We start from the raw sequence: 57,671 nt of genomic DNA, 5'->3' as shown, positions 1-57,671 counted from the left end.
TCTAACGTATTTTTCGCCTTAATGGGCTCGTGCTTTAAGCTAAAGTCTTCTTGTAAATAGGGGGCAGGGCGCTGTTTAAATACCAGCACTTCTACTTCAAACCAACGTTCTGCAAATGCGGTGCTGCTAAATAAGCAACATAACACGATAAGCGATTTTTTTAGCAACATTAATGGCTAACCTTTTTTTCGAAATCTGCAATCATTGCAGTGACCATTTTTAAGCGTTCACGAGGGTTTACCTCATTAATCGCAAAGCGCAATTTATTTGCGCCATCCATTTTGTACACATGGGGTGCACTTTGTATCAAGCCTATGATGAAGCTAGGATTAACCTTCGTATTTTGGCTAAATTCAAAGTAGCCCCCTTTAGGGTTTGCCTCTATTTTTGTAATTCCTAAATCGCTAGCACGCATTTTTAGTTGCTGCATACTAAATAGGTTTTTAGTGGCATCAGGTAATAAACCAAAGCGGTCTATTAGCTCTACTTGTAATTCGTCCATATCGGCAAGGTTATCACAACTTGCAATGCGCTTGTACATACCTAAACGCGCATTAACATCGTGTATGTAATCATCAGGTAGTAAGGCAGGGAGTTTTAAATCAACTTCAGTTTGCTGCTGAAGCAGGTTTTCAAGCGTTGGCTCTTTACCATTTTTAAGGGCATTAACCGCTTGCTCTAGCATTTCCATATACAAGCTAAAGCCAATAGTTTGCATTTGCCCTGATTGATCGTCGCCTAATAGCTCACCCGCACCACGTATTTCTAAATCATGTGTAGCAAGGGCAAAACCTGCACCTAAATCTTCCAACGACTCGATTGCCTGTAAGCGTTTGGTGGCATCTTTAGAAAGTGCTTTAGCATCGCCTGTTAATAAATAAGCATACGCTTGGTGGTGGCTTCGCCCAACACGACCGCGTAACTGGTGTAATTGCGCAAGGCCAAGTTTATCGGCTCTGTCCATAATAATAGTATTAGCAGTAGGCACATCAATACCGGTTTCGATAATGGTGGTACATACCAGTACATTGTATTTTTGATGATAAAAGTCTGTCATTATTTGCTCAAGTTCTTGCTCGCGCATTTGCCCATGAGCAGAGGTGACACTAGCCTCTGGCACCCATTCGCTGATCTCTTGCGAGACTCGCTCAATAGTCTCAACATTGTTATGCAAAAAGTACACTTGGCCGCCGCGTTTAATTTCACGCAGTATGGCTTCGCGTATTAAGTCGCTGTCGCGTTGGCGTACAAAGGTTTTAACTGCTAAACGCTTAGCAGGTGGGGTGGCAATAATTGATAAATCACGCATGCCGCTCATCGCCATATTTAAAGTACGCGGAATAGGCGTTGCAGTAAGCGTTAATATATCTACATCAGCACGTAATGACTTTATTTTTTCTTTTTGGCGCACACCAAAGCGGTGCTCTTCATCAACAATCAGTAAACCTAAGTCGTTAAATTTAATATCTTGCTGAATTAACTTATGCGTTCCAATAACGATATCAAGTTTACCGTCGGCCATTTTTTCAAGCGTGTCTTTTTGCTCTTTAGTTGAATTAAAGCGCGACAACACTCCCACTTCGATAGGGAAATCGGCAAAGCGGTCTTTAAAGTTTTCATAATGTTGCTGAGCCAGCAGGGTGGTTGGTACTAACACGGCTACTTGTTTGTTATCGTTAACCGCTACAAACGCGGCGCGCATAGCCACTTCTGTTTTCCCAAAGCCTACATCACCACACACTAAACGGTCCATAGCAAGTTTTGATTGCATATCACCAAGTACGGCTTCAATAGCATTACGCTGATCGTCGGTTTCTTCAAATGGGAAGCTGTCGCTAAATTGGCGATAGCTTTGCCCATCGAGTGCAAATTTATTACCTGGTTTTGCTTGGCGCTGTGCGTAAATATCTAACAGCTCCGCGGCTACGTCGCGTACTTTTTCGGCGGCACGCTTTTTGGCTTTCTCCCACGCATCTGAGCCAAGTTTGTGAAGCGGGGCGCTTGATTCTTCACCGCCCGAATAACGGCTTAGCATATGCAGTGCCGATACCGGCACATACAGTTTTGCTTCACCGGCATAGGTAATGGTAACAAACTCAGTGATTACGCCTGCTGCGTCAATTGTTTGCAGGCCTTGATAGCGGCCAACACCGTGGTCAAGGTGAACAATTGGCTGGCCCTCTTTAAGCTCGGCTAAGTTGCGAATTAACGCATCTTGGCTTGCTTCGTATTTATGTTTACGGCGCCTGCGTTGCGACACCTTAATACCTAACAGCTCTTGCTCGGTAATAATAGAAAGGCTAGGTTTTGTGCCCAGTACAACACTTTGCTCAAGAGGGCTTACAATTAAGCCTACATCACTTTGGCTTTGTGTAAATTTCTGTAAGCTTTCAAATTCTTTAAACTTTAAGCCGCTTGGCTTGAGCACACTTAATAAAGACTCGCGGCGACCATCAGACTCAACACTTAATAAAATACGGCTTTTCTTCTTTTTTTGTTCTGCCACATAGTTAATAAATGCGCCGTAGGGTTCGTGTTGTTTATGATCGATTCTTACTGCGGGCAGCTCGCTCACATTTAAGTTTTTATTGCCTGCTTTAGTGGGTAATTTAGCTTGCGATAAACGTATTCGTGCAAATTCACCTAAATTAGAAAACAACTCATTAATAGGTTGATACAACTCGCTGGGCGCCAGTAGTGGACGCAGGGGATCTACTTTACGGTTTTCGTAGCGTACGTTTACATCGTGCCAAAAGGTATCTGCGGCGTGTTCTAAATCACCTAGTTGCATAACCGTAGTGGTGTTTGGCAAGTAATCAAAAATGGTGGCAAGCTTTTCAAAAAACAGCGGCATGTAGTATTCAATACCGGCAGGCCAAGTACCTTTGCTTACTTGCATGTAAACAGAGTCTTGCTCTGAGCTGGCACCAAATTTATCGCGATAATTTATTCTAAAACGCTCAACGTCTGCTTCGTTGGTTGGAAATTCATGCGCGGGAAGTAACTCAATTTTCTCTACTTTTTCATCTGAGCGCTGGGTTTCTACGTCAAATAAACGAATAGAGTCGAGTTCATCGTCAAAAAAGTCGAGCCTAAATGGGTGAACACTGCCCATTGGATACAAATCAACAATAGAGCCACGTATTGCGTATTCGCCGTGCTCCATTACCTGTTGAACGTTTAAATACCCTGCTTGTTCTAAATTACTGCGCAGGTTATGGGTGTCGAGTTTATCGCCTACTTTAAAATTAAGGGTAGAGCCATAAATAAACGAAGCAGGCGCAGTACGTAGCATTAACGTAGATACAGGCACTATAAGTACGCTTTGCTGCTCGTTTTTTAAAGTGTTTAAAGTGGCTAAGCGCGCTGAAATAATATCTTGGTGGGGAGAGAAATGGTCATACGGCAAGGTTTCCCAATCAGGAAATACCATTACCGGGTTATCTGGCAATAAGTATTCGAGCTCGGTTTCAAGTCGCAATGCGCTTGGCGTATCTGGCGTAACTATAAGCACTAAATCGTTTTGCTGTTTTACACCTTCTGCAATGGCTATACTTAGTGCACTGCCAGTTAGCTGCCCCCATTGAATTTTATCTTTTTGAGATTTTACCCACGGCAAGGCTGCCCATTGCTCAAACGCCATTTAGTGCTCCATTTTTTAGTTGGCGTTTGCTCACAAACGCCATGCAGTTATTTAGTCTCGGTAAATTTTTGTTAAGTCTTGATAGTGATCAATTCTGCGGTCACGTAAGTACGGCCATATACGTCTTACGTTTTCAGAGGCTTTTTGATCAAGTTCTACTACTAAAATTTGCTCATCAGTATTGTTCGCCTCTGAGAGCATTTCGCCTTGAGGCCCTGCAATAAACGAGTTACCCCAAAATTGTATACCTTCGCTTTGTCCGCTAGGGTCGTTTTCGTGCCCTACACGGTTACAGCTAATAACGGGTACGCCGTTCGCAACCGCATGCGCACGTTGGCTTATTACCCACGCGTCTTTTTGGCGTGTTTGCTCTGCGTTATCATCACGTGGGTCCCAGCCTATTGCGGTTGGGTAAATTAATACTTCTGCGCCAGCCATGGCCATTAAACGGGCCGCTTCAGGGAACCATTGATCCCAGCATACTAATACACCTAATTTACCTACTGAGGTTTGAATTGGCTCAAAGCCTAAATCGCCTGGGGTAAAGTAAAATTTTTCGTAAAAGCCAGGGTCATCAGGAATGTGCATTTTACGGTATTTACCCGCAATGGTGCCGTCTTTTTCAAGTACCACCGCGGTATTGTGATAAAGCCCAGTGGCACGTTTTTCAAACAGTGAAGCCACAATAACGATGCCTAGCTCTTTAGCAAGCTCGCCCAGTGTATTTGTGCTTGGGCCCGGAATTGTTTCGGCTAGGTCAAATACATCAACATCTTCTGTTTGGCAAAAATACAGACTACGATGCAGCTCTTGCAAAACCACAAGCTGTGCGCCTTGCTTAGCAGCATCACGAATGCCAGCAATCGACTTTGCCATATTTTGGCAGGCGTTATCACTGTTAGTTTGTTGCACTAAGGCAACGGTTAATTTTGCAGGGCTTGTCATTGTGCTGCTCCAGCTAAAAATCCACGAGGTAATTGCATGGTAATGCAATGTAAACTACCAAATTGTTCAATAATAGGTAGGCAATTAACGCCAATAATAGTGTGCGCTGGGTATGCTTTTTGAACTTGCGCTAGCGCCAGTGCGTCGTTGTCATCGTTATACGTAGGGACTAAAACCGTATTATTGATAATTAAGTAGTTTGCGTACGTTGCCGGTAAACGGGTGTTGTCATCATCAAACACTGGTTTTGGCCACGGCAAATCAATTAACGTATATGGGGTATTATTTTGCGTTTTAAAGCTTTGCAGCTGCTTTTCCATCGCATCTAATGCGTTAAAGTGCTCATCTTCTTTAGCATCGCACTTAACATACACAAGTGTATTATTGGGGGCAAAACGTACCAGAGTGTCGATATGACTGTCGGTATCGTCACCAGCTAAGTAGCCATGATCTACCCATAAAAAGTCAGTTGCGCCTAAATGCGTTGTTAAAATTGACTCTATATCGCCTGATGATAAATCGGGGTTGCGGTTTTTATTCAGTAAACATTCGCTGGTTGTAAGCAACACACCGTGTTCGTTAATTTCAATGCCGCCACCTTCAAGTACCACATTCAGGGCTTGGTAATCAGTGTTTGGATTACTTAGCTGGTTTACCAGTACTGCGTTAATTTTATTATCGAGGGCACTTTCGAACTTATTACCCCAGCCATTAAAGATAAAGTCGTAAATTTTAAGTTGGCGAGCGTCGTCAATATTTGCGCAGGTAATAGGGCCGTGATCCCGTGCCCAGGTATCGTTTGTTGGTGTAACAACAAAGTGCACGTGGCTTAAGTTTATATTCGCTTTTGTTAGCAAGGCAGTAATGTGGCTTTTAAGTGCCGTGTTATGGGCAACAATAACAAGCTGCTGCACGGCTGTGATATGCGTTGCAAGCTCAACATAAACAGGCTCTACGCGTTCAAGCGTATCAGCCCAGTCGGTCTGTGCATGGGGCCAGGTAAGCATAACGGCGTCTTGCTCTGCCCATTCAGGTAAAAGTCTAAAGTTCATGAAGTTTTGATACAAATTACGGTGGCGCTAGTTTAGCATTTTACATGCATATGTCAGCTATTTATCGCCGCTAGAATCATCGTCAATTTGCTCGAGTTCTTGGCGTTTTTTTAGCTGGCGTGTTTGTGCATGTAAGCTGGCTCTGACAACTAATTCTTGGTCTGTGGTTCTTATTGCAGTAAATAGTAATGTGTATTGGTAGTGTTCGCTGTCTTGTTTTTCAACGGCCACAACTTCTGTATAACAGTAGACGGCTGAGGCTTCGTGGTGCAAAAATAGCTTTGTTCTAAAAGCTTGGCCTATTGCGTATACATCAGGCGAAGTAAAGCGAATGCCGCCTCCGCCGTAGCTATCGCACTGTATGGCGTTATCTTGAGCTTGCTCTGAGGCTAAAATGTGGCTCATTATTAAATCAATTTTACGCGACTGTGCTTGTAAAAAAGCCGCCAACTCTTGTGCTAAATCGCCTAAGTTTCTAAGGGGTCTTAAAGAGGCCTGTTCAAGCTCACTAACTTCGTTAGCTAGCTTAAATAGCGGGGGTATGTCGTCTTCAAGCGCGAGTTGAGATTGCGGCACTAACTGATTTTCTACAGCAAATAAGTTTACTCGAATGCTTTCATTTATTTGAAAGTATTCTTCAAATTCGCTTAATCTTTGACTGTTCATAATTATCTCCACTGCGTATTCATTAAATAGTAGCGTTGTGGGGAGTAAATTGCTAGCAGATAAAAATGCTAAATGGTTTGTTTATAAGCCAGTTTTTAAGAATGTTGATTAGGGCGTGATGAACTTTGCGGATTGAAATTTGTTCAATCTAGAGGCGTTTAAATCGCGGCGCGAGGTTTGTAACCTAGTGGGCATGATAACTGCTCCTGCGTTTCGCCTATTTATGCAAAATAACTACACTTGATAGGCTCTGCCTTGGCTAAAAACCAAACACGCTGCTGCAAATTCAACTATTAAAAATCAACACGCCCTAATAAAAAAGCGGCCAATGTCATCCTAACATCGGCCGCTTGGGTATTGATTAATTAGCGCTGGGAGTGCTTATTTAAGTAGAGCGGCTAATTCATGTAAATCTTTCACAACGTGGTCTGGTTTTTTTGCCAGTGGGTAAAGTGTTTTACCTGGGCGGGCGATAAAGGTTGTTTGTAACCCGGCTTCTTTAGCACCTGCTACATCCCAACCGTGCGCCGCTACCATCATTGCTTCATTTGCTTTTACATTTAATTTTGTCAGCACCCACTCATAGGCACGTAAGTCTGGTTTATAAGTTTTAATATCTTCAATGCTGTAACGCGCATCAAAGAACGACATTAATCCAGCGCTCTCAAACTGGGCTTTAACACCTTTGTTTGAAGAATTTGTCAGACTTACTAACTTATAGCCCTGTGCTTTGAGTTTTGCCAGTCCTTCTTTCACATCTTTGTGAGGAGGTAGGGTTAAAAGCGGGGTGACAATGGCTGTTTTTGCTTGTTCATTCGTAATGGCTATGTTGTTATTTTTGGCAACCATGCGCAGCGACGCAACGCCAATTTGTCCAAAATCGTGATAATTGCCACTTACGGTATCAACGAGTGAATGATGCAACATGGTCGAAAACCAAAGCGGTAATAAATCCTCACGCCCGCCAAGCGCTTTACCAATAGAGGTGCGCATGGAGGTTAAATCTAACAAGGTTTCGTTTACATCAAAAATAAGTACTTTAGGTTTCACTTGTGCCTGTGGCTCCTCAGCCATAGCGTAGCCAGAGGCAAGGCTAGAACCAACAAGTAGTGATAGGGTAAGGGTTTTTAACGATTTTAAAATAGACATTAGTGTTGCTCCGATTCAAGGGCGGCCAATACATCAGTAGGCTCTGCGCGTAGGGTATAGTCTTCGTTTAAAAAGGCATACGTAATTATGCCTTTTTGGTTAATTACATAGGTTGCAGGTAAAGGTAATGTATAACTTTTATTGCCATAGTACTTTTCAAAATCAATTCCAAACTGGCTATAAAGCGCCACAATACGCTCGTCTAAAGTAAACAGTAAACCAAATTGCTCGGCCACCTTGTTATTAATATCTGAAAGCACATCGAATTCAAGGGCATTTTTTTGTGCGCTAGATAACGTCTCGTCGGGTAATTGTGGCGATATCGCAACTAACTGCGCATTGTGCGTTTTAAATTCGGGTAAGTGATCATTAAGTGCTTTTAGCTCTAAATTACAATATGGACACCAGTTACCACGGTAAAAGCTAATTATTACCGGGCCATTATTTAATAAATCAGCAAGCTCAACTTGCTCAGCGCTATGATTGTTTAAGCTGAAATTGCTTACTTTAGCGCCTACCTGTAGCGCATTATCTTTTATATGCTGAGCAATGAGCTCTTCATTTGTCTGCGCCATAAGGGCTAATACATCGCCAGGTAGCTTCGCTTCTTTTTGCACGTTATAGGCATCAATCTGTGATTTTAAACTCATTATTAAATCTCGAATATAACTGTATGGCGATTATGGGTGTTTTAGTTATTTAAATATATATTGCAAAACTGAAAGCTTCATTCGAAAATATTAAATACTAAAAACTGCCTAGCCAAATGTATGTATAATTTAAGTGACCTAGAAACATTTATTGCCGTCGTGGAAAATAAAGGGGTGCTTGCAGCTGCGCGTGAGCAACGTTTGTCGCCGGCAACAGTAAGCCACAGGCTAAGCAAGCTCGAGCGTGAGCTTTCAACCGTGTTAGTGTTTAGAGACAGCAGACGAGTAAGGTTATCGCCCGCCGGTGAGCTATTTTATCATCGTGTAGGGGCTATTATAGAAGCTCTGCACGATGCAGAGCACAGCATTGGCGCACGAAGCTCTTCGGTGAGCGGGTTATTACGCGTGACTATGCCACCGTGGGTGTTTTCAAAGTATGTTATGCCTAAGTTGACCGAGTTTGAAACCCAATACCCGCAACTAAAGCTCGACTTTTTAATTACTGATCATTTTGTCAATGTGGTCGATGATGCACAAGATGTGGCAATTAGAGTAGGACAATTAACTGATTCAGGCCTGCTTTCTCGTAAAATTGTCAACAACTCCCGTATTTTATGTGCAGCGCCAAGTTATATAAAAAAGCATGGTATGCCTCGTACACTTAGCGAACTGAGCACGCACTATTGGGTGTGTTTGCCCTGGCAAAGGCAGTTAAAACTGTATGATGAAAATAATAAAATACACACCTTTAATGCCAAAACGCGCTTTACTATTTCTAATTCCGATAACATGACGCAAGCAGCGCTTGCCGGACATGGCATAGCCATTAAATCTAAAATAGCGATTAACGATGAGCTAAGTGCCGGAAACTTAGTAGAGGTGATGCCCAATGTAATGGCCCAAAGCGACGCGCCGGTGTGGTTTTTACGGCCTCAAAATAGCTTAACAACCCGTAAAACCGAGGTGTTTTATGAGTTTATGAAGTCTTTATTTGCCAGCTATGAATAAGCGGTAATACCCGCGCTTAATAATGAATAAGGTTACAAAGCCAATAAACTCAGCAAAAATAGCAATAATAATGGCGCTAACAAGCGCTGCTATTATGGAGTCTTTTTTGAGCACTATTTGCCCTTCAAAGCGTTGCCATACTTGCTTTTTAATGGTGAGAAAGTCGCTGGTTAAAGTAAATAAATAGGGCGATTGGTTAAAGTTATTAACTGCCGCTTGTAAAGAGTGCTGGCGATTATTGAGGCTTTTAATATGGGTAGCCCCTTTACCAACAATATCATCACCAATATTTTCATAGTGGGCAATTAACTTGTTTAAATCGTTGTTAAAGTAGTTTTGAGCATCTTTTTTAAACGGGGTTAATGCGTTATTCGCTTCAATTAAATGTGCATCTAAAGCGTGCCCAAAGTCGCTTACAAAGGCTGGTATTTGTACCCCTAATAGTAAACCTGCTGCAAAAAAACTGAGCCTTATGTAATCTAATAATTTACTCATTTGATCTCCTGTTTACTCAAAAACCACCTAAACAACGCTAAATTAACATTTGCGCTTGTTTTTATGCCAAAAACTCGTAATCTATCGGTAATAAAAATAACAATAGGCCTATGTTAAGGATGACTACCAAAGTAAATATGACATCAACGTTTGTTGATATCACTAAGCAGTTAAAACGCTTTGTGTCGCGTATTGTACAGCCCGATGACGTAGAAGACATTGTGCAAGAAACCTTTATTAAAAGCTACGAAGCTGATTTAAAACAAGATATTCAGTTTAGACGCAGTTACATGCTTAAAACTGCAAAGCACTTAGCGCTTAATCATATAGCCAAGTGGGATAACAAGTTTAATGACTCGTTAGAGCACGACGCAGAATTACCCCCGCTGCTTAAATCCTCACAACTTGAGGATGAGTACACCTCAAAAGAGCGTTTTTTACTTTTTTGCAGAGCAACGGATCAACTAAATTCTTCTATCCGTAAATGTTTTATATTTAAAAAAGTGTACGGTATGAGCCAAAAAGAAATCGCCCAGCACATGCAATTAAGTGAAAGTACAGTAGAAAAACACATTGCCAAAGGTTTATTACAAACCATGTTATACATGAAAGAACATGAACAAAATCATAACCAATCTGCGGCGCATAATTCTGCTTGTAATTCGGCTCTATCAATTGAGAGGGCAGCAAAATGAGTAATGTTCATCAATTCACATCAAAAGATTTAATTTTAGAAAAAGCCTGCCAATGGATCAGCGCAATTGATAGGGGCTTAAGCGAAATTGAAAAAGAGCAATTTAAGCTGTGGATGATGCAAAGTACCGCCCATCAAGATGCCGTCTACGAACTTGCGCAGCTATGGGATGAATTAGCCGTATTAAACGAGTTAAGCAGTTTATTTCCGCATAGAAGTGTAAAACAGCCCCAGAAAAAAAGATGGGCGTTTTCTAGTGCCATTGCCGCGAGCTTATTTGCAGCATTAATGGTGTGTAGTTACTTATTAATTAACCTTGAAAACGGCTACAACGAAGAGCTGGCTAAAATAAATTACACCAAAATTTATACAACGAAGGTGGGCGAACAAGCCACGTATGTTTTACCCGACGGCACCATAGTGCAATTAAACACGAATAGCCTATTAGAGGTAGCTTATAGCAAAGGGCGTCGTCAGTTATTATTGAGTAAGGGTGAAGGGCGTTTTAATGTAGCAAAAGATGCATCGCGCCCATTTAGTGTGATGGCTGGCGATAAGAGCTTTACGGCACTTGGTACTGTATTTAATGTACAACGCAATACCTCTTCTGATTTAGAGCTGGTTGTAACCGAAGGTAAAGTGATGATCACCGACCCAAGTGTTGCGGTAAGTGCCAACGATTTTAAAGACTACCAACTGGCTGATAATAACGCTAAAAAAGTACGTAAAATCAATGCCAATATTGTTATCTCTGGCGAAAAAGCAATTATAGAGCAAAGCATTACTAAACCTATCACGCAGCTTTCTGTGGATGACGTACAGCGTGATTTAGCGTGGCAAAATGGCATGTTAATTTTTAATGGTGAGCATTTAAGCGATGCATTAAATGAAGTGAGCCGCTACACCTCTACGCGTTTTGAGCTTTCAAGCGATGAGCTTGCCAATATAAAAGTGGCGGGTGTATTTAAAGCTGGCGATGTTGAGGGGCTACTTGAGAGTTTACAGACTAACTTTGCAATTGAGCATGAGCGTTTAGGTGAACATATGGTGAGCCTAACACAGCAAACTAAATCATAAGAAATGTTATGCATATCAAACAAATGTTAGGTGAAGTTGCATCTTTAAATGTTATTAGTAAAAAAAAGTTTAAAAAAAAGATAAAAAACTATAGAGGAATTTTGTTTGTCAGCTGTTTATATAAATTGCGCAGTAACCAAACGCATTTATTTAGTGGTTTAAGTGTACTTGCTCCGGCTATTTTTAGCTTGAGTGTGCAAGGGGCAACACAGACCACTGGGCAAATGGTGCAATTTGATATACAAGCGCAGCGAGCAGACAAAGCCTTAATAGAATTTGCTAAACAAACAGAGCAAACCGTGGTGTTTTCTTATGAGTTGGCAAAAAATTACCAAGCAAATTCGGTTTATGGTTTTTATACCCAATTAGATGCACTGCAAGCATTATTAAGTGGGACTGAGCTCGATGCGGTTGTTGATCAAAATGGTTTACTGAGTATAAAACTCAAACAAATCAATAGGAAAGATAACAACATGATGAAGCTTTCAGGGGTTAGTGCAGCTGTATTACCAGCATTGCTTGCAGCAAATTCACACGGTGTGAATGCAGCAGAGGATGTTGCACAAGAGAAAATAGAAAAAATTGCTATTGTAGGTAGCCGCGTAGCAGGGCGCTCAGTAGAAGATTTACCCGTACCCGTTGATATTTTAAGTGCTGAAGCACTTGAAAACACAGGCCAAACCGAAGTTGGCCGTATGTTGCAATCTATTGCACCTTCATTTAACTTTTCAAGCTCGTCAATCAGTGACGGCACTGATGCCTTACGACCTGCAACACTGCGTGGTTTAGGGCCTGACCAAACACTTGTGCTTATTAATGGTAAGCGCCGCCATCAGGCAAGTATTATTCATATCAATACCTCAGTCGGGCGTGGTACCGCAGGTACCGATATGAATGCTATTCCAGCCTCAGCTATTAAACGTATAGAAGTTTTACGAGACGGCGCAGCAGCGCAATACGGCTCAGATGCAATTGCCGGTGTAATTAATATTGTACTAAAAGATGGTAGCGAAGGCGGCAAAGCAGCGGTTAATTACGGCCAATACTCAGAGGGTGATGGCGAAACAGTAAACGTTGATTTTAATAAAGGGTTTGCCCTAGGTGATAGCGGCTACTTAAATGCAACACTTAATTACCGCGACCGCTCGCCTACTAACCGCGCAGGTTTGCACGGCTCGTGTCAGTTTTATGGCTGTACAGAGCTTAGCGACGGTACTTTACTGGCAGGCGATCCGCGTGAACTGACCGCCGACAGAGACACTTTTCGTATTGGCGATGCCGACTCACAACAATTTGGCTTAACCGTTAATACAGGGTATGAGTTAGGTGATGGCGAGCTGTATGGCTTTATTACTTATTCAACGCGCGATAACGAATCAGCAGCGTTTTTCCGTCATAATGCAAATGCGGGCGGTAACCCTGTTCTACAAGACAACGATGCAACTATCCCGTTAGGCTTTTTACCTAAAATTAATACCACAATTGATGATATTTCTTACAACTTTGGTTACAAAACCGACTTTGATAACGATGCAAGTTTAGATGTATCGTACACCTACGGTGAAAACAGCATTGATTACACAACAAGTGACACAATCAATGCCTCGTACGCTAACTTTTTACGTTACGAGCAAGGTTTAAGTGCCGCTGATATTCGTAGTACTATTCCGCGTGAAGCCTATGCCTATGGCATGGAGTTATCACTGCAAACCATTAATATAGATTTTACACAAAACTTTGATGACTACTCATTGGCTATGGGTGCAGAAATTCGTACCGATGAATACCGTATTTTAGAGGGCAGCGAATATGCTTATCGTGATTACGACACCCTTGATGGGGTAAGTATTTATAGTGGTTTAAGTGGCGGTGTAGGCTCTGAAGATGCCTCTGGCGGCACGCAAGGTTTTGGTGGTTCTTCGCCGGCATCATCGGTTGATGAGTCACGCGATGTAATTTCGTTTTACCTTGATGCAGAAACCTACCTAATTGAAGATGTCATTTTATCAGGCGCACTGCGTTACGATAATTACAAAGGCTTTGGCGACACGGTAAACTTTAAGCTTGCGGGTAACTGGGCAATTACTGATGATGTGTCACTGCGTGGTGCATTAAGCTCAGGCTTTAGAGCGCCATCAATGCAGCAATTGTATTTTAACAATATCAGCACACAATTTGTTGTGGCTGAAGACGGCTCATTAGTTGCTGAAGAAGTAGGTACATTCAGAAACGATTCAACCCTTGCACAAAGTTTAGGTATTCCAAAACTTAAAGAAGAAAAATCGCAAAACCGCAGCTTAGGTATTGTCTACAACGTAACGGATAACATTAATGTTACTGTGGATTACTACTCAATTGATATTGACGACCGCATAGTAATTAGTAATCGTTTAGGTAAAGGGCTTTCTTCAAGCCTAGATGCTGCATTAATCAGCTCAGGCGCAGGTGCAGGACAGTTTTTCTTAAATGGTGCAGATACCGAAACTTCGGGTATTGATTTTGTAGCTACTTGGAATACCGAGGGATTAGGTGGCACGCTTGATTTTACTTTAGCAGCTAACTTTACTGAAACTGAGGTGGTATCGTTATTTACGCCATCGGGCTCAGGGCTTGAAACCGTACCGGTTGAAGATGTTTTCTCTGATCAAGAAATTTCAATTATTGAAGAGTGGCAACCAGAAGATCGCATCAACTTAAGTGCGCTTTACCAGCGTGGAGATTGGACTGTGAACCTTTCACTTAACCGCTTTGGTGAATACACAGTAGAAGATGGCGGACGCCAAACCTACGGAGCAGAAATTTTAACTGACGTTAAAGTTAACTACTTCGTGACTGAAGATTTATCTGTAAATATTGGTGCAAATAACTTATTTGACGTGTACCCAGATAAAAACACCATTGGTAACTCACGCTCGGGCACAATTGTAGATTCAAATGGCAATACGATTGTAAGCAGCGATGGGGTATTTGAATACTCTCGCCGTTCAGCGCCATTTGGCTTTAATGGTGCTTATTACTATGTAGGTGCAGAATACCGTTTTTAATAAATAACACTCCCTTATGTTATTTAAGTTCAAAGGGCCGTAAGGCCCTTTTTTTGTATTTAGCCTTTTCCGTATTTATCTGTAAACCGCGATTTATTTTATTGTGCAACGCCTTACCTCAGCGTTAAATTATACCAATTCGCTTAATTAAATATTATTTCGGATTGGTATACCCCCTGTATGGCTTTGATAATACTAAATGAGGCATTTTGGACTTGGCTATACATAGCAGGGTTTAAACTGGACGTTGTAATAATAAAAACCCAGCGGCTAGGCTGGGTTTTAAATATATGCAATTGAAAATTAATGCTTTTGCATACGGCTCATTTCGGTGTGGCAGCTTTGCATCGTTAGCAAGGTTTTCGCTAAGGCTGCTTCACAGTCGGCTGGCTGTGGTTTATCCATCGCTGCTTTAATTTCTTCAAGTGTTTTATCTTCTACCTCTTCAAGCTCTTTAACGTATGTTTTATCGTTATGAGAACTAAATGAAGTGAGTAGGGCTGTGTAAGCTCTGCGTGCTTCTACAGCAAAAGAAGAGCCGTCTTCACGCTCACCTTTTTCGTTAACTGCATAAGGTTGTAAGCGCTCAACACTTACTTTTCGTGCGTCAATCATGCGTTGAAATAATGCGCCAATGGCTGGGTCTTCAACTTTCTCTTGCGCTTTTTGATAAAAATCAATGCCACTGTTCATTACTTGGATGATGTCAGTAATATGAGTTGCTTCTGTTCCTTGATGGGTATTCATAATGACCTCTCTTTACATGAATTTAAGTTTCATAGTAAATAGAGCAAAGGCCATTCCAGTTTTATTTTAATTTTTAACATGCTGAAATATTTAGCTATTTTATTTATATTCAAACTGCAAGGCTATTTAAAATAAAATAACCTCGCAAATTTTACATGGCTTTTGTAATAAGGTTATTTAAGCTCATCAGCCACTTCAGCTACTTTTTGGCGTAACCAAATATGACTTGCATCGCGATGCAGTAAAGGGCTCCAAATCATATCTAGTTCAAAAGGCGGTATAGGAAATGGAGGCTCTAAAATTTTAAGGCCTGCATCATCTAAGTAAATATTGGCAGCCTTTGAAGGTAAGGTCGCCACTAAATTTTGCTCTTTTGCTAAATGAATGGCTACGTGGTAATTACGGGTAAACGTGGCAATATTTCGGTGTTTACCAAAATGGGCAAGTGCTTCATCTACCCAACCTAGCTTTTGTACATCTTTAGGGTCCATACCTACGCCAACCCCAAAGCCGGTTTTACTGACCCATATATGGCGGGCTTTTAAATAGCTGTCTAGGCTAAAGTTTTCGATAATTGGGTTGTCGGCTTTTACTAAGCAGCAAAAGCTGTCTTTCCATATACGTTTATGATGAAAAGATTGCGGAAGGTTTTCAAAGCGGTTAATTGCCATATCCACTTTACCATTTTCAACATCATGAAACGTTACATCACTAGGCGTAAGTATATCTAAGGTTGTATCGGGCGCTTCTTCATGAAGTTTACTTAAAAGCTTTGGCGCTAATGTACTGGCTGCATAGTCACTGGCCATTATTCTAAAAACACGTTTACTTTGGCTGGCTTCAAATTCGCGATTAGGTGCGAGGGTTTCTTCTAGGGTCATTAATATACCGCGAATAACCGGTTGCAGCTCTATAGCACGCTCTGTGGGGACCATACCTTCACTGGTACGTACCAAAATTGGATCGTTAAACAAGTTTCTTAAACGCTTAAGGCCGTTACTCATAGCTGGTTGAGTAATACTTAACTGGTTAGCGGCGCGGGTTACGTTACACTCACGTAATAGGGTGTCGAGGTAAACCAGCAAATTTAAATCTATTTTACTTATGTTCATTGTGTGTCCTTTAACGCTTACCAGTGATGAATAAAGCGTTGTGCTGTCGGGTATGGGTATATGTGACTAACATGACCCTTTTTTATATTTTGCTGAGCTTGCTTCCAAAAACTAACATCAACAAGCTCGGGGTGTGTACTGAGCAAAAACTGTTTGTACTTTGGGTTTGGCATAACAAAGGTACAAAGTTGCTCAGGAAAAACATCTTGCGGCGCAACTGAGTAACTTTGTTCATCAGTTAAGTAATCATCATAGCTTTTGGCCTTAGGTAAGGCCCTAAAGTTCATATCTGTTAAGTATTGAACCTCATCGTAGTCGTAAAAAATAATGCGCTTGTGTTTGCTTACACCAAAGTTTTTAAGCAGCATATCGCCTGGGAATATATTTACCGCAATCATTTCTTTAAGTGCTTGGCCGTACTCTTCTATTGCATCGGCAGCACTTTCTTCGCTGGCGTTTTCTAAAAATAAATTAAGCGGTGTCATGCGCCTTTCAATATATAAATGCTTGATAATAAGCCACGGGCCTTCAATTACCATAGATGAGCCAATGGTTTTATGTAGCTGCGCCAGTAAATTACGATCAAAGCGTGCCAAAGGAAATACGACGTTAGAGTATTCTATGGTGTCGGCCATGCGACCAACCCGATCATGGCTTTTTACCAGTTGATAGCGTTTAAGCACGGTATCGCGGCCAAACGGTTTGCTTTCGCCAAACTTATCTTTAATTACTTTAAATACATAGCCAAAAGAGGGCAGCGTAAATACCATCATAACCATGCCTGGTGTGCCTGGCGCTATAATAAAGTTATCGTCTGAGTGAGACAAGTGATGTAAAAATTCACGGTAAAACTCTGTCTTACCTTGCTTATGAAACCCAATGGCATTATAAAGCTCAGCGAGTGTTTTATTAGGCATAAGTTGATTTAAAAATCGCACCATAGCTGAGGGCGCATGGGTTTCAACCATAAAATAAGCCCGTGCAAAGCCAAAAACAACCCGCATTTGCGATGATTTGGTTAATAGCGCATCGAGGTATAAGCCTTTATCTTCATGGTGCAGTACTGCAATAATAAAAGGCTGCACACCGCTTTGAGAGACCACACGGCCGACTATGTAAGCTGCTTTGTTACGATAAAAAGGCGCGTGCAAAATATCAAAGCGCATTTGCCAAGGCTGGTGGTGAGTGTCGGGCGCTTGTTTGTAAAATGCCTTTACGAGCAAACGTATATCCCGCTCTAAATTTACAAACGGGGCTTTAAAATCAAAATGCTCAATAATGCGCTTTATTGTGGGCTTTAAACCATCAACCACTGGAAAGTAGCTGCGGTACTCTGCCTCAACAGGAATGGCAGGGGCATCTTTTAATGTGGCTTGTACAAATATAAAGTCGTTATGAAAATAGCGTCTGTGGTACAAACGGCAAAATACTGAGTTATAAAATGTTTCGGCAAGTTCAGCTTGAGGATGAAAGCATAAAAAGCGTTGGTACAGTATTTTTACTTCAAGCCAAAGTTGCTCATCTAATTGCTCAGTTAACTGTGCTTGTTTTAATGCTTTAGTGGTTTCGTTTACTCTGTCATCGTAGTAACTAATACGCAGTTTACTAATTTCATTAATTTGCTGCCAATCGCGCTTTGCAAAGGCAAGCGGGGCTTGGGCGGTGGTTTTTTGAAACAGCTGATAATGCTTTTTAAAACCCGTTAAAATTAATTCAGCTATGTGGCGTGGCTGCATAAACACTCCTTAAAAAAGTGTATATAACGATTTTAGTACAGCATTTATAAATGTTAGTGGTGCTGTAGTGTTATACACGTTAGAGCTTTAGCTCTATAGTTGTTAAGGTTATGTTATTTTAAGTTTAAAACCAAGATAAATATTCTCAGTTTTTATACTTTTATCTTAAAGCATAATTGAGTGTGATGGCAAAAGCTAAGTTATTGGTAGGAAGCTATTTTTTTCTCTAACTTTTTAATGCGCTTTTCAATTTCGGTGGTTTGCTTTTTATGATCTTTATTTATTATTTTTAATTGCTTGGTAATATCTTTGCTAATTAACTTTTTGTCCTCGTCATCTAAAATACGGTTGAGGCGCTGTTGTTGGTTGTATTCTGCGCGGTCTTTTTTACGTTTTATAATCGCTAATTTATTAGTATTACTTCTCAGCTCAGCTTGCAGGTCAAGCACAATCCGTTCGCGCTCTAATGCGTTTAGCTCTTTTGTGTAATCTTGCGCCGGTGCAGTATTAATTCCCGATACAGTATTAATTGTGTAGGCGGTAGCGTTATCGTTACAAGGGAATTGCGAAAAGATAGTGCCGTTTTTTGTCACGCATTTATAGTAAGTTGTGGCATTTTGCGCATGCAGAGAAAGTGGGCATACCATTACTGCGCATAAAAAAAGTGTGTGTTTTTGCATTAAGTTCATCCCTGAGCGTTTACTATGATTTAGTAAATATAACCTAGCTTGGTGTTATAGCAAGCTAGGTTAAGGGATAGGGCTATTGTGTGTAGGTTTTTAGCTTTTTAATACTTTGTACTAAAAACGGGATATCGAGGCTTTGCTCAATAGAAAAACCTTCAGCGGCAGATATATTTTTATAGTTACCGTCTGAATCTATTAGCGTAATTCTATCTTTTTTGTAAGCAATAACTACGCCTTGCGAGTAATTAACGCCAGTGTCCGTCTTTTTCTTATACAGGTTTTCACCTAGCATGGTTTGTTTAACCACAGACTTACAGTTTAAGTACTGGCCTACACTGGTTGCAATAATATCACTGGGTTGAATAAGCCCATCTACCTTGGCTATTCGCTTATCTGAACTGTATAACACCGATGATGTAACTACTTCCGAGCTATTATTAGCTAAGCTAAACGCAAAAATATGGGTGTCGTCACTGCGAGGAGACGGACTATCTTCACCTTTAATGACTTTAATTGCGCTGTTTGAATGCGCTTGATCGTTTATAAAGTTTAGCTTTTCAATTCCAGCTAGCTCTATGCTTCTGCGCTGACTTTGCCACGCGGGCAAGGTTTGCTCTGATAAAATAGCCATCTTATAAAAAGAAGGTAAGCCATACACTAAACTAAACAAGCTATCGCCATGGTGTGTTGGCTGTAAAAACTGATCAGTTTTATGTAGGTTTTTATGCTTGGCAACAAACCGTTTTAACTGCTCGTTGGTATCAAATACAAAAATATCGACTTGCTGCGCAGTGTAATCTTCACATTTTTGCATTGGCGCAGGTATTTGGTAATTAATATTTTGGTTATTAATTCTTACATTGTGAGCTTGTTTATAGCTTTCAATGTCGAGCAAATCATTTTTTGCTAATAAACTTTTAGCGGTCGTAGGGTAAGACAGCGGTAAAACGTTATCTTGCTTCGTTATATCAAACTTTAAATTTGCATCTGCCCAAATGTGAATACTGTGGCTAAGTGCAAAACATAATACTAAAAACGAGCTGGCAAAACGTGCAAACTTAAGTTGTTTTAAACGCGCTAAGTGCTGCCATGTATAGTTACTTACAACTAACTGGAAGCCTAAAATGAGTAAAACAATCCCCCCGGCTAACAATGTAGTAAGGGCGGGCGAGCTAGTTAGACGATGCCACAGTAAGGAAATGATTTCCGGTAGCGCAGAGGAACTTAAATGATAGCCCAAATTAACGTATACATACGCATCAAGCGTTAAAATAGACGCCCCAAGCGTAGCAATAACGGCAGCCATACCTCGAATATGTCGAGGGTAGGGAAACACTAAACTTAAAGGAAATACCGTCAGCACAAATGCTAAAAAAGCGATAAAGCTCGTATGGCTTAACCACGTCACTAACATATAGGTAATACCCATAAAGCTAGTTGGCGGTGAATCTGCAAATAAAAAGCTTAGGCTAATAAAAAGCGCTAAACCAATATTTGCAAAAGTGAACCAGTGGCCCCAACTTAATAACTGACTCGCTTTTGACGAAAACTGATTGTGCTGCGATAAATTCATATAATTTATTTAACCGACTGAGCAAGTGCTTTTGCAAAGTTCTCAGTTACGGCTTGTCTTTTCCCTGCAGGTACATGCTCTTTTAGGATATGCGTGATAGAATTTCCTAAACACATAAGGCTTAAATCAACCGGCGCATTGTGTTGCGTTAGCACATCAATGAGCTGATCGACGATTTGTTCTACTTCTTCATTAGAGTATTTTGATAAGATTGGCATCAGTTGGTTCAATAAAAGAGTTATATTCTCGTATTTTAACACCAGAGGCGTGAAAAACAAAGATGACAACAGACGTTAAAAAATTAGTCGTTCATTATGTAGACAAAAAAGACGACGATACGCAAATTCACCTACGAAACGATGAAATGGTGATAAACGATAAAGTCGCTGTTTTTATCGAACAACTTCATCATGCATACAACTCAAAGCCAGGTAAAGGTTACTGTGCATTTAGTGGCGATAAAAACAGTGTTGTAGCCTCGGCAATGCAAAGCTATCGTAATGACGAGTTAGGCTTTTGGCACATGACCGAGCAGGCATCCACTGTTTTAAAAGAAGAGTTAGATAAATATGCCTTTAGCGAAACAGGCTACTTAGTATTTTGTCATTATCAGTATGTGGCTACTGATTACATGCTAATAGCTATGATCAATATTAAAGAGCACTACAGCATGACCTCTGAACTTGATTTAGCAGCGTCGCGCCACTTAGATATATCGCGCATGCAACTAGCTGCACGTATCGATTTAACCGCGTGGGATACTCAAGCTGACGACAATCGCTATATCTCTTTTATTAAAGGTCGAGCAGGGCGAAAAGTAGCAGACTTTTTCTTAGACTTTTTAGGTTGTGAAGAGGGCATAGACCCTAAACAGCAAAGCCAAGTGATGCTTAATGCCGTTGAAGACTATTTATCGGAGCAATCATTCGATAAATCAGAAAAAGACGAATTACGTAAGCAAGTATTTGACTACTGTAACGATTGTGTGACCACGGGTGAAGATGCAAGCGTTACTGAGCTCTCGGCTACCCTAACGAAAGGTGACGACAGTCCGTTTGATAACTTTTGCAAAGAACAAAGTTACGACTTAGAAGACTCTTTCCCGGTCGATAAAAAAACGGTGACCAGTATGGTTAAGTTTTCGGGTTTAGGGGGTGGTGTTAGTGTTAGTTTTGAGCGTAAACATTTAGGTGAGCGCGTAACTTACAATGAAGCGACCGATACACTGGTTATTAAAGGCATTCCACCAAACTTAAAAGATCAACTACAACGCTTTATGGAAAGTGAAAGTGAGTAAACTCATTTGATCTAGTTAAAAGTCGATTTAAGAGCGCGATATTTATATCGCGCTTTTTTATTACCTTTAATTTAGTTTTATTAATGCTCTAAAGCGCAGCGCTTCTAAATCTCTTCGAGGATAAATCCTTTATTACGGGCTTTGCCCATCACGACAACAAGCTGAGTGTACAATTTTAAATTCACTGTATGAAATTTCGCCCGTAGGCGTGAAGCTTGCTCACGCGAGAAGCAGCGCAGCTGTTTATTTTTGCTAATAAAGATCTATTGCACAAAGAGAAGTGAAAGAGGAGTAAATGAGAAAATACAAACCATTATTTATTAGCTGAGCCCTCTTAAATTAGCTTGTTTTAGCTTTATTACTCCTTCTAAAAGCGCTGCGTCTCTTATCCTCTTTGTGAATATGCGTTTATTAAGGGCTTTGCCCGTCACGCCAACAAGTTGTGCGTCTACAATTTAATATTATTCACGGTGTTAAAGTTCTGCTGGCTATTAAAACCACTTAAAGATCTATTGCACAAAGAGAAGTGAAAGAGGAGTAAATGAGAAAATACAAGCTATTGTTTATTAGCTCTTTCAAATTAGCTTGTTTAGCTTTATTACTCACTCTAAAAGCGCAACGTCTCTTATCCTCTTTGTGAATATGCGTTTATTACGGGGTTTGCCCGTCACGCCAACAAGCTGAGTGTACAATTTTAAATTCACTGTATGAAATTTCGCCCGTAGGCGTGAAGCTTGCTCACGCGAGAATCAGCGTTTTGGTTTTTTTAATTTTTTACTAATAAACAAAATGAAGATCTATTGCACAAAGAGAAGCGAAAGAGGGGTAAATGACAAAACATATTTCAGGACAAGACAGGTATTAAAACAAAAAAGCCGCGCTATTTTACATAGCGCGGCTTTTTAATGAGGCTAAGGATTACTCAGCGCTCATTGTTTTAGTCATGTCTGAACTAGCACGACCTGCAGGTTTAATTGACCCTGCGCGTAAGCCACTATCAGGAACTAACTCACGTTTATCGTGTGCCATGGCAACTGAGGTATGCTTTACGTCGCTATCAGCAACTGGTGTCGGTTGAGCCATAGGTGCGCTTGCCGCCCCTTTGCTAATAACCGTTTTTGCATTGGCATCTTTTTGCTCAGCTACTTCAGTCTCTGCTTTAACAGGCTCAGGTTTCGCTGGTTGCTCAGCTACTTCAGTCTCTGCTTTAACAGGCTCAGGTTTCGCTGGTTGCTCAGCTACTTCAGTCTCTGCTTTAACAGGCTCAGGTTTCGCTGGTTGCTCAACTACTTCAGGCTCTGCTTTAACAGGCTCTGGTGTTGCCGGTTGTTCAGCTACTTCAGGCTCTGCTTTAACAGGCTCAGGTTTCGCTGGTTGCTCAGCTACTTCAGGCTCTGATTTCACAGGCTCAGATGTTGTTAATGGTTGCTCAGTAACAACAACTGGCTCTTCAGCTGTTTCAGGATCAACAGTTTGTACTGCATCGTCATTGGCTGTTGGTTGCTCTGCTTTAGGAGCAGCTTCAACTTTAGCTAAGTCTTCTACAGCTAACGCTTGCTCAACATTTTCTGATGCATCGTTTGAGGTTGGCTGTTCAGCTTTTGCTTTTAGCTCTGCCTCATACTCAGCGGCAGCTTGATCTGCTACTGGCACAAATGCCGGAGCTTCATCTGCTTTTTCTTCTGTAGCTTCACCTTGTTCAGGACGACGGCGACGCTGGCCCGAAGCGCGAAGGTGACGAGGAGAACGGCGTGAACGCGTACGTGTTTGCCCTTGCTCATCTTCAGAGTTTGCTTCGTCAGTTGACGCTGTAGTTACTGGCTTTTCTTCTTGCTCAGGTTGTGCCTTAGGCGCTTGCTCTTTCACAGGTGCAGGTTTTGTTTGCTCTGACTTTTGCTCATTTACAGTTTGCTTTGCTGCTGGCGCTTGCTCTTTAGGCTGCTCTACTTTAGCTGTTTCAGTGCTTTGCTGCGGTTGCTCAGTCGTATCAGATGCTTTTACTTGCTCAGTATTTTCATCTTGGATACGTACTTTTTTGCGAACATTACGACGTTGACGGCGAACTTTTGGCTTCTGCTCTTTAGGCTCAGTGCTTTGCTTAGCCTCAGTTTCATTCGCTTTTGCGTCTGTTTTAACTTGCTCTTTGTCGGCGGTACGATTGTCGTTATTACGGTTATCGTTACGCTTACGCGAGTTAGGATTACGACGGCGCTTATTGCGGTTCTCGTTTTTCTCTTGGCTTTCGTTCGCTGTAGACTCAGTTTTCACTTCTTCTTCAGTAGGGCGTTCACCACGAGGTTTAGAGCGTGAGTTATTACGACGACGCTGGTTGTTATTGCGGCGACGGTTGTCACTGTTACCACGGCGATTGTTATTACGTGTTTGCTGTTGCTTTTCTTGCTCAGCTTTTTCTTTTGCTTGCTTTTCTTCTTCGCTTTCACCTGCAAATAACGACTTAAACCAATTACCAATAGCAGCCAATAGGCCACCTTCAACCTTAGGTACAGCAACAGGCGCTGCTGGTTTGTCTACTTTAGCTTGTGGCGCTGGCGTTGAAGGCATAACAACACCTTTAAGCATCGGCTCTTCACGAACAGGCGCAGCTGCTGGTTTAGCCATTTCGAACGACTCTGGCTCAGGTGCAACTACTTGCTCGTAACTTACTGTTTCTAGTGTTTCGTCTTTACGTAAACGCATCACTTCGTAGTGTGGTGTTTCCATGTGTTGATTAGGAATAATAACCACATCACATTTATGATGTTTTTCAATACGATGAACGCTTCTGCGCTGCTCGTTTAATAAATAAGCGGCAACCGCTACAGGCACTTGTGCATTTACTTGTGCTGTGTTGTCTTTAATTGCTTCTTCTTCAATTAAACGCAAAATAGACAAGGCGATAGACTCGTTAGAACGAATAGTACCTTGGCCGCTACAACGCGGACATGGGCCTTGGCTTGCTTCACCTAGTGAAGGGCGCAAACGCTGGCGCGACATTTCAAGTAAACCAAAGCGCGAAATTTTACCAATTTGTACACGCGCACGATCTGGACGAGCGGCATCTTTTAAGCGGTTTTCTACTTCACGCTGATGGCGTGGCGGTGTCATATCGATAAAGTCGATAACAATTAAGCCACCTAAGTCGCGAAGACGTAATTGACGCGCAATTTCATCAGCCGCTTCTAAGTTAGTATTCAGTGCTGTTTCTTCGATATCTCCGCCTTTTGTTGCTTTAGACGAGTTGATATCAATAGAGGTAAGCGCTTCTGTTGGGTCAATTACAATTGAACCACCTGAAGGCAAACGTACTTCACGTTGGAACGCAGACTCAATTTGGCTTTCAATTTGGTAATGCGTAAATAATGGCGTGTCGCCTTGATAAAGCTTTACGCGGCTCATAAAGTCAGGGCGAAAACGCTCAATGTGCGCTTTAGCTTCTTCAAATACACGAGGTTTATCAATTAATATTTCACCAATATCACGACGTAAATAATCGCGAATAGCGCGGAAAATTACATTGCTTTCTTGGTGAATCAAAAACGGCGCTTTAGCACTGTCGGCTGCTTGTTGAATTGCATCCCAATGTACTAAAAGTGCTTTTAAATCGTAGTTTAATTCTTCAAACGATTTGCCAACACCTGCTGTACGAACAATTAAGCCCATACCTTTAGGAAGTTCTAATCGGCTAAGTGCTTCTTTAAGGTCTGTACGCTCATCGCCTTCAATACGACGAGAAATACCGCCTGCACGAGGGTTGTTTGGCATTAGCACTAAGTAGCTACCCGCTACGCTGATAAAGGTAGTAAGGGCTGCGCCTTTTTGGCCGCGCTCTTCTTTATCAACTTGTACAATTACTTCTTGGCCTTCTTTAATCACGTCGCGAATATTTGGGCGACCATGAAAAGTGTAACCTTGTGGGAAGTAAGTACGGGCAATTTCTTTTAAAGGAAGGAAACCATGACGATCGGCGCCGTAATCTACGAAAGCCGCTTCTAAAGAGGGTTCAATGCGTGTGATTTTGCCTTTATAAATATTGGCTTTTTTCTGTTCGTGACCTGGGCTTTCTATATCTAAATCATATAGGCGCTGGCCGTCAACCAGTGCTACGCGCATTTCTTCTTGCTGCGTTGCATTGATTAGCATACGTTTCATATTGTTACTCTACTTATTTTTTGTCGCTGACATGACGAAACGTGTTCGCCTGTTCAGTTGTTCCTTTTTTTAGAATGTGCAGCCTCACGACTGGGTCTGTAACGGAACGCTCTGTAATGTGTATGCAGTATTTTTTAAATGCTGGCTAACAATAACGTACGCTTACGTTATTAAATTCTTTATGGTGCTAAAACTGTCGGCTCTTACGCTCTTTACAAGTTTTACCCAGAAGTTGGCCTGTCATATCAATCTTTTTAGTACGTTTATGTTAGGCGCGTAGGGCTCGTTAAGTAACTTAAATACGATGAGTATTTTCTAAGTACTTGCGAGCAAAGTTCGCTGCCGAATGTTAATAAACGCTTATTTGCTAGATTTTTAGTTCTAAATAAGCTGCTATACGGTACTACGTGTGAGCAAATGCTGAACAACGTTTTTACGTCGTCACTATCAAACAAATTATTTGTTCATTGCTTTTATTTTTACATTAAATGTAAATTCATGTTCAAACTTAACCAGTAATATATTACGCGCATTACTGTTAGTTGATCGCACGTGTTAACTGAGTAGGCATAAAAGCTTTGGAAAACTTAACTCGGATCTGTATGATCGGCTACCCAGAATGTGCATCACGAATGTTTTAATGTGTTAAAAAGCACCGTTGTTATTTGCAAATACTAAATATTTGCGCTGCTGATTATCCCACTATTATAACCGTGTTAGCAACTAAATTATTTTACTTAAATCAGTGATTAGGCAATGTCAGAAAAAACCGGCTTACAAGTAACTTTTGTCACAATCAACGAAGACCATTTAGGTCAGCGTATTGATAACTTTCTTATTACCCATTTAAAAGGGGTGCCTAAAAGCGCTGTTTATAAAATTTTACGCAAAGGCGAGGTACGCGTTAATAAAAAGCGTATTAAGCCCGTTTACAAATTACAGCTTGATGATGTAGTGCGTATTCCGCCAATTAAAGTAGCAGAGCGCGAAGAGTTTGTGCCTAAAAAGCTCGATAAAGTAAAGCAATTAGAAGACGCAATACTCTTTGAAGACAAATACCTTATTGTAATTAATAAGCCCTCGGGTATGGCTGTACATGGCGGCAGTGGCTTAAGCTACGGTTTAATAGAAGCACTACGCGTATTACGCCCAGATGAGCGCAGTTTAGAGCTAGTACATAGGCTTGATAGAGACACATCGGGGTGTTTATTAATTTCAAAGCGTCGCTCGGTACTTACCGCATTGCATGAGCAGCTGCGTGAAAAAACAATGGAAAAAAATTACTGGGCGTTGGTAACAGGGCAGTGGGATTCGTCGGTTAAAAATGTAACTGAAGGGCTGCGTAAAAACACCCTCAAGTCGGGCGAGCGCGTGGTGCGTGTAGATAATAACGAAGGTAAACCTTCACATACTCGCTTTAGAGTACTTGAGCGTTTTAACGAGTGCTCGTTAGTGCAAGCCTCACCTGTGACTGGACGTACTCACCAAATTCGTGTTCATACACAGTGTAAAGGCCACCCTATTGCATGCGATGATAAATACGGCGACCAAGGGTTTGATGTATCAATGCGCAAAATAGGCTTAAACCGCTTATTTTTACACGCCCACGATTTAAGCTTTTATCACCCTAAAAACGAAACTACCATGCGTGTAGAGGCACCGCTTGATAACGCACTTAAAAGTTGTATTTTAAAATTAAGAGATGCTAAAGCGTAATGACCACCGCTGTATTAAAAAAATATAAACTGGTTATTTTTGATTGGGATGGCACTGTAATGGACTCAATTAGCAAAATTGTTAATTGTATTCGTCACAGTGCGCTGGCGCTTAATATTGAGCCGCCGAGCGACACTGCAATTAAAAATATTATTGGTATGTCGCTTGAACTTGCTATTGAGGTGCTATTTCCTGAGGACGTAGCGCACCATCCCGCATTAATTAACGGCTATAAACAGCAATACCGTGTTGATACGACTGCCACTCCTGTATTTGATAATGTAGAAAATGTACTAAGTGCGTTAAAAGCACAAGGGGTTATTTTAGCGATTGCCACAGGTAAAGGGCGTGATGGTTTAATGCGTTTATTAGAGCAAACTCAGTTAGGGCATTACTTTAGTGCCACGCGCACAAGTGATGAAGCACGCTCTAAACCTTCTCCCGATATGCTTGAACAACTATTAGCTGAATTAGCAATAAATGCCGACGAAGCACTCATGATTGGGGATACCAAAATAGATATGGCCATGGCACAGGCAGCCAACATAGATAGAATTGGCGTTACCATGGGCGTACACAGTGCAGCGCAGCTAAGTGAGTTTAGCCCCGTTGCAACCGTTGATAATTACCAGCAGCTGCAACGCATACTACTTGGCTAAGGTTGAGCGGCGAGTATGTCGAGATTAAACTCAGCCAATAGCTGGCTGAGTTTAATAAGAGGCAAGCCTATTAAGCTATTAGGATCGTCTCCGTTTAATTTTTCAAATAAGCAAATCCCTAATCCTTCACTTTTAAAGCTCCCAGCACAGTTATATGGCTGCTCTGCATCGCAGTAGGCTTCTATTTGCTCTTTGGTGAGTGCTCTAAATACTACCTCAAAAGGCTCTATTAACGTTTTTGCTTTATCGCTAGCAATATCGTAAACACACAGGCCTGTTAAAAACGTGACAGTTTGGCCGCTAAACAAAGAAAGCTGCTTTATGGCGTTTTCTTTATTATGAGGTTTACCAAGTATTTGCCCATCAAATACGGCCACTTGGTCGGAGCCGATTGCAAGGCCTTTAACAAAATGATCGCAAGCGGCACGCGCTTTGCGCTCGCTTAGGCGCTTAACAAGTTGCTCAGGGGGTTCGTTTGGTATGGCGGTTTCGTCAATATCAGGCGAAAAAGTACTAAATGGCAGATTAAATTTTTGCAATAAAGACTGCCTAAATGGCGAGCTTGACGCTAATATAAGCGGGTGCTTCATAAATTATTATCCTAATTAAAATTAGTTTGAGTTAGGATAAATCAGATCCGTAATGAAAACACGTGAAAAACCATGTAAAAATGCTTTTTTGCTTTGACTAACCAATTAACTATCTATATGATGCAGCCCCTATGCAAAAGGTAAAAATTCCCATCACTCTTCATCCTGGGAAAGCAGCGCAACACCGTTTAACTTACGATGGTATTGTACCGCTTGAAAAACTTGCTCGTTTACGAGGTGTTGTACAGGAAGAAGTAGGTGAAATAGCGGTAAAAATTCAGTGCAAAACCGATGAGCAAGGTTTAGTTGTGATTACTGGCAATTTGTCTACACACGTAACTGTAACTTGTCAGCGTTGTAATGATGATTTAGGGTTGGATTTGGATCAAGACTTTATGTATTCGCCTGTTGGTTTGGATGCTGAGTCAGATGATCTTCCTGAAGTCTACGATGAAGTAGCGCTTGATGAAAACGGTGAAATTAACGTGTTTGAGTTAATCGAAGACGAGCTAATTTTAGCAGTGCCATTAGTGCCTACACACAACGAAGCTTCGTGCAATTACTCATCAAAGCCTGCTAGCTTTGGTGTACTAAAGGCGGAAGATGATAAACCAAATCCATTTGATATTTTGAAACAACTTAAGAAAGATTCTTAGGAGAAGACTAATGGCTGTACAAAAAAGCAAAAAGTCTCGTGCAAGACGCGGCATGCGCCGTTCACACGATGCGATCAACGGTCCAACTTTAACAGTTGACCAAACTTCAGGTGAGACTCATCGTCGTCACCATGTAACTGCTGACGGTTACTACAAAGGCGTTCAAGTAATTTCTAACTAAGAGATTGCTTTATGCTGACTAATCTAACCATAGCGTTAGATATGATGGGGGGCGATTATGGCCCCCGTTCATCTATCCCCGCTGCCGTTTGCGCAGTAAATGCTCATGCCAATTTAACACTCATTTTATGTGGCAACGAGCAAGTAATTACTAATCAATTAGAATCCCTCGATTCGCTTTCACACCCACGTTTAATTATTCGCCATTGCAGCGAAGTTGTCACTAATGCCTGCGAACCCGCTTTAGCTGTGCGTTCTAAAAAAGACTCCTCTATGCGTGTCGCCCTTGATTTAGTTAAATCGGGTGAAGCACAAGCCTGTGTAAGCTCGGGTAACACCGGCGCTTTATTTTTTATGGCTCATTACGTATTAAAAATGCTGCCTGGCGTTAAACGCCCCGCATTAATATCGGCCGTTCCTACAGAGCGAAAAAATCCAGTTTATCTGCTTGATTTAGGCGCTAATGTGCATTGTGATTCAGAAATACTTTATCAATTTGGCATTATGGGCTCGGTAGTAGCAGGCCAAGCACTTGGCTGCGATAACCCAAAAGTGAGTTTACTTAATATTGGCTCTGAAGACATAAAAGGCCATGAAGGCATAAAGCAAGCAGCGCAGCTTATGCAGCAAAGCCCTTATATTAATTACACGGGTTACAGTGAAGGCAGTGATATTTTTTCGGGGAAAGCCGATGTCATTGTGTGTGAAGGGTTTGTCGGAAACGTTGCATTAAAAACCTGCGAAGGTATTGCTAAACTGATCATGAAAAAGTTTACAAGCGCCTTAGAAAAGCACTTAATTTACAAATGCATGGCGTTTATTTTAAGTCCTATCATAAAAAAACTCTATAATCGGGTGAACCCCGACCAGTATAACGGTGCTTCTCTGGTAGGATTGCGCGGTATTGTCGTTAAAAGCCATGGAAATGCATCAGCAAAAGCATTTCAAGCTGCAATCGATGAAGCGGTAAAAGAGGTTGAACGTCAACTTCCAGATAAAATAGCCGCTATTTTCGAAAAAACACATTCTAAAAACTCGGCGGCCGAATAACGTTTAGGTGCCGTAGTTACACTAAATTTTTGTTTAATTAAAAAGAGCAAAGTATGGCACAAAAAATTGCACTTCTATTTCCTGGTCAGGGCTCACAAAGCGTTGGCATGTTAAGCGAGCTACTAGAGAGCTCTGACATTGTAAAAGCAACCTTTAGCGAAGCGTCAAGCGCACTTGGCTACGATTTAGCAGCGCTTGTACTAAATGGCCCAGAAGAAGAACTTAATCAAACTCACCGCACTCAACCTGCTTTATTAACAGCAAGCGTGGCAATTTACCGCCACTGGTTAGCTGCAAACCCAGATGTGGATGTGGTTATGGCTGGTCACAGCTTAGGTGAATACTCTGCATTAGTATGTAGTGAGGTTATTAGCCTAGGTGAAGCGGTAAAACTTGTTGAAAACCGTGGCTTATACATGCAAGAAGCTGTGCCTGCGGGCGTAGGCTCTATGGCTGCCATTATTGGTTTAGGCGATGAGCAAATAAAAACAGCATGTGAAGAGTCTGCACAAGGCGAAGTTGTTTCACCGGTAAATTATAACTCACCAGGGCAAGTGGTTATTGCAGGGCATAAAGCTGCTGTTGATAGAGCTTCACAAGCGTGTAAAGATGCCGGCGCAAAACGTGCCTTACCACTGAGTGTGAGCGTGCCTTCACATTGTGAACTAATGAAACCAGCGGCTGAAAAACTTGCCAACGATTTAGCCGCTTTAACATTTAATACACCTAAGTGTGATGTAATTAATAATGTTGATGTAAAAGCACAAAGCTCGGCTGATGCAATTAAAGATGCATTGGTACGTCAACTATACAGCCCAGTTCGTTGGACAGAAACAGTACAGGCTTTAGTTGCTCAAGGTATTACGCAAAGCTACGAATTTGGCCCAGGTAAAGTATTAACTGGCCTTGCAAAACGAATTGATAAAGCAATGGTATGTGGCTCAGTAAATGACGCTGCTGCTATCGACGCTGCAAAATAAGAGAATATAAAATGACTAATTTATTTTCATTAGAGGGCAAAGTTGTCCTAATTACTGGCGCAAGCCGTGGTATTGGTAAAGCAATTGCAAACACTTTAGTAGCCCAAGGCGCAAAAGTAGCAGGTACTGCTACGAGTGAGTCAGGCGCGGCTAAAATTAGCGATTACTTAGGTGATAACGGTAAGGGTTATGCTTTAAACGTAACCGATCCTGCATCGATTGAGGCTACATTAGCAGCAATAAAAGCCGACTTAGGCGATGTTGACGTACTTGTAAATAACGCAGGTATTACCCGTGATAATTTATTAATGCGTATGAAAGACGGTGAGTGGGACGATATTATCGACACTAACTTAAGCTCTATCTTCCGTTTATCTAAAGCGGTATTACGCCCAATGATGAAGAAAAAGAACGGCCGTATTATTAATATTGGCTCAGTTGTGGGCACTATGGGTAATGCAGGGCAAGCTAACTACGCGGCGGCTAAAGCGGGTGTTATTGGCTTTTCTAAATCGCTTGCACGCGAAGTTGCATCACGCGGCATAACAGTAAATGTAGTAGCCCCTGGTTTTATTCAAACTGATATGACCGATGAGCTAACAGAAGATCAAAAAGCGGCCACCCTTGCTAATGTACCAGCAGGTCGATTAGGTCAGCCTGATGAAATAGCAGCGGCAGTGTGTTATTTAGCATCTGACGCGGCTGCGTATGTATCTGGCGAGACTTTGCATGTAAATGGCGCGATGTACATGGTTTAACCGCCATTGTTAAAAGTAAATGCTAAAAATAACTTAAGTAAGTGACCTCAAAAACATTGAAATTTTTATGATCTTGCTTTAAACATACTTGAAATCGCTGTGAAAATAAGCGATAAAAGACAAAACAAACACTCAGAGGTTTGACCAGACAATTATTTATGGTCAAATCATTGAATCAGAGAATTATGCGGCGTAAACTACGCCGCAATCTGAAAATAACGCATTGGCGTTTTTAATAAAGGAAAGAAGAATGAGCGATATCCAAGAACGCGTAAAAAAAATTATCATCGAACAGCTAGGTGTTAAAGAAGAAGAAGTTAAAAACGAAGCTTCTTTCGTAGACGACCTAGGTGCAGATTCTCTTGATACTGTTGAACTAGTTATGGCTCTTGAAGAAGAGTTTGATACTGAGATCCCAGATGAAGAAGCTGAAAAGATCACTACAGTACAATCTGCAATCGATTACGTATCAGCTCACGCTGAGTAATTAATCGCAGATTAAAGGCAGCATTCGCTGCCTTTAATCTATATATCCAAACCACCTCAAAGTTCATGATTCAAATTCACCCGCTTTTACTCTCTACTGCATTCATTTGTAATAGCACATCTTTAGTTGAATTTGAGACTCGCACTTTGAGGTCGCTTGGGTATGAATTCCCTTTGTAATGCCAATAGATTTAAACTTAGTGAGTTAAACGGCTTACTAAAATAATACTATTTTAATCAATTGGTTTAAATATCCCTTATTGGAGGCAAACCGTGGCTAAACGTCGAGTCGTCGTAACTGGCTTAGGAATGTTGACGCCGCTAGGTAATGATGTGCAATCTACCTGGCAAGGCTTATTAGATGGTAAAAGTGGTATACAAAATATAACCCACTTTGATACATCAAAATTTGGTACTAAATTCGCTGGACTCATAAATGACTTTGATGCAACTGCATACATGTCGGCGAAAGATACTAAAAAAATGGACTTATTTATTCAGTACGGCATTGCAGCGGGTGTTCAAGCCTTTCAAGACTCAGGCCTTGAAGTTACTGAACAAAACGCAACACGTATTGGTGTTGCTGTAGGTTCAGGCATTGGTGGATTAACCCTAATTGAAGAAAACCACATAAAGCTACTTAACAGTGGCCCACGTAAGCTTTCTCCATTTTATGTGCCATCAACCATTATTAATATGATTTCGGGCCATTTATCAATGATGCATGGTTTACGTGGTCCTAATATTTCTATTGTGACGGCATGTACTACAGGCCTGCACAATATTGGCCATGCAGCGCGTATGATTGCTTACGGCGATGCCGATGCGATGGTTGCCGGTGGCGCAGAAAAAGCCTGTACACCTATTGGTATGGGTGGCTTTAATGCTGCACGTGCGCTTTCTACCCGTAACGACGACCCACAAGCTGCGTCGCGTCCGTGGGACAAAGACCGCGATGGTTTTGTACTATCTGATGGTGCAGGTGTTGTTGTAGTAGAAGAGTATGAACACGCTAAAGCACGTGGCGCTAAAATTTATGCTGAGCTTGTTGGCTTTGGTATGAGCGGTGATGCGTATCACATGACTTCGCCACCGGAAGACGGTGCAGGTGCGGCACTTGCTATGCAAAATGCATTAAACGATGCACAAGTAAATGCAGACCAAGTTGGTTACATTAACGCACACGGTACATCTACTAATGCAGGCGACAAAGCCGAAACGCAAGCTGTTAAAACTATTTTTGGCAGTGCAGCGCAAGATGTAATGGTAGGCTCGTCTAAATCGATGATGGGACACCTATTAGGTGCAGCGGGTTCTGTAGAGTCTATTATTTCTATTTTATCGCTGGCCGATCAAAAAGTATCGCCCACCATTAACCTAGACAACCCAGATGAAGGCTGTGACTTAGATTACATAGCCCACACTGCACGTGATGCAAAACTCGACTTTGCACTGTGTAACTCATTTGGTTTTGGTGGGACTAATGGCTCGTTGCTATTTAAAAAGGTATAATCCTTTTTAACAACGAACCACATTATAAGAGCTCAGTTGTTTAACTGGGCTTTTTTTATGCAAGCCATTCAATATGCAAACAATAATAACAACCGATGATACAAGTTCGATTAATACACGCGATAGAGGCCTTAACTACGGTGATGGTTTTTTTACCACAGCCAAAGTAATTGCTGGGCAAGTAGAGCATTGGCAGTACCATAAAGCACGTTTGGTAGAATGCGCAGAGCGCTTAGCGTTTCCTGCTACTAACTTTACTGAGCTTGAGCAACATATTGCAAAAGCGATTACTGGCTGCCAATTAAATGTGATTAAAATAGTGATCACCCGCGGAGAAGGTGGGCGGGGCTATGGATTGCCGCAACACACCCATTTAACCATTTTAATTACCGTGTTAGAGTTTCCTCAAAGCTACCCAGCATTAACTAAAACAGGGGTGAGTTTAGCCCTAAGCCCAATAAAATTAGCAGCCCAACCTTTATTAGCTGGTTTAAAAACACTTAACCGACTAGAACAAGTGCTGATTAAAAACGCCATGGCAAAACAGCAATGTGACGATGTTTTAGTACTCGATCATCAAAACAATGTGATTGAAGCCTCGGCAGCTAATATTTTTGCTATTAGTGATAATAAGGTATATACGCCAAGCCTTGAGCAATGCGGTATTAAAGGGGTTTATCTGCAATCGTTATGTGATAAATTAGCGGTTGAATTTAAGCAAGTAAGCCTAAATGAATTAACCCAAGCTAGTGCTGTATTTATTTGTAATAGCTTAATGGGCGCTGTGCCCGTTAATCGTATAGAACAACATACATTTAATGTTGAGCAAAGCATGTGTTTATTAAATGAATTATTAGCCAAGGAGGCTAAGTGTTAAAAGTTATTTTATCGGTATTATTGTTAGCTTTAGTTACAACGCTAGTAGGGTATCAGCAATTACAAGCAACAATAACTAGCCCGCTAAATATAACAACGCCTACCCAGTTTGAAGTTAAAAAAGGCATGGGCTTTAACCAGCTATGTAAACAATGGCAAGCTAATAATTGGTTAAAAAGCTGCTGGCGTTACCAAGTAATTGCAAAGCTTGACCCAACACTAACCGACTTAAAAGCCGGCTTGTACGAGCTAACGAATACAAGCGTTATTAATAATATAAAAAAAATAAACAACGGTGAGCAAATCAGTTTTAGCTTTACTATTATCGAAGGGCAAAACTTACGCGAAGTGATAGCAGCCATTAGTAGTGCGCCGCATTTAACTAATAACTTAAATACAGAGCAACTGGCGCAGCAAATAGTAGGTGAAAAAGGCCATTTAGAAGGGTGGCTGTTTCCAGATACATATCATTATCACAGCGGTGATACTGCCAGTAGTTTATTAAAACGTGCGGCCGTTAAAATGCAGCAAACACTTGAGCAAGCATGGCCACAACGTGCAGAAAACCTACCGTATAAAAACGCATATGATGCACTGATCATGGCCTCTATTATCGAAAAAGAAACAGGCCTTGCCAGCGAGCGCCCATTAATAGCCGCCGTTTTTATAAATAGATTAAACGCAAATATGCGCCTACAAACCGATCCCACCGTAATATATGGCCTAGGAGAGAGTTTTGACGGTGACATTAAACGAAAAGATTTACGCGATTACACACCCTATAATACGTATCGCATTAAAGGGCTGCCGCCAACACCCATTGCCATGCCCTCAAAAGCGGCTATTTTAGCAGCGCTTAATCCGCCTAAAACACAGTATGTTTATTTTGTGGCGAAGGGCGATGGCAGTCACCAATTTTCAACCACGTTAAAGCAACACAACGCGGCAGTTAAAACGTATATATTAAATAAAACGAATTAAACTTTATATGAAACCAAAATTTATTGTTATTGAAGGCCTTGAAGGCGCAGGTAAATCAACGGCTATTTCGTTATGCCAAGACTTTTTAAATAAAAAACAAATAGACTTTATTAACGTACGCGAGCCCGGTGGGACACCCCTTGCCGAGTCTTTACGTACTTTAGTAAAAGCCGAGCATGAAGAAGACATAGCCTTTGAAACCGAACTACTTATTATGTACGCAGCTCGCTCGCAGCTTATGCATAATGTAATTAATCCGGCGCTTGATAAAGGGCAGTGGGTATTAGCAGATCGCCACGATTTATCATCTCAAGCGTATCAAGGTGGCGGGCGCGGCATAAGCGCTAATACCTTATCGTCTTTGTCGTCTATGGTATTAAAAGGGTTAAAACCTGATTTAACCATATACCTAGACATAGACCCCGTAATAGGCCTTGAGCGTGCTAAAGGCCGTGGAGAGCTTGATAGAATTGAGCAAGAAGCCATTGAGTTTTTTCAGCGCACGCGCATGCGTTATGTTGAGCTGGCAAATGACGATAGCTCAATAAAAACCGTAGATGCCAACCAAAGTATTGATAAAGTACACCGCGATATAACCAATGTACTACGCACTTTTTTTGAAGGGTTAAAATAACATGGCATTGCCATGGCTTAATAACGTAGAACAACAGCTTGCGCAAAGTTATAAAGCGCAGCGTTTTCATCATGCACAGTTGTTATGCGGGCCAAAAGGCGTTGGTAAGTTTGAGCTAAGCGAGCAATTAGCTAATAGCTTATTATGTCAAAATATTAATACCCACATGCAAAACGAAGGTAGCAAGTTAGCCCCGTGCGGGCAGTGTAAAAGTTGCTCATTGACACTTGCGGGTAACCACCCTGATAAACGGCTAACGCAAGTTGAAGGGCAAAGCATTGGTGTTGACGATATTCGTGCGATAAGCGATTTTATGAACCACTCCGCTGCGCAAAATGGCAATAAAGTGGCCATTATTGAAAACTGCGAAAAAATGACCACGGCAGCAGCAAACGCGTTATTAAAAACCTTAGAAGAGCCTAGCAATAGCCGCTTTTTAATTTTAACCACAAGCCACACTGCGCAGTTACCTGCCACCATTTTAAGCCGCTGTGCCAAAACAGACATTAAAGTCGCAAACCCAGAAGCGGCTAAAACCTGGGTAGCCGATTTAAATATTAGTGACTATGTGTGGCTGCCTTTATTTTATACGCAACCACTTTTAATTAAACAGTGGCAAGCGCAAGAGCAGCTGCAACACATTGATACTTTATATAAATTTGCAACTGAGTTTAAACAAAGCCATAATTTTAGTCCGCTTGTAAATATTATAAACAAACAACCTGAGCTAATACGCATTTTTACATTATTTTTAAGCGAGCAATTAAAACAGCAGCTTATAATGGGTTTAAGTTTTGACGCCTACCAAAGTGCTCAGCAAACGTTGAATGAATTTTTACAAAATAGCACAGAGGTACTAGGGCTTAATTTACCTCTAGCAGTGTCGCGTTTAGCGCATGCCCTGCGTAACATTTAATAGGAATACATATGCAAGAGCTTTTAGTTGATGTAGATAACCTTGACGAACTTTATCGCTGCTACATGCCTTATTTAAAAAAGGGCGGCCTATTTGTACGTACCAATATGCGTTACGAAATAGGTTACTCTTTAGCGCTTAGAGTTACCTTACCTGATGCGCTAGAAGATGACGTGGTAACGGGTAAAGTTGCGTGGATAACACCACAAGGCGCACAAAGCTCTAATCCACCAGGTATAGGCATTAGCTTTTTAGATGATAAAACAAATTTAAACGCTAAAATCGAAAAGCTATTAGGCACTATGTTAAACTCTGGTAATCCTACATATACCATGTAGTTTTAAACGCATTTGCTTAATAGTGATATGCATAAAGCAGCCGGTTAGCGAGCGCTTATCTCTCGTTAGCTTGCAATACTAACTTGCTTATTCCAACTCGTTTAATACCCATTCGCTTACTTGAGTGATTTACTTTTAGGCTGGAAAAACGTGTTGATAGCTAGGTAAAAAATTCGCTATTTAGTTATGCTCGGCAATTGCTCTGCATTCATGCAGTCGTAAATGAAAATTTTTTATCGCAGGCAGCGACACGTTTAGCTTCGCAAAATGATTAGGTATTATTGCAAATTGGTATAACTAAGTATTTTGCAGGTTAGTATAATTTAACACCCAAAACCATACAGGCCGTATAGTGATTGTAGATTCTCATTGCCATTTAGATCGTCTTGATTTTGACAAACTAGATTTAAACCTAGATCAAGTACTCGACAACGCCCGTGCAAAGCAAGTAGAGCACTTTTTGTGTGTAAGTGTAACGCTTGATCAATTCCCAAGCATGCTTGAAAAAATTAAACATTACGACGATGTATCGGCATCGTGTGGCGTGCATCCGCTTGATCAAAAAGATGCCCTTAATAAACAGCAACTCATTGATTTAGCATCGCATGAAAAAGTAGTCGCGATTGGCGAAACAGGCCTAGATTACTATTATTCAAAAGACACGCACGCAGTACAACAAGCCAGTTTTGTTGGCCATATTGAAGTGGCAAACGAATTACAAAAGCCACTGATTATTCATACCCGTGACGCCAGAGCCGATACCATTAACTTATTGCGTGAGCACAAAGCAGAAAACTGCGGTGGCGTACTGCACTGTTTTACCGAAGATTGGGATATGGCCAAAAAAGCGATTGATATGGGGTTTTATATCTCTATTTCAGGCATTGTTACCTTTAAAAATGCCGTAGAGCTTAAAGAAGTTGTAAAACAAATCCCACTCGATAGATTACTCATCGAAACAGACTCGCCTTATTTAGCACCTGTGCCGTACCGTGGAAAAACAAATCAGCCTGCGTATGTAGAAGATGTTGCCTACTATATTAGTGAGCTTAAAGGTATTAGCTTTAACGAGCTTGCAAAAGCAACGACTGATAACTTTTATTCACTTTTTAAATTAGCAGCAAAAGGCTAACACATGACTACTCAATCGGCGCAACTCCCACTTTTACTAATGGGGCCTATAGTGCGCCGAGCTGAGCAAAGTGGTATATGTATACAGTTTGCTACTTCACGCCCTGGCAACTGCCAAATCACACTTGAAAACCAACAAAGCTACAGCGAGCAGCAAAGCATTGCATTAGGTAAATACCTTTACCTGCATTTTATAATTATAAAACCCGTTGATAGCCAGTTTCCGCTCGACACATTATTAGCGTATACACTGCATATTAACGAGCAAAAAATTGACTTAACTCCATGGTGCTTTGAAGGGCAAACGGCGCCTTCATTTGCAATTGCCAATAAGCTTACTCATATTTTACATGGCTCGTGTCGCAACGCCCATCACCCCGCAAAAGACAGCTTAGTATCAGCAAGTGAATGGCAAAATACCCAGCGCAGTAATAAACTGCAGGGCGCACAGCTTTTACTCCTTAGCGGAGACCAAGTTTACGCCGATGATGTAGCCGGCCCTATGCTACTGGCTATTCATCAGCTAATAGATGCATTAGGACTTTATAAAGAGCAACCGCTTGAGCTCAATTTACCAGCAGATATAAATGAGCAGCTTTTTGACCGCCATCATTACTTACCTAAAACGCCATGGCAAAAACGTTCAAAACTGGGCGTTGGGTACTGGCTAAAAAAAGACGAGCCTCATTTTTCTAGCGTAAAAGCGCATAATCACTTAATTCACTTTGAAGAATTTATAGCGCTGTATTTACTTAACTTTAGTGCCGCCGCGTGGCAATGCGTTGATATTAAAAATAGCCATTACACACAAGGCAATGAAAAAAATAACACCATTTTTAACGCCGAAAAAAAGGCGTTAATTGACTACGCAAAAGGCTTAAATAGCGTAGAGCGTTTATTTGCTAATGTATCTACCTTGATGATGTTTGATGATCACGATGTTACCGATGATTGGAACTTAACAGCAGGGTGGGAGCAAGCTATAAATCAAAACCCAAGTAGTAAACGCATCATTAATAATGGGCTAATAAGCTATTGGCTATTTCAAGGGCTCGGTAACGATGCGCTACATAAAACCGGCGCGCTTATAGATGATTTTAAACAAAGCCGTAGCGCCAATAATATTTGGCAGTTTAAAGCCTTTGATAAGCCTCTGAACGAATTTAACTATTGGCATTATGAGCTTACCACCACGCCTAAAGTAGTTGTGCTTGATACCCGCACGCACCGCTGGCGTAACGAAAGTAACTTTAATGAACCCTCAGGCTTACTTGATTGGGAGCGCTTAACAGAGCTTGAAGAAAGCCTACTGAGCCACAGCAAAGTAATTATTGTATCGCCAGCGCCTGTGTTTGGCGTTAAATCAATAGAAGCAATACAGGCGGCGTTTAATATGTGCGGCCAGCCGCTTATGGTTGATGTAGAAAACTGGATGGCACACGAAGGCTCGGCCAAAAAACTGCTTGATACCTTTAGGCGTACAGACACACCCAATGAAACGCTTATTTTATCGGGTGATGTGCATTATTCTTTTTGTTTTTCGGTGCAAAAACGCTTTGGCGATCACCCAAACCGCATATGGCAGCTCACCGCCAGTGGTATTAAAAATGAATTTCCGCGTAAGCTAATTAATGTACTCGATAAGCTCGACTCAATATTATACGGCCCCAAAAGCCCGCTTAACTTTTTCACCAAACGCTGGCACATGGAAGTAGATAAACACCAAACCAAAGGTGAAGGCCAAAAGTACCTAGTAAGCGACTCCGCCATTAGCTTAATTACGCTTGAGCAAGGAGATTTAGCGCGTTATCAACTAATCCACGGCGACGGCCACACCACCGAGTTTGATTTAGAAGAGCAGTAAAGCCGCGAAAAACTTGTTGAGTGAATTAAAACCTTTAATTGCAAAAAGAGAAGCGAATGAGGAGTAAATGAGAAGACACAACCAATCCAGACATTTTACTTTGTTTATTACGACTCATAAGCGTAGCGTCTCTAAACCTCTTTGTGAAAAAGTAACTTAAGCTAATTGCACAAAGGGAAGAAAATAAGGAGTAAATGTGAAGACATAACCAATCCAGACATCTTATTTATCACTGCTCTACAGTGGAGCGTCTCAAAACCTCTTTGTGAAAAATAACTAAGTTCAATTGCACAAAGAGAAGTAAATGAAAAGACATAACCAATCCTGGCATTTTATTTATCACTGCTCTACAGTGGAGCGTCTCAAAACCTCTTTGTGAAAAATAACTAAGTTCAATTGCACAAAGAGAAGTAAATGAAAAGACATAACCAATCCTGGCATTTTATTTATCACTACTCTAAAGCGGAGCGTCTCTAAACCTCTTTGTGCAAATATTTTTAAGAATAGCTATTTAAAATCACGCCCTTGCTTAACAACTATTTTATTACTTAAAATCGCCAAACATAATATAGCCATAAACAACATTGAGTTAGCGCCTGCTTGGAGCGAATAATCTACCGAAGAATGCAACAGCATATCTACAATAGCGATAGCACACCCAAAAGCCACGCCCTGAAATAACGCTGTTTTGCGTTTTCGCATGGTTTGAATACATAACCATAAGCAATATAAAATAAGCGCTCCTAAAGCTGATGTTACGGGAATGCCTAGCTCTACAGCAAATTGAATATAGTCGTTATGAGCATTATCGTAATAGCCAGAATATGGCTCAGATTGATACGCAGGGAAGGCTGTATAAAACGTACCGCCACCTGAACCCAATAAAGGCTTGTCGAGTATTAACGGGAGTGAATCACGAACTACTTCATCACGTGTTTCAGATTGAATACTGGTTTCGCTTATACGTTGCTTTACTTTTTCTACATCAAATATTGCACCAATAATGATCAAATCAATTATAAAAAAACTAATAATAAGTAACTTAAACGCTTTAGGTTTTTTATTGTAAACAAACAAAGCCAACAAGCTAACAGCCATCAGTGCTATAAAAAAGGCTGAATTACCCATTCGACTGCGCGTTAAAATTAGCGCAATAATTATAATAATTAACGATATACGCAAAATTATTTTTGAGCTTAATAAAATCTCTGTCCAGGCGCGCAAAGTTTGTTTAAATGTAAGGTCACTTGCATGATTACCTCGCTTTAATTCACTCACTAATACACCAATACCCAAACATAAACATAGCGCTAAATAGTTAGCTAAAAAGTTAGAGTAAGTAAACGTACCTATGGCGCGTTGCGTGTGCCTATATCCAAAAATAGGGCTGAGAATATCAGGTGACAAATTTAGGTAAGTTGCATACAAAGCCTGAAAAACACCCGCTGCAATAATGGTATAAATAAGCTTTTTTATACGCTCACTATTATTGCAATAAATAAATATAAGCCAACAAAAGCAAACCATAAAGCTCGTTTTTAACAGCATTTGTTTTGTTTGAAAGGGGTCTAAACTCACAGTAAAAAATTGCAAAGTACACATAGCGCATACTAATAATAAAGCAGAAATAATGGGTAAAGAATAGCGAGGAGGGTACAACGTTTGGTTATTTACAGCGCTATTAATCAGGTGAAAAACAAAGGTTTTACAAATTAAAATACCCATTGCCATAATGGCCCAGGGTCGGTAGCTACCTAAAGGAAGGGGCAGCAAAAAAACAATTGCACACAGCAAAAAAAATATAAAACGATTCACAGCTTTCTCAAAAAAACGAGCTAATAGTTAAGCAATAGTGTTTAAAGTAAAAACGCAGCCATTAGGCTGCGTTTGTATTATAAAACTAATTATAATTTAGTTGCCAACTTCAGAAATACCAGCGTCACCACCGGTACCACCTGCGCCTTGAGGAACGGTTGTTGTAGGCAAGGTTACAATTACAGGGCCAGCTGGGGCGGTAGGCTCTGTAGGACCAGCTGCTGTTGCTTCTGACGCAATAGTTGCATCAACTCCAGCTGTTATTGCAGCAAGCGTTACTGCATCGCTATTAACGCCTGCAGTAACTAAGGCCGCTAAAAAATCAGAAATAAACGGGCTATCTGCGCCAATGGCTGCAATAACTGCATTCATAATTATATCAAGCTGCTCAGCAGAACACGTTCCATTAGCGATAGGAGAATCTAAATCAATTGGTCCGGTATTTTGGCAAAGTTGCTCAATTGCAGTTACTAAGTTTTGTTGCAACTCATCCGATGGAGTTTCTGCTGTGGCGTTGTTCAAAATACTAATTAAAGTATCTAGGTTACCAGTTTGCACAACTACATCGTTGTCTGCTTGAGCATAAACTGGAAGTGTAACAAAACTTGAGGTGCCAACAATCAAGCTAGCAAGTATAAGTGATCTCATTTTGAGCCTCTTTTAGAGGTTACTAATTACAGAACCTTAGCGTATTGGTACAAAAAGTAAACTGTTTATTCATACCACTACATTTAGTTTCTATAACTTTTGACGGTGGTATAATTAAGTTACCTTGTATACCGTCACACCCTAGGTTTTCAAGTGTATGTAATGTTTCAGGTTTTTCAATTAAACAAGCTACCACCTTTATACCAAAACCATGACAAATATTATTAACTGTTTGAATAAAAAATTGGCTTTGGCTGTTATCTAGTAAGTCTTGTATGTAACTACCGTCTATTTTTACATACTCAATATCTAAGCCTTGTAAGTATTTAAAGGAGGTGAGGCTAGTACCAAAATGCTCAATACATACATTAATGCCTATGTCTTTTATTATGTCTATATGTTGCGAGGCAATATGAACATTATAAAGCAAGCTGATCTCGTGTAGTTCAAATAACAAGTTAGTTTTTATAACAGGCTTTGTGTGTGAATAAAGCGTTAGCCATTCAATAAAATCAGTTGAATACAAAGATGCCTTACTCAAGTTGAGTGCAAATACATCATTTGGATATTGCTCTTTAACATTAACAAAATTACGAATTATTTTTTTATCAAGCTCTTCAGTTAAGTTGAGTTTTTCTGCCATAGCAAACAAATGCCCGTTACTCACTTTCTCGTTTTCATGAATAAAGTGAGCAAATACCTCAAAATAGCATTGCTTATTTTGTGAGTTAGCACGTTTTACAGGTTGCACTGAAAAACTCACTTCACCAGATGCTAAAATTGACTGAATAAGTGTGCGCCACTGATTAACACTAAATAAAGTGTCTTTATCTATTTTATTATTGTTTGTGTCACCAATTGTACAGCCCGTGTCTAACGCTGATAATACGCGACCTACAGGCATTCCTTTTTCTACACTTACTAACGCAAAGTTAGCAAAGCCATTAACATGCAAACTATTTTTTTGCTGGCTAAATGCATCAATAATTTCAAGGCGAGTTCTATTTAAAAAATCACTATCGTAGGGCGCAAGGGCAATAAAGGTACTGCCATTTAACCTAAACACTTTTGCATTAGTAAGCTCGCCAAACCTGGTTTTGAGTATGTTTGCCACTTCGTTTACGTGCTCATCACCGTCTTGATAACTTACTGTTTTATTGATGTTTGCAAGCGAGGGCAGGGTAATCATCATTGCGGTAATGGGAGTTTCATCGCTAATAGAATCAACTACCGAGTTAAAATGGTTATCAAACGACTTTCGGTTACCTAAACCAGTTAAAGGGTCTATATATACTTCTTCGGTAAGGGCTTGTGTTTGCTTAGTAAGTGAGTCAAACGTACTTTGCAGGTTCATAACCATATTATTAATAGCTTTTGTAACGGTGCGCAGCTCGCGGGCAACAGGTATTTCATCGTTGAGTGTAAAGCGTTTACGTGTAACTAGGTGGGCTTGGTTTTCTACAGCTTTTAGTGGTTTAAACACCGCGCGTAGTATTAAAAATGCAACAGCCAGTGACGCTATTAATAACAAAAACGACCCATAAAAGCTGCGTTTAGTATGTTCCCAAAGGGTTAGATACGATTGCCCAACATGGCTTGTTACTTCAAGCGTGCCCGCCATGACCCAGCCATTATTCAACTCCGAATGCCGACTTGGTGCATTAAGCTCAACGGCACCTATAAACCAATTAGGTACCGATTCAACACGTTTGGGGTTTACAAGTTCAAAAACCACTTCGTTCTGGGCATTAGTAAATTTTATTTGCTTATAATAACCCGAATCAAAAATGGCCGTTGCCATTGTTTGAGCAATCATTATGCTGTCTTCTTCAAGGTAGGGGGAAATAGAAAGCCCTAAACTTGTAGCGGTGTCTTGAGCGTGGCTGCCCATTTGGGTTTGCAAATACTGGCGAGTGGTATCTACATCGGTAACTACCCGAACACAAAAAGAAATTAATGAAATGACTATAATCAATCCATAAACTTGCGTTTTTAAACTCAAGCCATTTTTAAAAAAAGACGACATAACTAATAGTTCCTTTAACGTTATTCTATATGGGAGCAAGCTCACCTTGTTCAATTCGCTCTAGCATTGTATTCCAAGCAGATACACCACGGCTGTTTTTTACTTTGTTACCTAACCCCTTCGATTTAGCTAACCATAAACCTTGGCCATTAAAGCTGTATATTGGCGTTAAGTCGGTACGTTGAGTTGCTGGTAGTAATTTTGTATTGAAGTTTCCTAGCACATAAGGAATTTGCTTTGGCTGCTCAATATAAATTAAAACCATATGGGGTTGGTTAAGCTCCTTATGACGAACATACATTAACCGAATTTTATCTTCAGGAATACCTAAAGCGAGTAACGTAAAGTATTTCGCAATTACATAGTCTTCACAATCACCCATGCCAGTGCCAAGGCTTTCAAGTGGTGTTGCCCAATAATCAGCTTTCTGCCAAAGAGCTTGATCAGACTTGTATTTAATCTTTTCATTAAAAAAGTCATTCACAAGATGTATTTTTTTCCATTCATTTTTGTTGATAGCGTCATCTATAAAACTTAACCAGCTTTTAATACGTGCGTGTCCTTGGCTACCATACTGTTGCTGGGCAAATGAAATTATATCGTTATTACGCAAATTCGTAAGCATATCTTGGGAGTGCACAATAAAAGATGATACGAATAAAACACAAAAAATGAAGCGCACTACTATTCCCTTTTGAAGCATTCCTTTAAAAATGAGCTTTAGTATAGTTGCATTAACATTAAAAAGGTAGATAGTATAAAAGTATTGGAAGCACTAATTTAGTGCGTAAAAGTTTAATTTGGTGCAACATAAATTTAACAAAAAAACAGTTAAAAAGGATGTTTTTTTGGTTGAGTAGATTGTTTGGGCGTGTATACTGTAAGACACATAGGGTATGTGAGAACGTTAATGGGCTTTGCTTTGCGAGATCTTTTTTTGTTCTATATAAGATAAAAGGAATTAATGTGAAAGTTTTAAAAGCTGTTCTACCTGTTGCTGGCCTTGGTACACGTATGCTACCAGCCACTAAAGCTATTCCTAAGGAAATGCTCCCCTTGGTAGACAAACCACTCATTCAATATGTGGTAAATGAGGCAGTTGCTGCCGGTATAAAAGAAATAGTTTTAGTCACCCACGCCTCCAAAAATTCAATTGAAAATCACTTTGATACGAGTTTTGAGCTTGAAGCCACTCTAGAAGCGCGTGTGAAGCGTAGTCTTTTAGAGGAAGTACGCTCAATAGTACCAAAAGATGTAACGGTAATTTCTGTTCGTCAATCTGCCCCTTTAGGGTTAGGCCATGCCGTGCTTGCTGCGCGCCCAATCGTAGGAAATAGCCCCTTTGCAGTGATGCTCCCCGATGTAATTATTGATAAATATAAATCTAATCCAAAAACTGACAACTTAAGCCAAATGATCGACCGCTTTGATAAAACAGGCCATAACCAAGTTATGGTAGAGCCTGTACCGCAAGAGCAAGTTCACCAATATGGAGTGGTTGATTTAGCGGGTAAAAAAATAAAAGCCGGCGAGAATGCAGTTATAAAAAACATGATTGAAAAACCAAATAATGATCAAGCACCAAGTAATCTAGCGATTACTGGGCGCTATGTCGTGTCAGAAATAATTTGGGATTTACTTGAATACACACCACCCGGAGCAGGTGGAGAAATACAGCTAACAGACGCACTACTTCAACTTCGTCACTTAGAAACATTAGAGGCTTATCATCTAAAAGGGAAGTCACACGACTGTGGTTCTAAGTTAGGTTATATGTTGGCAAACGTTGAATATGCGATGAAATCAAGCCAATTGGGAGAAGCATTTACAAAGGAAGTGAAAGCACTCTTATAAAATGTAATGAGTAAAAAGCTACATAGCGAGTTCATCATTTTAAGTTTTTATGTTTATAAAAAAAGATCATTTATACGCCTCATTTTGGGGGGCCCTAGCTGTTGGTGCATTGTTATTTAATACGATGTTTGGCGCGTTTGCGGCTTTAACTTTTTTAATAGCTGGGACTGCTTATGCTGCATCAGGCATCAACTTTACCCTGAGAGTATGTAAAAAAAATTGGGAGTTGTTTTTAATACCAGCTTTATGCTTATTATCTGTTATTTGGTCAGATATTCCAGCAATGGCATTGCGGGCAAATATACAGCTTTTACTCACTACAATTTTCGCAGTTGTCATAGCTAGTCGCTTGGGGCTTAACTTATTTTTAAGGGCTGGCGCGTTTATTATGTTAATTGCTATGGTGATGAGTTTAGTTTCATCTCGCACTGCTCTAAATGGTATGACAGGTGAAATAAGTTTAATTGGTATTTTTGGAAGTAAAAACTATTTAGCTGCAAATACTTCTATGTGCATTGCATTAGCACTTACCTTATCGCTCAATAAAACGATTGATAGGTCCAGTCGTATATTAGGGGTTGTGCTATTAATTACTTCGACTTTAGTTTTAATTAAAGCTAAGTCATTAGGCGCAATGGTGTTTGTATTAGGTAGTATATTAATTTGTATTGTAATTATTTATTACCAAAATTTAGCTTTAAATAAGTTCACTAGAGGAAAACTGAACTGGAGTATCTTGTTAGTTTTTTTAACCGGTATGTTCCTTTTAGTCTATTCACTTATCAATGGCAGTTTTAATGAACTTATGTATAGCATTGGTAAAGATCCAACTTTAACAGGTCGCACACACTTATGGGCAAGAGGGATATCACTTATACAGGAAAATCCATTACTTGGAGTGGGTTTCCAGAGCTTATTTTATGTTGGAAATAATATAGCCGAAGATATATGGGCACTCCACCATGTCCCCTCTGGAGCAGGGTTTAATTTCCATAATATGTATGTAGATATGGGCGTTGAACTTGGCCTAGTTGGTTTGTTTCTTTACTTATATTTAATAAAGCTATTCATAAGTAGGATATTTGATTTACGAAACATTGCTTTTGGGAGTTCACATTTTTTTGCCATTTTAGTTTTAAGCTATATGTTTTTACAAACTTTTTTAGAAGCTGTTTGGTTTGAGCAGTTCACAGTTATTCATTTTTTTATGTGTGTATCTTGGGTTTATTTAAAGGAAGATGAGCGTTATGAGTAAAGAAATACCTAAAGGTGTAATTATATTTGGTGGCTCAGGTTTTATAGGCACACACCTTATTGATAAGCTTCTTATACAAGGTTGTACAACTATTATCTCTGTGGACATAAAAGAGCCAAAATCCCCACGCAAAGGGGTGAATTATATTGTAGCTGATGTGAGGGACTTATCATCATTAGAGCTATTCAATAACATCGATAAAATTTATAACTTTGCGGCGATCCACATGACACCAGGCCATGAACATCATGAATACTATGAAACAAACATCTGTGGAGCACTTGAAGTATGTAAGTATGCTGAAAGAGCGGGTATCAAAAATATAATTTTTACTAGCTCAATTTCAGTTTATGGTCCGGGCGAAGATCAAAAAACAGAAGAAACCGAATTACAGCCTACATCATCTTACGGATACTCGAAAATGATAGCAGAGAAAGTTCATAAAGAATGGCTTAATAAAAACTCTGCAATTAATAAGTTAGTGATAGTGCGGCCTGCAGTAGTCTTTGGGCCTGGAGAAGGGGGTAACTTTACGCGCCTAGCGACTTTACTTAGTAAGGGTTTTTTTATTTATCCGGGCAGGAAAAATACAATAAAAGCATGCATTTATGTAGATGATTTAATTGAAGCCATTAGCTTTGCTGAAGATCAAAGACAGACATTAATAACATTTAATGGAGCATACCATCAAGGTTATACACTTGAAGATATAATAGATATTTTTCAGGCTAACCACTTTTCAGACGTAAAAACAGTAATGCTACCAAAATTTATTGTGCTCGGGGTGGCTAAAGCTTTGCGTTTATTTAATGCGTTTAACATTGGAATTCACCCCGAGCGGGTAATGAAGTTAGTTAAATCAACAGACGTTTACCCTGGGTGGTTAGTATCTAAAGGTAAAAAGTTCGATGGTGGTGTAGAGGTCGCTTTAAGCAAGTGGTCATCCTCTACAGATGGAAAGTTTAATTAATAGGATCTCTCTATGGATATTTGCGTGGCAATTTGTACTTATAAACGAGATAGCCTTAAAGAGACTCTATATTCTATCTCAAAGCAATGCTTGCCAAGAGAAATAACGCTAAAAGTGCTTATAGCCGATAATGATAAGACCGATAAAGCAAGAGCTAAAATAGAGGGGTGGGCAGAAGAGTTTGGGTTGCGCTTAATTTATATCCATGCCCCTTCTCAAAATATCTCTATTGCAAGAAATGCGTGTTTAGACAATGCAGATAGTAATTGGTTGGCATGTATAGATGATGATGAAGTGGCTTCCATTAATTGGCTCTCAAACTTATATAAAAAAGCGCAGCAGGAAAAAGTAGCGGTAGTATGTGGACCTGTTAAAGCGATATATGACGACAGTGCGCCTAGCTGGATGAAAATATGTGATTTTCATTCTCAACAACCAGTTTTTGTTAAAGGGGTAATAAAAACAACTTCTACAGCAAATGCTCTGATTAACTTAAAGCACCAAGCTTGTAAGGGGTTGAGGTTTGATCTTGCTTTAGGTAAATCAGGCGGAGAAGATAGTAGCTTTTTTTCTTATGTTTATTCTAATGGTGGATGCTTTGCATTCGCAAAAGATGCATTGGTTACTGAAGATGTACCGCCTGAACGTGCCAACCTGATGTGGTTATTAAAAAGGAAGTTCAGGTTTGGACAAACATGCGGCGCACGTCTAATAACTAAAAATATCAGTGTACTAGATAAAATAAAATACAGCACTTTAGCTAGCTGTAAATTTTCATTTTGTATACTAATGTGCCTACTTTCAATACTAGGTAAAAACAAAAAATATCATTGGCTCCTTAGAGGCACGCTTCATGTTGGGGTGCTTGCAAAACTGTTTGGTAAAAAAGAAATAATTCAGTATTAGATAGTGATAAAGGGAGTATGTATTCAATGGATAACTGCAATAGGTTACTAGATGAAAGCTGATTTAAAAGTATCAGTTGTTATTGCTGCTTGGAATTCAGAAAAATTTATTAGCAAAGCAATAGATTCGGCGCTTCAACAAAAGGTTTCTCTTGAGGTTATCGTTGTTGATGATTTTTCAAGCGATAACACCTGTGAGGTTGTTGAGAATTATCGCGATGAGCGGGTTAGGTTAATCAAATCGAATAGCAATGGGGGGCCAGGTTATGCACGTAATATTGGATTTGAAGCTGCAAAAGGTAAGTGGATCGCAATTTTAGACTCTGATGATTATTTCTTACCTAATAGATTGAGCGAAATGCTTAATTCTGAAGATGATGCTACAGATATTCTTATAGATAATTTTTATATGTGCCGTGAGGGAGAGCAGGCGCTATCTCCTTTTTACACTAATGATGAACTCAAAACAGGCAACTTATCCTTAGCAGAATTTATAAGCGGGAATGCAGATTTCATGGGTAAAAAAACCACAGGTTACGTAAAGCCTCTTTTTTTAAAATCGTTTTTAGTAAAAACAAAAGTGGAATACTGGCCTGAAGTTCGAATTGGTGAGGATTACTACTTTTTAGCATCGTGTTTAGCGGCTAATGCAGTAGCAAAAGTTTTAGACTTTTTCGGGTATGTATACACCATTAGAGGCGACTCCATTTCTGGCCAGTTAACTGAAGGGCATATTTCAAGGTTTCAGTGGGGCGATAGAAAATTTGTAGAGATGTATGAACTTAATAAAAGTGAAAATGCAGCTCTTAAAATAAGAAATAGAAACTTATCAAACACTAAAGCTTATATTTTGCTTGTAAAATCAATAAAGCGTAAAAAGATTTTAAAATCACTTTCTATTGCAGTTATAAACCCAACAGCTTGCAGGCTGCTATGGTTACCAATACGTAAACGCTTATTAAGTTAAGAAAACAGGGAGAGTAATTTGAGAGTATTAGTAGCCGTGTTAACAACAGGAAGTAGAATCGCGACTTTCGAGCAATGTATTTTAAGTATCCTTGAACAAAGCTACATTAGCAGCATAGAGCTAAGTATATTAATTGTTGAAAATAATTCCGAATTGACTCAAGTAGTTAATAGCAGCGTGAGTAAGTTTACTAACAATAAAAAAATTAATCTAATACACGTTTTAGAAACTAAACAAGGGATACCGTTTGCAAGGAATAATGCACTAAATTATGCACAAAATAACCAGTACGACTACTTGGCGTTTATTGATGACGATGCTTATGCAGATAAAAACTGGCTGAACTTACTGTGTGATAAAGCGAAGGGCTATGATGTAGTTGCAGGCCCCCAAAAAGCCATATTTCCCAAAGGCACTCATAAATATTTTAACTTAGCCCGTTTGTACCACGAGCGTAAATTAAGGGATGGTGTGATGGTGAAATGGGCTGCTACCAATAATATCTTGATTAATGTTAATACACTTAAAAAACTGAATCTTAGCTTCAACGAGTCGCTTATTCACGGTGGAGAAGATAAAGAGCTCTTTTTGAGGTTAACAGCATGTGGTGGCAAAATTAAGTGGGTTAATAATGCAATAGTTCAAGAACATATCGTTATTGAACGCTTAACAACTAAATGGGCTTTACGTCGCTGCTTTAGAATGGGTGCTACAGGCTTTAAAATTGAAAGCTGTAATAAGACTTTCTTAGGAGCACTTTTTACTTGCTGCTTTAAAGGGGCTGCTTATTTGGCAAAAGGTTTACTTTCATTTTTGCCGTACTTTATTAGTTCGAAGCATACATGTTTAGATAGTTTATGTGACTTATCCCACGGTGTTGGTTTTTTTTATGGGCTCTTCTCCGGTGGTAATGTTAGGAGCTACGCGTGAAAATACACTTATTTTACTTCTTTTGCTTACAGGCTTTCTCTTGGCCACTCTATGCACAAGAGTACAATCAGTTAGTGTGGAGTGATGAGTTTAACAGCGATGGCCTACCTGCTAGTGAAAAGTGGGGGTACGAACAAGGCTATGTACGAAATGGTGAAAAACAGTTGTATGTAGCAAACAACCTTCATAACGCAAGAGTTAAAGATGGAATTTTAATAATTGAGGCAAGGAAGTTGGAGAGTGTAGAAACTAGTCTATTGGATGAATTATTTGACTCTCCAAAACCTATGTATACATCTGCTAGTTTATCTACACGTAATTTGCATTCATGGACGAATGCAAAAATTGAAGTACGTGCTAAATTACCCCATGGCATTGGAGTTTGGCCTGCAATATGGCTACTTGGAGTCGATAAGCAAGGCAAAGGCTGGCCAGCTAAAGGCGAAATAGACATGATGGAATATGTTGGTTACCAAAAAGATAAAGTGCATATAGCTCTGCATACTAAGATAAGAAATCACCAGAATAAAAAAGCGATAAATAAGGGGTTTACATTAAAAAATCTCTTATCTGAATATCATATATATGCTGTTGAAAAATATTCTAATGTTATTAAGTTTTTTATAGATGATAAGCTAGTTTTTAGTTATGAAAAAGAAGATGATAATACCGAATCATGGCCTTTTGATGAGCCGATGTATTTAATAATTAACTTAGCAATTGGTGGTTCTTGGGGAGGAAAACATGGAATTGATGATTCTATATTTCCTCAGCAGTTTTTAATAGATTATGTCAGGGTTTATCAGTAGGAATGTAATTGATAAAGTTTTGACTTTGATGCTTTTATATAAAAGCAAAGCAATGGATGGTAATGAGTGATGGTGATATTTTTTATTTCGGTATTTATTTTATTATATATATATGTTTTTTTTCCTTTAATCATATACATTTTTGGTGCTGTTAAAAAAGAGTATGTAAATACCACATTTACAGCTAATGATAAGAGTATTGTTATTGTCGTACCAGCTCATAACGAAGAATCAGTGATCAGCAAAAAAATCGAAAACCACTTGGCTTTAGATTACGATAAAGCGAGCTATAAAGTACTAGTAATATCAGATACGTCAACAGATCAAACTGTTTCAATAACCAAAAGTTATGTAGATAAATATCCTGGAAGAGTCGAATTATTTGAAGTAAGTGATGGCTTGGGGAAAACTAACGCAATCAATAAAGCTTTAGCTGGTGTTGAATGTGATTTTTTAGTTTTTTCCGACGCTAATGTTTATTTGAAAAAAGATGCATTATTGCAAATTTCAAAGTGCTATAAAGACGACGAAGTAGGTGGGGTTGCAGGTCAATTAATTTATACAAACGATGATCTTGAAGGAGCAGCACAAAGTAATGGCTTGTATTGGAAATACGAAGAAATGATTAAAAAATCAGAGTCTTTATCTGGCTCAATGATGGGTGCAGATGGCTCTATTTTTTCTATAAGAACAAGCTTATTAAGAGAGCTTCCAGTGCATGTGCTTGATGACTTCTGCTCGTCTATGGGCGTTATCAATCAGGGTTATAAGCTAAAGTTTGATGATACTATAGTTGCTTATGAAAAAGGTGCTGAAAGTACCGCAGAAGAATTCCCGAGAAAAATCAGAATTAGTAATCGCTCTTATAATAGCTATAAGCATTTACGATCAGAATGTTTAAATACTTTGTCGCTTTTTAATTTATGGAAGCTTTACTCACATAAAGTATTACGTTGGTATAGTTTATTATTTATGGTGTTGGCATTAGTTTCTAATGTGTATTTAGCGATTTTTGAGAGTGGTTATTTATTTAAAGTAATCTTAATAGCGCAAGTCTCGTTTTATATAATGGCTGTATTATCTTGGTTTGAAAAATTTCCTAAAGTGCCTGTTGTTTCAAAAATAGCTGCCATTGCAGAATACTTTACTATGGCGAATATTGCTGCGGGTATTGGTATATTACAGTCAATTACAGGTAAAAAAACGGTTACTTGGAAAAAAGCAAATTCTACAAGGTGAATATACGTTGTAAAGGCTAACAGTGTAAAAGTTAACAATAGGGATATATTTTGTCTGAGAACGATACTATAGCAGTTATTATTGCTGCTTATAATGCAGAAAAAACAATTACTAGAGCAGTAGAATCAGTAGTCAATGATAAATTTGTTAACCAAGTGATAGTTGTTGATGATTGCTCTACAGATAACACAATGCAAGTTTTAACCTGTTTAAATGCTAAGTTCTCTAAAGTAAGTATCTTTTCTACTGAAGTGAATAGTGGTCCCGGGAAGGCACGTAATATTGCCCTTTCTAGGGCGACTTCAAAATGGGTTACTGTGTTAGATTCTGATGATTACATTGAAACTGGTCGTTATGAAAAACTATTAGCTTATAGTGAAGGCGAAGACTTAATTGCTGATGATAAGTTTCGTATAAATGAAACTGACCCGCTAGCACGTAAAACAAAGATGCTTGGAGACAGGCAGGACTTTCCGGCAATAATATCTTTATCAGATTTTATTGAATCAAACATTACTAAAAAAGGTGAGTTTAGAAAAGAGCTCGGGTTTATAAAACCAATCATAAAGCGTCAGTTTTTAGAAAAATACAATTTAAGCTACCAAGAAAATATGCGTCTTGGTGAAGATTATGAGTTCTATTGCCGCTGCTTAATTTTGGGCGCAAAACTGAAGTTAATTGAAGCATCTGGCTATGTAGCTGTTGTTAGAGAAAATTCCCTCTCTGGCAACCATAGTAAAACTGATTTAATTCATTTAAGAGATTGTGACTACGCACTTGCAAAAATAAAAAGTTTATCGAGCAAAGAAAGAAAGTTACTACTACGTCACGCTAAAAGTATTAATATGAAAATTCAATGGATTTGCTTTTATTCATCTATAAAAAATAAGCGCTATAAAACAACAATTAAATCTATTACTAATTCCTTTTCAGCTTTTATTTTTATTTTAAAAAATTTAAGGACTCAGTTTTTCATTCGCGTAGTTAAAAGAAGATTAAATAAGTGAGCATAAATAAATCTTATGGAATTCTTTGGCTATTTGTCAGTAAGTTTTTTCCGCCAATAATTAATTTTGCTGTATTTACGTATTCAGCACGTATTTTAGCTCCAGAAGATTTCGGTCTAATCGCATTCTCACTGTCAATTATTTATATATCTAGTAGTTTTATGCCTGTTGGCTGGCGTGAATCGATAATAAAATACCAAATAGATGATACCTTAACGATTAGTAGTATTTTTTGGCTCCACTTTATTGTTTCAATAATATTGGTGCTACTAATACTCGCTTTTTGTTTAGTTTCATTCTTCGACTTCCAGACAGAAATATTCAATATCGCTTTATCAATATTTTGCCTAAAACTAATTTTTGATGGGCTTTATGCTACATTAAATATAGTGCTTTTGAAGGAACAAAAGTATGCACATTTAGCTTTAAGAACATTTTTTTCAGGAGTTTTATCAGCTACTATAATAATAACATTACTTGTTTTAGATTATGGTATATGGGCATTAATTTGGTCACAGGTGGTGCTGTCCATTTTCAACTTTTTAGTAGTGTACATTCCAACCAGAGATAAAGTGAAATTTATATTCAAGTTTAATTGTATTATTAAGCTTAATTCATTTGCTATATATACCACTTTAACAAATGGCCTTACTTTTGCTTTAAGTCATTATGAGTCACTAATTATTGGTAGTATATTAGGTAATAGACAGCTTGGTTTTTACAGTGTGGCAAAAAGGTTATCTACTATAATGAATGAGGTTTTTATTGGTACAGTCTCAGAAGTTAGCTTCCCCATATTGGCGAAAACGCAAGCACAGAATGGCAACCTTAAAAAAGGTTTTTTAAACTCTGTTTATTTTTCAGTTTTGCTTCTATATCCTATTTTTATTTTTTTACTTGCATATTCAACTGATATTTTTGTTGTCTTATTTACAGAGAAATGGATTGAATCTGTATTAATATTTAAAGCGTTTTGTATCGTTTACATGATTGTGATATTAGGTATCCCACAGAAAAATATTATTTTATTAACCAACAATGCTAAATGGTGGTTTAAATTACAGCTAAAGTTGTCTTTAATCATAGTGCCGTTAACCACAATAAGTTTATTTTGGGGGCTTAATTACTTTTTAGCCGCTTTGATACTTGGAAAGTTAACCTATTGCAGTGCATCAATGGCGCGTTCTTGTAAATTATTAAATATAACTATTAGTGAATATCTTACAAGTCTTACATCACCTGTTATCTGTGCTGTCATAAGTATATTACTAACACTAAGTTTAAGTAACATCTTTTATTTAGGGACAACAATTTTAGAAATAGTTATAGAAGGGTTATTCTTTATAGTTATCTATTTCACATTAATGTACCTCTTTGACGGAGGTAAACTGACCTCAAGCGCCTTAAGTATTTTTCCAAAAAACAAAATTATTTTAAAATTAGCACATAAACAAAATTATAAGGAAATTTGAAGTGAAATTAACCTATTTTTCAGGTCACGTACCTAACTTCGGTGATGAGCTAAATAAATATATGTGGGATTCGCTAGTTTCACCTAGCTTTTTTGATGAAGACGACTCAAAGCTATTTTTAGGTATTGGCTCTATTTTGTGGGATTACTTACCTAAGAAACCAAAAAAAATAGTGATGGGCTCAGGTTATGGTGGTTATACCCCAAAACCAGACGTCCATGATAGCAGTTGGGATATTGCGTTTGTAAGAGGGCCAAGGACTGCTGCAGCTTTAAATATAAACCCTTCTTTAGCAATTACCGATGCCGCAATATTAACGCACTTTATGCAGCTACCTAAACAGAGTAAAAAGTATAAGGTTAGTTTTATGCCGCATTATGAAAGCATAACCCGTGGAAATTGGCAGGAAGTTTGTACACATGCGGGCATAAATTTTATAGATCCTACAAACCCTGATGTTTTATTTTCCTTAAGTGAAATAGACAAAACTGAATTACTTATTACTGAAGCAATGCATGGGACTATTTTAGCTGACACATTAAGGGTACCTTGGGTTGCACTAAAGCCAATACTTCCGATACACCATAATAAATGGTTCGACTGGGCTGAATCACTGGATATAAATTTAGAGTTTAGCCAAATGCCAAGTTCATCTATCAAGGACTCATGGTCTCAAATGACCGGTAAGCTAGGGGCTGGTAAACGAAGTAGACAATTCGCTAAA

52 protein-coding genes (2 of these 52 running past the window's edge) are annotated in these 57,671 nt (G+C 39.7%); 32 read left to right on the top strand and 20 right to left on the bottom strand.

The genetic code is table 11. The features are described from left to right. The 7 genes from MTN96_RS06465 to MTN96_RS06435 all read right to left on the bottom strand — a co-directional run. Positions 1-170: the beginning of a peptidoglycan binding protein CsiV gene (locus tag MTN96_RS06465; protein WP_096739777.1), read on the bottom strand. 667 nt of this gene lie to the left of the window's left edge; 170 of the gene's 837 nt are visible here — the first part of the coding sequence; it begins with the start codon at positions 168-170; its stop codon lies beyond the left edge, outside the window. Next, on the bottom strand, positions 170-3,643 hold the full coding sequence (gene mfd, locus MTN96_RS06460) for a transcription-repair coupling factor (RefSeq protein WP_096739776.1): 3,474 nt from the start codon (positions 3,641-3,643) through the stop codon (positions 170-172). Before mfd ends, MTN96_RS06465 begins: the two co-directional genes overlap by 1 nt. 51 nt (positions 3,644-3,694) lie before the next feature. Next, entirely contained in the window at positions 3,695-4,588 is an 894-nt protein-coding gene (locus tag MTN96_RS06455) for a carbon-nitrogen hydrolase (protein WP_004588908.1), read from the bottom strand. Continuing rightward, positions 4,585-5,640, bottom strand: a complete 1,056-nt coding sequence (locus tag MTN96_RS06450; RefSeq protein WP_138686073.1) for an agmatine/peptidylarginine deiminase — start codon at positions 5,638-5,640, stop codon at positions 4,585-4,587. Before MTN96_RS06450 ends, MTN96_RS06455 begins: the two co-directional genes overlap by 4 nt. A gap of 57 nt (positions 5,641-5,697) precedes the next feature. Continuing rightward, entirely contained in the window at positions 5,698-6,306 is a 609-nt protein-coding gene (locus MTN96_RS06445; RefSeq protein WP_054982349.1) for a PilZ domain-containing protein, read from the bottom strand. A 381-nt stretch (positions 6,307-6,687) separates the two neighbouring features. After that, complete coding sequence (locus tag MTN96_RS06440; RefSeq protein WP_248530996.1) at positions 6,688-7,455, bottom strand: haloacid dehalogenase type II; 768 nt, start codon at positions 7,453-7,455, stop codon at positions 6,688-6,690. Continuing rightward, positions 7,455-8,105: a peroxiredoxin-like family protein gene (locus MTN96_RS06435; protein WP_064386474.1), complete on the bottom strand. Its 651-nt coding sequence runs from the start codon at positions 8,103-8,105 to the stop codon at positions 7,455-7,457. Before MTN96_RS06435 ends, MTN96_RS06440 begins: the two co-directional genes overlap by 1 nt. A gap of 120 nt (positions 8,106-8,225) precedes the next feature. Here MTN96_RS06435 and MTN96_RS06430 point away from each other — a divergent pair, with 120 nt between their 5' ends. Then, on the top strand, positions 8,226-9,113 hold the full coding sequence (locus MTN96_RS06430; RefSeq protein ID WP_248530995.1) for a LysR family transcriptional regulator: 888 nt from the start codon (positions 8,226-8,228) through the stop codon (positions 9,111-9,113). On the opposite strand, the gene MTN96_RS06425 is transcribed toward MTN96_RS06430, so the two are convergent. Next, positions 9,093-9,608, bottom strand: coding sequence for a DUF2937 family protein (locus MTN96_RS06425; protein WP_248530993.1), 516 nt, complete (start codon positions 9,606-9,608; stop codon positions 9,093-9,095). The two genes, MTN96_RS06430 and MTN96_RS06425, sit on opposite strands and share 21 nt — an antisense overlap. A gap of 119 nt (positions 9,609-9,727) precedes the next feature. Here MTN96_RS06425 and MTN96_RS06420 point away from each other — a divergent pair, with 119 nt between their 5' ends. Genes MTN96_RS06420 through MTN96_RS06410 form a run of 3 tightly spaced genes read left to right on the top strand, consistent with a single transcriptional unit; the run spans position 9,728 to position 14,423 of the window. After that, positions 9,728-10,303, top strand: coding sequence for an RNA polymerase sigma factor (locus MTN96_RS06420; RefSeq protein WP_004588915.1), 576 nt, complete (start codon positions 9,728-9,730; stop codon positions 10,301-10,303). Then, positions 10,300-11,379: a FecR family protein gene (locus MTN96_RS06415; protein WP_004588916.1), complete on the top strand. Its 1,080-nt coding sequence runs from the start codon at positions 10,300-10,302 to the stop codon at positions 11,377-11,379. The genes MTN96_RS06420 and MTN96_RS06415 overlap by 4 nt, the downstream gene beginning before the upstream one ends. 8 nt (positions 11,380-11,387) lie before the next feature. Beyond that, complete coding sequence (locus MTN96_RS06410; RefSeq protein ID WP_054982354.1) at positions 11,388-14,423, top strand: TonB-dependent siderophore receptor; 3,036 nt, start codon at positions 11,388-11,390, stop codon at positions 14,421-14,423. 303 nt (positions 14,424-14,726) lie between these two features. Here the strand turns inward: MTN96_RS06410 and MTN96_RS06405 are convergent, their stop codons facing one another. The 6 genes from MTN96_RS06405 to MTN96_RS06380 form a co-directional block, all read right to left on the bottom strand. Then, positions 14,727-15,170, bottom strand: a complete 444-nt coding sequence (locus tag MTN96_RS06405; protein ID WP_004588918.1) for a PA2169 family four-helix-bundle protein — start codon at positions 15,168-15,170, stop codon at positions 14,727-14,729. Between the two features lie 173 nt (positions 15,171-15,343). Next, positions 15,344-16,282 carry a LysR family transcriptional regulator gene (locus MTN96_RS06400; protein WP_024032602.1) on the bottom strand — a complete coding sequence of 313 codons (939 nt, stop codon included), beginning with the start codon at positions 16,280-16,282 and terminating at the stop codon, positions 15,344-15,346. 17 nt (positions 16,283-16,299) lie between these two features. Further along, complete coding sequence (gene aceK / locus MTN96_RS06395) at positions 16,300-18,018, bottom strand: bifunctional isocitrate dehydrogenase kinase/phosphatase (RefSeq protein WP_248530992.1); 1,719 nt, start codon at positions 18,016-18,018, stop codon at positions 16,300-16,302. A 200-nt stretch (positions 18,019-18,218) separates the two neighbouring features. Then, positions 18,219-18,698, bottom strand: coding sequence for a hypothetical protein (locus tag MTN96_RS06390; protein ID WP_029772054.1), 480 nt, complete (start codon positions 18,696-18,698; stop codon positions 18,219-18,221). A gap of 82 nt (positions 18,699-18,780) precedes the next feature. Then, on the bottom strand, positions 18,781-20,277 hold the full coding sequence (locus tag MTN96_RS06385; RefSeq protein WP_248530990.1) for a DUF3413 domain-containing protein: 1,497 nt from the start codon (positions 20,275-20,277) through the stop codon (positions 18,781-18,783). 5 nt (positions 20,278-20,282) lie between these two features. Then, entirely contained in the window at positions 20,283-20,495 is a 213-nt protein-coding gene (locus MTN96_RS06380) for a DUF1414 domain-containing protein (protein WP_004588923.1), read from the bottom strand. A gap of 62 nt (positions 20,496-20,557) precedes the next feature. On the opposite strand from MTN96_RS06380, the gene yejK reads away from it, so the two are divergent. Then, positions 20,558-21,574 carry a nucleoid-associated protein YejK gene (gene yejK / locus MTN96_RS06375; RefSeq protein WP_064386468.1) on the top strand — a complete coding sequence of 339 codons (1,017 nt, stop codon included), beginning with the start codon at positions 20,558-20,560 and terminating at the stop codon, positions 21,572-21,574. Between the two features lie 918 nt (positions 21,575-22,492). Here yejK and rne read toward each other — a convergent pair. Then, a complete protein-coding gene (gene rne, locus MTN96_RS06370) occupies positions 22,493-25,723 on the bottom strand; it encodes a ribonuclease E (protein WP_248530989.1) in 3,231 nt (1,076 codons plus the stop codon). Positions 25,724-26,479: 756 nt separating this feature from the next. On the opposite strand from rne, the gene rluC reads away from it, so the two are divergent. After that, the gene (gene rluC / locus MTN96_RS06365; RefSeq protein WP_004587682.1) at positions 26,480-27,439 is read left to right on the top strand and encodes a 23S rRNA pseudouridine(955/2504/2580) synthase RluC; all 960 of its coding nucleotides are present in this window, start codon (positions 26,480-26,482) and stop codon (positions 27,437-27,439) included. Continuing rightward, positions 27,439-28,098, top strand: a complete 660-nt coding sequence (locus MTN96_RS06360; RefSeq protein ID WP_055253201.1) for an HAD-IA family hydrolase — start codon at positions 27,439-27,441, stop codon at positions 28,096-28,098. The genes rluC and MTN96_RS06360 overlap by 1 nt, the downstream gene beginning before the upstream one ends. Here MTN96_RS06360 and MTN96_RS06355 read toward each other — a convergent pair. Continuing rightward, positions 28,095-28,688, bottom strand: a complete 594-nt coding sequence (locus tag MTN96_RS06355) for a nucleoside triphosphate pyrophosphatase (protein WP_055253202.1) — start codon at positions 28,686-28,688, stop codon at positions 28,095-28,097. The two genes, MTN96_RS06360 and MTN96_RS06355, sit on opposite strands and share 4 nt — an antisense overlap. 131 nt (positions 28,689-28,819) lie before the next feature. Here MTN96_RS06355 and yceD point away from each other — a divergent pair, with 131 nt between their 5' ends. The 14 genes from yceD to MTN96_RS06285 all read left to right on the top strand — a co-directional run bounded on the left by yceD (position 28,820) and on the right by MTN96_RS06285 (position 41,050). Further along, positions 28,820-29,344: a 23S rRNA accumulation protein YceD gene (yceD, locus tag MTN96_RS06350; protein ID WP_055253203.1), complete on the top strand. Its 525-nt coding sequence runs from the start codon at positions 28,820-28,822 to the stop codon at positions 29,342-29,344. Between the two features lie 10 nt (positions 29,345-29,354). Continuing rightward, positions 29,355-29,525: a 50S ribosomal protein L32 gene (gene rpmF, locus MTN96_RS06345; protein WP_004587686.1), complete on the top strand. Its 171-nt coding sequence runs from the start codon at positions 29,355-29,357 to the stop codon at positions 29,523-29,525. Positions 29,526-29,536: 11 nt separating this feature from the next. Beyond that, entirely contained in the window at positions 29,537-30,574 is a 1,038-nt protein-coding gene (gene plsX / locus MTN96_RS06340; RefSeq protein WP_004587687.1) for a phosphate acyltransferase PlsX, read from the top strand. A 53-nt stretch (positions 30,575-30,627) separates the two neighbouring features. Next, the gene (fabD, locus tag MTN96_RS06335) at positions 30,628-31,554 is read left to right on the top strand and encodes an ACP S-malonyltransferase (RefSeq protein WP_054982359.1); all 927 of its coding nucleotides are present in this window, start codon (positions 30,628-30,630) and stop codon (positions 31,552-31,554) included. Between the two features lie 11 nt (positions 31,555-31,565). Continuing rightward, complete coding sequence (gene fabG / locus MTN96_RS06330; RefSeq protein ID WP_004587689.1) at positions 31,566-32,312, top strand: 3-oxoacyl-ACP reductase FabG; 747 nt, start codon at positions 31,566-31,568, stop codon at positions 32,310-32,312. Positions 32,313-32,562: 250 nt separating this feature from the next. Next, complete coding sequence (acpP, locus tag MTN96_RS06325) at positions 32,563-32,799, top strand: acyl carrier protein (RefSeq protein ID WP_004587690.1); 237 nt, start codon at positions 32,563-32,565, stop codon at positions 32,797-32,799. Between the two features lie 272 nt (positions 32,800-33,071). Continuing rightward, positions 33,072-34,310, top strand: coding sequence for a beta-ketoacyl-ACP synthase II (gene fabF / locus MTN96_RS06320; RefSeq protein WP_004587691.1), 1,239 nt, complete (start codon positions 33,072-33,074; stop codon positions 34,308-34,310). 73 nt (positions 34,311-34,383) lie between these two features. After that, the gene (gene pabC / locus MTN96_RS06315) at positions 34,384-35,187 is read left to right on the top strand and encodes an aminodeoxychorismate lyase (protein ID WP_248530987.1); all 804 of its coding nucleotides are present in this window, start codon (positions 34,384-34,386) and stop codon (positions 35,185-35,187) included. After that, positions 35,181-36,167 (top strand): endolytic transglycosylase MltG, encoded by a 987-nt coding sequence (gene mltG / locus MTN96_RS06310; RefSeq protein ID WP_004587693.1) that lies wholly within the window; start codon positions 35,181-35,183, stop codon positions 36,165-36,167. Before pabC ends, mltG begins: the two co-directional genes overlap by 7 nt. Before the next feature lie 7 nt (positions 36,168-36,174). Then, on the top strand, positions 36,175-36,801 hold the full coding sequence (gene tmk / locus MTN96_RS06305) for a dTMP kinase (RefSeq protein ID WP_004587694.1): 627 nt from the start codon (positions 36,175-36,177) through the stop codon (positions 36,799-36,801). 1 nt (position 36,802) lies between these two features. After that, positions 36,803-37,717, top strand: a complete 915-nt coding sequence (locus MTN96_RS06300; RefSeq protein ID WP_248530986.1) for a DNA polymerase III subunit — start codon at positions 36,803-36,805, stop codon at positions 37,715-37,717. 11 nt (positions 37,718-37,728) lie between these two features. Then, positions 37,729-38,055, top strand: coding sequence for a PilZ domain-containing protein (locus tag MTN96_RS06295; protein ID WP_004587696.1), 327 nt, complete (start codon positions 37,729-37,731; stop codon positions 38,053-38,055). 352 nt (positions 38,056-38,407) lie between these two features. Further along, positions 38,408-39,187 carry a YchF/TatD family DNA exonuclease gene (locus MTN96_RS06290; protein WP_248530985.1) on the top strand — a complete coding sequence of 260 codons (780 nt, stop codon included), beginning with the start codon at positions 38,408-38,410 and terminating at the stop codon, positions 39,185-39,187. Positions 39,188-39,190: 3 nt separating this feature from the next. Beyond that, a complete protein-coding gene (locus tag MTN96_RS06285) occupies positions 39,191-41,050 on the top strand; it encodes an alkaline phosphatase D family protein (protein ID WP_248530984.1) in 1,860 nt (619 codons plus the stop codon). Positions 41,051-41,557: 507 nt separating this feature from the next. Here MTN96_RS06285 and MTN96_RS06280 read toward each other — a convergent pair. From MTN96_RS06280 to MTN96_RS06265, 4 genes are all read right to left on the bottom strand, one after another. Continuing rightward, entirely contained in the window at positions 41,558-42,865 is a 1,308-nt protein-coding gene (locus tag MTN96_RS06280) for an O-antigen ligase family protein (RefSeq protein WP_248530982.1), read from the bottom strand. Between the two features lie 96 nt (positions 42,866-42,961). Next, a complete protein-coding gene (locus MTN96_RS06275) occupies positions 42,962-43,513 on the bottom strand; it encodes a hypothetical protein (RefSeq protein WP_248451170.1) in 552 nt (183 codons plus the stop codon). Between the two features lie 22 nt (positions 43,514-43,535). Beyond that, positions 43,536-45,539: an EAL domain-containing protein gene (locus tag MTN96_RS06270; protein WP_248530980.1), complete on the bottom strand. Its 2,004-nt coding sequence runs from the start codon at positions 45,537-45,539 to the stop codon at positions 43,536-43,538. 25 nt (positions 45,540-45,564) lie between these two features. Next, positions 45,565-46,164 carry a transglutaminase-like cysteine peptidase gene (locus MTN96_RS06265; RefSeq protein WP_282446997.1) on the bottom strand — a complete coding sequence of 200 codons (600 nt, stop codon included), beginning with the start codon at positions 46,162-46,164 and terminating at the stop codon, positions 45,565-45,567. Positions 46,165-46,505: 341 nt separating this feature from the next. Here MTN96_RS06265 and galU point away from each other — a divergent pair, with 341 nt between their 5' ends. The 11 genes from galU to MTN96_RS06210 form a co-directional block, all read left to right on the top strand. Continuing rightward, positions 46,506-47,393, top strand: coding sequence for a UTP--glucose-1-phosphate uridylyltransferase GalU (gene galU / locus MTN96_RS06260; RefSeq protein ID WP_096739757.1), 888 nt, complete (start codon positions 46,506-46,508; stop codon positions 47,391-47,393). A gap of 49 nt (positions 47,394-47,442) precedes the next feature. Beyond that, positions 47,443-48,648 carry an O-antigen ligase gene (locus MTN96_RS06255; RefSeq protein ID WP_248530979.1) on the top strand — a complete coding sequence of 402 codons (1,206 nt, stop codon included), beginning with the start codon at positions 47,443-47,445 and terminating at the stop codon, positions 48,646-48,648. Continuing rightward, positions 48,641-49,618, top strand: coding sequence for an NAD(P)-dependent oxidoreductase (locus MTN96_RS06250; protein ID WP_248451174.1), 978 nt, complete (start codon positions 48,641-48,643; stop codon positions 49,616-49,618). The genes MTN96_RS06255 and MTN96_RS06250 overlap by 8 nt, the downstream gene beginning before the upstream one ends. Positions 49,619-49,630: 12 nt before the next feature. Then, complete coding sequence (locus MTN96_RS06245) at positions 49,631-50,524, top strand: glycosyltransferase family 2 protein (protein ID WP_138577736.1); 894 nt, start codon at positions 49,631-49,633, stop codon at positions 50,522-50,524. Between the two features lie 51 nt (positions 50,525-50,575). Next, complete coding sequence (locus tag MTN96_RS06240; RefSeq protein WP_004587718.1) at positions 50,576-51,490, top strand: glycosyltransferase; 915 nt, start codon at positions 50,576-50,578, stop codon at positions 51,488-51,490. Between the two features lie 18 nt (positions 51,491-51,508). Further along, positions 51,509-52,420, top strand: a complete 912-nt coding sequence (locus MTN96_RS06235; protein ID WP_248451175.1) for a glycosyltransferase family 2 protein — start codon at positions 51,509-51,511, stop codon at positions 52,418-52,420. Then, positions 52,417-53,229: a glycoside hydrolase family 16 protein gene (locus MTN96_RS06230; protein WP_248451176.1), complete on the top strand. Its 813-nt coding sequence runs from the start codon at positions 52,417-52,419 to the stop codon at positions 53,227-53,229. Before MTN96_RS06235 ends, MTN96_RS06230 begins: the two co-directional genes overlap by 4 nt. Before the next feature lie 69 nt (positions 53,230-53,298). Then, entirely contained in the window at positions 53,299-54,468 is a 1,170-nt protein-coding gene (locus MTN96_RS06225) for a glycosyltransferase (RefSeq protein ID WP_248451177.1), read from the top strand. A gap of 50 nt (positions 54,469-54,518) precedes the next feature. Continuing rightward, a complete protein-coding gene (locus tag MTN96_RS06220) occupies positions 54,519-55,475 on the top strand; it encodes a glycosyltransferase family 2 protein (RefSeq protein WP_248451178.1) in 957 nt (318 codons plus the stop codon). After that, positions 55,472-56,947, top strand: a complete 1,476-nt coding sequence (locus MTN96_RS06215) for an oligosaccharide flippase family protein (protein ID WP_248530977.1) — start codon at positions 55,472-55,474, stop codon at positions 56,945-56,947. Before MTN96_RS06220 ends, MTN96_RS06215 begins: the two co-directional genes overlap by 4 nt. 1 nt (position 56,948) lies before the next feature. Further along, on the top strand, positions 56,949-57,671 hold the 5' portion of the coding sequence (locus MTN96_RS06210) for a polysaccharide pyruvyl transferase family protein (protein WP_096739747.1). It continues 159 nt past the right edge of the window; only the first 723 of its 882 coding nucleotides appear in the window; it begins with the start codon at positions 56,949-56,951; its stop codon lies beyond the right edge, outside the window.

It is taken from the genome of Pseudoalteromonas sp. 2CM28B, assembly GCF_023161935.1.
Note: the sequence above shows the minus strand (reverse complement) of the source record. Positions and strands in the feature narration are given on the sequence as shown.

Coding starts and splice junctions, on each gene's coding strand:
- mfd (WP_096739776.1), bottom strand. CDS start 3,643: ATGGCGTTTGAGCAATGGGCAGCCTTGCCGTGGGTAAAATCTCAAAAA.
- MTN96_RS06455 (WP_004588908.1), bottom strand. CDS start 4,588: ATGACAAGCCCTGCAAAATTAACCGTTGCCTTAGTGCAACAAACTAAC.
- MTN96_RS06450 (WP_138686073.1), bottom strand. CDS start 5,640: ATGAACTTTAGACTTTTACCTGAATGGGCAGAGCAAGACGCCGTTATG.
- MTN96_RS06445 (WP_054982349.1), bottom strand. CDS start 6,306: ATGAACAGTCAAAGATTAAGCGAATTTGAAGAATACTTTCAAATAAAT.
- MTN96_RS06440 (WP_248530996.1), bottom strand. CDS start 7,455: ATGTCTATTTTAAAATCGTTAAAAACCCTTACCCTATCACTACTTGTT.
- MTN96_RS06435 (WP_064386474.1), bottom strand. CDS start 8,105: ATGAGTTTAAAATCACAGATTGATGCCTATAACGTGCAAAAAGAAGCG.
- MTN96_RS06430 (WP_248530995.1), top strand. CDS start 8,226: ATGTATAATTTAAGTGACCTAGAAACATTTATTGCCGTCGTGGAAAAT.
- MTN96_RS06425 (WP_248530993.1), bottom strand. CDS start 9,608: ATGAGTAAATTATTAGATTACATAAGGCTCAGTTTTTTTGCAGCAGGT.
- MTN96_RS06420 (WP_004588915.1), top strand. CDS start 9,728: ATGACTACCAAAGTAAATATGACATCAACGTTTGTTGATATCACTAAG.
- MTN96_RS06415 (WP_004588916.1), top strand. CDS start 10,300: ATGAGTAATGTTCATCAATTCACATCAAAAGATTTAATTTTAGAAAAA.
- MTN96_RS06410 (WP_054982354.1), top strand. CDS start 11,388: ATGCATATCAAACAAATGTTAGGTGAAGTTGCATCTTTAAATGTTATT.
- MTN96_RS06405 (WP_004588918.1), bottom strand. CDS start 15,170: ATGAATACCCATCAAGGAACAGAAGCAACTCATATTACTGACATCATC.
- MTN96_RS06400 (WP_024032602.1), bottom strand. CDS start 16,282: ATGAACATAAGTAAAATAGATTTAAATTTGCTGGTTTACCTCGACACC.
- aceK (WP_248530992.1), bottom strand. CDS start 18,018: ATGCAGCCACGCCACATAGCTGAATTAATTTTAACGGGTTTTAAAAAG.
- MTN96_RS06390 (WP_029772054.1), bottom strand. CDS start 18,698: ATGCAAAAACACACACTTTTTTTATGCGCAGTAATGGTATGCCCACTT.
- MTN96_RS06385 (WP_248530990.1), bottom strand. CDS start 20,277: ATGAATTTATCGCAGCACAATCAGTTTTCGTCAAAAGCGAGTCAGTTA.
- MTN96_RS06380 (WP_004588923.1), bottom strand. CDS start 20,495: ATGCCAATCTTATCAAAATACTCTAATGAAGAAGTAGAACAAATCGTC.
- yejK (WP_064386468.1), top strand. CDS start 20,558: ATGACAACAGACGTTAAAAAATTAGTCGTTCATTATGTAGACAAAAAA.
- rne (WP_248530989.1), bottom strand. CDS start 25,723: ATGAAACGTATGCTAATCAATGCAACGCAGCAAGAAGAAATGCGCGTA.
- rluC (WP_004587682.1), top strand. CDS start 26,480: ATGTCAGAAAAAACCGGCTTACAAGTAACTTTTGTCACAATCAACGAA.
- MTN96_RS06360 (WP_055253201.1), top strand. CDS start 27,439: ATGACCACCGCTGTATTAAAAAAATATAAACTGGTTATTTTTGATTGG.
- MTN96_RS06355 (WP_055253202.1), bottom strand. CDS start 28,688: ATGAAGCACCCGCTTATATTAGCGTCAAGCTCGCCATTTAGGCAGTCT.
- yceD (WP_055253203.1), top strand. CDS start 28,820: ATGCAAAAGGTAAAAATTCCCATCACTCTTCATCCTGGGAAAGCAGCG.
- rpmF (WP_004587686.1), top strand. CDS start 29,355: ATGGCTGTACAAAAAAGCAAAAAGTCTCGTGCAAGACGCGGCATGCGC.
- plsX (WP_004587687.1), top strand. CDS start 29,537: ATGCTGACTAATCTAACCATAGCGTTAGATATGATGGGGGGCGATTAT.
- fabD (WP_054982359.1), top strand. CDS start 30,628: ATGGCACAAAAAATTGCACTTCTATTTCCTGGTCAGGGCTCACAAAGC.
- fabG (WP_004587689.1), top strand. CDS start 31,566: ATGACTAATTTATTTTCATTAGAGGGCAAAGTTGTCCTAATTACTGGC.
- acpP (WP_004587690.1), top strand. CDS start 32,563: ATGAGCGATATCCAAGAACGCGTAAAAAAAATTATCATCGAACAGCTA.
- pabC (WP_248530987.1), top strand. CDS start 34,384: ATGCAAACAATAATAACAACCGATGATACAAGTTCGATTAATACACGC.
- tmk (WP_004587694.1), top strand. CDS start 36,175: ATGAAACCAAAATTTATTGTTATTGAAGGCCTTGAAGGCGCAGGTAAA.
- MTN96_RS06300 (WP_248530986.1), top strand. CDS start 36,803: ATGGCATTGCCATGGCTTAATAACGTAGAACAACAGCTTGCGCAAAGT.
- MTN96_RS06295 (WP_004587696.1), top strand. CDS start 37,729: ATGCAAGAGCTTTTAGTTGATGTAGATAACCTTGACGAACTTTATCGC.
- MTN96_RS06285 (WP_248530984.1), top strand. CDS start 39,191: ATGACTACTCAATCGGCGCAACTCCCACTTTTACTAATGGGGCCTATA.
- MTN96_RS06275 (WP_248451170.1), bottom strand. CDS start 43,513: ATGAGATCACTTATACTTGCTAGCTTGATTGTTGGCACCTCAAGTTTT.
- MTN96_RS06270 (WP_248530980.1), bottom strand. CDS start 45,539: ATGTCGTCTTTTTTTAAAAATGGCTTGAGTTTAAAAACGCAAGTTTAT.
- MTN96_RS06265 (WP_282446997.1), bottom strand. CDS start 46,164: ATGCTTACGAATTTGCGTAATAACGATATAATTTCATTTGCCCAGCAA.
- MTN96_RS06255 (WP_248530979.1), top strand. CDS start 47,443: ATGTTTATAAAAAAAGATCATTTATACGCCTCATTTTGGGGGGCCCTA.
- MTN96_RS06250 (WP_248451174.1), top strand. CDS start 48,641: ATGAGTAAAGAAATACCTAAAGGTGTAATTATATTTGGTGGCTCAGGT.
- MTN96_RS06245 (WP_138577736.1), top strand. CDS start 49,631: ATGGATATTTGCGTGGCAATTTGTACTTATAAACGAGATAGCCTTAAA.
- MTN96_RS06240 (WP_004587718.1), top strand. CDS start 50,576: ATGAAAGCTGATTTAAAAGTATCAGTTGTTATTGCTGCTTGGAATTCA.
- MTN96_RS06225 (WP_248451177.1), top strand. CDS start 53,299: ATGGTGATATTTTTTATTTCGGTATTTATTTTATTATATATATATGTT.